The following is a 57290-nucleotide window of genomic DNA, read 5'->3' as shown; positions in this document are numbered from 1 at the left end:
ACCAGTCGCTGTAGAAGCTGGATTGCCCTCCGACGGGCATCACCAAGGACACCCCGGACTCGTAGAACCATTCGAACGCAGGCGTGTTGATGTCCCACCCGCTGAAGTCGTCCTGTGCGCGGAGACCGTCGAGGAGGTAGACCGCGTGCGGTCCGCCGCCCTGAAACTGAACCAGGATGTTGCGGCCCATCGCCGCAGACGGCACCTGCAGCCCCTCGACCGGCAGCCCCGCTCGGGAGTAGGCCGACGCCGTCGGCACCAGCCCGGCCCCGCCAAGCACGCCCGGCATCACCGCGACGACGAGTGCGCACACGGCGAGCCGTCGCGCCCATCCGCGTCGAAATACACTACTGATCGTCGCCAACACGGCTGGATCCCATCTCCTAGAACAATCCGTCCTGCGCAAGCTAACAGCGCCGCCAACTGACGCCGTGCCGCCCACGCGCGGTGTAATCGGCTTGTTATCAACGTGTTCGGAAGACCGACGCCACCTCGGGACATGAGAGCCACCCGCGTGGGGACTGTGAGGCATTGGCGAATAACCTGTGAATTGACTCGTGAGACATGCAATGTGTCGTATCCCACGCCAAACTCAGTGCACACACCAAAGGAGCCTGATCATGTCCGTTAATGGATCCCCCGCCCCGTCGTCGCCCGGACGCGTCACGCGTCGCCTCACCGGTGGAGCACTGCTCGCCGGCGGGCTGATCGGCACCACGCTCTTCGGGGCGTTGCCGTCGGCGTTCGCCAACGAGGATCCGGCGCTGAACCCGCCCAACTGCTCGGCCGCCGACCTCGAGGGCGTCAGGGCCGGCGTCGACGCGGCGACCTCCGCATACCTGTTCACGCACCCCGACTACAACTGGTTCGTGACCAGTCTCGAAGGGCTGCCGAAGGACCAGGTGTCGACGCAGATGAAGGACTACCTGAACGTGCACCCGGACACGAAGAACGACATCACCGGAATCCGTCAGCCGCTGCTGGACCTCAAGAACCGTTGCGGCGGCACGCCCTAACCGCTAGCCGACACCGGTCAGCAGGCTCGTCGCCCGCCACCACACCAGGGCGACGCACAACGCCACCAGCACCAGTGACGCCGCCACCTCGATCAGCACGCGATGGGCTCGCGGCGCGTAGCCGTACAACGCGCCGAGAGCCGCACCGGTCAGCAAGCCACCGAGGTGGCCCTGCCAGCTGATCGACGGCACGACGAACGTGATGACCAGGTTCACCACGATCAGTCCGGCAATCCACCGCATGTCGAGGTTGAGCTTGCGGGCGAGCACCAACGTGGCGGCGAACAGGCCGAAGATCGCGCCGGAGGCTCCCAGCGTCGGCACGTTGATCGGCGTCAACAGGAACACCACCACCGATCCGCCCAGCGCGCTCAGCAAGTACAGGGCGACGAACCGGGTGCGGCCCAACCACCGTTCGAGTGGGGGGCCGATGACCCACAGTGCCCACATGTTGAACAGGATGTGGGTCGGTCCGTCGTGCAGGAACGCCGAGGTCAGCAGCCGATAGTATTCGTCGAACGCCACCACGCCCGCGGGCCAGAGGAACAGCGCCCGCTCCAGTCCCGGCACGACCATCTGCAGGACGAACATCACCACGTTGGCGGCGACCAGCGCATACGTGACGACGGGCATGGCGCCGAGGTTGCGCTTCGGCTTGCGCACCGACTTGGCGCCCTCGTCCACACAGTTGGGGCACTGGTGCCCGACAGCCGCGGACCTCATGCAGTCCGGGCAGATGTATCGCTGGCACCGCGCGCAGCGGACGTAGGTGCCGCGGTCGGGATGCCGATAGCAACTCGGGGGTGCCGCGGGCGCGCTAGGTGTGCTCACGCCTCACAGTGTCCCAGCCCGTCAGAATCGCCACAGCGCCTCCTGGGTGGTGCTGGCGATCAGCGCACCGGAGCCGGAGTACATCGACCCGACGACGAGTCCGCGAGAGTCGCTGTTGTTGAGCGGCTTGACCTCGTAGCGGTGCCAGTCGTGCGGCACGAAGGGGCGGTGGAACCACACCGCGTGGTCCAGGCTGGCCGCGAAGCCTGCCTCGAGGTCACTCGGAGCGTCGCGCGGCCGCGCGACCGGCACCGGCCCGAAGTCGGACATGAACGTCAAGGTGCAGGCCTGGACCAGCGCCGAATCCTCGATGCGGTCTTTGGTGCGGATCCAGAACGGTGGCACCGCGAAGGGCGAATAGTCGTCGGGCCTGGTCCGCAGCTCGAAGCGGTCAGCGAAGCCCAAGTCGTGCGCCTTCGGCACGGCCGCCTCGAACTCGAGGCCCGGCGGCGACACGGGATGCCAGTCGGCGCCCGTCTCGGGCCGGTGGAACGACGCGATCATCTCGAGGATGGTCTTACCGTTCTGCACGGCGGTGACCTGCCGGGTGTCGAACGAGCGGCCGTCCCTGGTCCGGACGACGTTCAATTCGACGTCGACGCCGTACTCCCCGCCGCGCACGAAGTACAGGTGCAGCGACTGCGGGTGCTTGTCGGGCCCGACGGTGGCCCCCGCGGCAGCCAGCGACTGGGCGGCGATCAACCCGCCGAAGAGGCGGGTGCCCGGACCGGCCGGCGGTTGCGGAGCAGTGAACACGTCGCCGTCACGCTCGAAGTCCAGCAGTCGGGCGATCCAGCTGGGTCGGTCGGGCTTGACACCTGTCATGGGTTGGTCAGCGTAGCGGGCCGCCGCGTCCGGGATCCCCGGCGTACCGGTCGAGCACGATGACGTAGGCCGCGACGACGGCCAACGGCGCCACCAGCGGCACCCACGGAAGGGCGAGGGGAACGGTCGCGCCGAGCACGGTCACGGCGGACAGCCCAAGCGCGGCCAGCACCGTCGGCACCGTGAGGGCGGACGCGGCATCGGTGCCGTCGGCGTGCCGGACCACCAGGTACGCGGTGGCCGCCAGCCCTGCGATCGCCGCGACCACCGGCGACGGCTCCGAGAGGGCCAACGCCCCGCCGACGGCCACCACCGCGAGGGTCGCCGCGAGCCGAATCACCAACCCCGCCAACAGCGCGGCGACGGCCACCGCCGCCAGGACGAGCGCGGGCCCGCCGCTTGCCAGGGTGGCCGCGGCCACCATCAGCAGTCCGAAGGCCAGGGACAGCAGGCGGGTCACGTCATCTCCTCGCCGCTGCCCTCTTGCGCCGCCTCGGCACCAGGCCCATCACCTGGTCGAGGGTGCCGTCGGTCGACCATCCGACGACGTCGACGCCGATGGTCCTCATGTCCCGATACATGAAAGCTCGTTGCATGGACCACATTCGGGCGATCAGCGGGTCGTCGACGTCTTCGAAGGGCGCACCGTCGAGGACGTCGACTGCTACCACCACGTGGCCCCGGCGACAGAGGTCGATGAGTGCAAGGGCGAAGTCGGTGTCGAGCAGGGTCGAGAACGCCACGACGACCGCACCCGGCGGCATCGCGGCCCGCGGCGCCAGCGTGCCGGGGGTGGTCTCGTGGCCGTCCCCCGCGCCGAGGATCGCGTCGAGGACGCGGTAGAACTGGCGTCGGCCGATGTCGACGCTCAGCCAACGGGTGTGACCGCCCAGGGAGACGACGCCCGCCCGGTCACCGTTGCGCAGCGCGCTCTGCACCACCTGCACCGCGCCACGCATCGTGCGCTCGGCGGCCTCGGTGGCGGGCCCCGGCGGCTGGTCGTAACCGTCGACGAGCACGACGACGTCGGTGGCGCGTTCGCTCAGCCGCTCGGTGACGTGCAGGCTGCCGCGGCGGGCGCTGACCGGCCAGTTGACGGTGCGCAACTGGTCGCCAGGCACGTACGCGCGGATTCCGCCGTATTCGACGCCCCTTCCGACGTGCCGGGTCAGGTGGGTTCCGAGGCGGTCCAGCAGCTCGGTCCGAGGCAGTGCGGTGGATTGTGCTGGCGCGACGGGAAATACGAACATCTCGGCGACCGTCACGGACCCGGCCGATGGCGATCCGGCGAGCAGTCCGCCCTTGCCGGTCACGTGCACCCGGACGGTCACCGGGTACCGGCCCCACCGCGGCGCCGACGTCACGATCTCCAACCGGCCCGACGGCAGGCGGGTCACCTCGAGGACCGCGCCACCGGCCACCTCGACCGTCAGGCCGTCGGCGTTCGACCACACCTCGAGTCGGACCCGTTCGTTCTCGAAGCAGCGCACCAGGCCCGGCTCGGCGTGCACCTGAACCGTCGGCAGCGGGCGCTGCCACCGCAGGGACACCAGCACACCGATCAGCGGGGCGGCGAACACCACGAGCTGCCACCGCGACCCGATCAGCGCCGCGGCCAGTGCCACCGCCGCGCACGACGCCAGCGACAGCGCCAGTGGCGATGCCCGCCAACGCAATTCGACGTTGACCGAACGCGTCTCGATCACGTCGTCCCGCGGGTCCTCGGCACCGGCAGCCGCCGCAGCAGTTCCTCCACCACGTCGCCAGTGCGCACCTGCCGGACCCACATCTCCGGGCGCAAGCTGATCCGGTGCGCCATGGCGGGCACGGCCAACGCCTTGACGTCCTCGGGGATCACGTAGTCCCTGCCAAGCAGCAGCGCCCTGGCGCGGGCCAGCTGGACGAGGTCCAATTCGGCGCGCGGGCTCGCACCGACAGCCACCTGGGGATGCTGGCGGCTGGCCGCCGCCAGCGACACCACGTACTGCAGCACGTCGTCGTGCACGGTGACCTGTTCGACCGACTCGCGCATGGCGAGAAGGTCTGTCCCGTCCACGATTTGGGCGACGGCAGGCTCGGCCGACCCGCGGTCCAGCCGGCGTCGCAGCATCGCGGCCTCGTCCCGCTCGCTCAGATAGCGCAGCTCCAACCGGATGGTGAACCGGTCGAGCTGCGCCTCGGGCAGCGGATAGGTGCCCTCGTATTCGATCGGGTTGTCGGTGGCCAGCACTATGAAGGGGTCGGGAAGGTGGTGGGTGATCCCGTCGACGCTCACCTGACGTTCGGCCATCGCCTCCAGCAGCGCGGCTTGCGTCTTGGGCGGTGTGCGGTTGATCTCGTCGGCCAGCAGGAGGTTGCTGAAGATCGGGCCGGGGCGAAACTCGAACCGCCCCGATTGCATGTCGTAGATCGTCGACCCCAGCAGGTCGGCGGGCAGCAGGTCGGGTGTGAACTGCACCCGGGTGAACTCCAGCCCGAGCGCCGCGGCGAAGCACCGCGCAATGAGCGTCTTGCCAAGGCCGGGAAGGTCTTCGATGAGGACGTGCCCGCGCGCCAGCAGCGCCGTCTGGATCAGTGTCAGCGCGGGCCGTCGGCCGACGACGACGCGCTGGATCTCGTCGAGCACCGCCTCGCAGCGGGCGGCGGTGGTGGTCACCGGCAAGCTCATATGCCCTCCAGTCGCCGCAGCACGTCGTCGAGCACCGCGCGGCCCGGTCCCGGTTCGTCGACGCCGGTGCGGGACACGTTGTCGGGATCCACCCACACCCACAGCTGCTCACCGAAGAGCGCAACGGCGGTGGCGCGAAACACCCTCGGGTCCTTGCCCTTTCGGGCGCCGGTCGCGAGTTCGAACTGCCGTGCGAGCATGGGCCGCAGATACTTGTCCCAGTCCGAGCGGGTGGAGTCGGCGCGGGCGATCATGATCTCGGTCTTGGACCGCCAGCGGCGCAAGGTCTCGGCCGGGTCGCGGGCGCGGGAGTCGTCGAACGCCGAGCCGGCGTCGCGCACCACCAACCAGCGCACCGTCAGCAGCGCGATCGTCGCGGCGGCCGCCCCCATCCACAGCGCGACGTGTCGGTCGGGATGCACTAGCGCCAGCAGCTGCACGCCGAGGACCACCACGATCGCGACGACCCCGATCCTTCTCACGCCCGGCTCCGAAGCTCGCCCAACACCTGGGTGAGGACCGTGACCGCCGCGTCGCGATGGCCCTCGTTCATGACGTGCGGGCTGAAGCGGGCCTCCTCGAAGAGGTCGACCAGCTGGGTGGCGCTGTCGGGGGCCAGGGCGTGATGGTCGACGGCGCGCGCGAGCACCTCCGATGCGGTGTCGAAGTCGCGCGGCGCGGCGTCGGGCAGCAGCGACAGCTGGCGTTCCATGGCGGCGTAGCACGCGATGATCGCCTTGCGTGGTTCACGGCTGAGGTCTTCGACTTCGGCGAGACCCACTTCGGCTGCGAGAGCAAGGGATTGGGATCCGGCGGCGGCGGGCGGATCGGAGTGCTCGACGTCGGGAACGCTCGACGGCAGGGAACCGCGTCGGCGGGCGGCGACGATCGTTCCGACCACCAGCACGACGACGAAGACGGCCGTCGCGGCGTAGAAGTAACCGAGTAGGCCCGTCCCCTGGTCGGGTGGCAGCGTCGGGGCCGGCAGGGTCCCACCCGCATCCGTGGCGGGCTGCGCGGCGTCGGTCGCGGTCGGCGTCGCACCCGCGCCGTCGGCGTCGTCGTCCCCGAGACCCGTGCCCAACCGGCTCAACAGCGTCGACAGCAGCAGCCAGCCGACGATCACCCCGAACGCGACCAGCGCGATCCGCCACGTCGGGCGCCCCCGGTCACCGCGTAACCAGTCCGGTCTGCTCGCCACCCGGGGTGGGGTGACGGTGCGGTTCCGCAACCTGGCGGCGACCGCAACCGCGACGACGGCGACCGAGGCCACCAGCAGCCCGACGACCACGGCCGACACGAGCGGGTTGCCCGTGGACGGCCTGCGGGGGCCGAGTTCGGCACCCGGGACGTATCCCCGCAGGGCGGCAGCGGCCACGAAGAGGAGCGTGACCAGCACGGTCACGGGCGCGATGCTGCGTGTCCTCCGCGCAGGCGGCACGTTTCCGACGCTACAAGAACACGACCGGCGCGCGCGGCGTTGCGCGAAGAACGTCAGACAGGCGTTCGCATTCGGCTCAGGGCTGGATGACGGCGACGGCGAAGCCGTCCCACCCCTTGGTGCCGACGGTCTGGATCGCAGCGGTGTCCAGACGGGGGTGCTCACCCATCATCGCGAACATGTCCCGCACCGCCAGGGCCTGACGGTCGTCGGGCGCGGGGTCGAGCACCCGGCCGAAGCGGGCGATGTTGTCGACGACGAGCACCGCCCCTGGGGTGGCCAACTCGAGTGCCCAGGTCACGTACGCCACGTTGTTCTCCTTGTCGGCGTCGACGAAGAACATGTCGAAGCGCTCACCCCGCTCGGCGAGCGTCGGCAGCGTGTCCAGGGCGGCGCCGACCACGATCTCCACGCGGTCGTCGACCCCGGCGGCGGCCAGGTTTGCCCTGGCCACCTCGGCATGCCGCGGTTCGTACTCCAGCGTGACGACGCGACCGGTCGCTCCGACGCCGCGGGCGAGGGCGATCGTGCTGTACCCGGCGAGGGTGCCGATCTCGAGCACGCTAGTGGCGTGGGAGATGGTCGCCAACAGCGTCAGCAACTTGGCGTGCTGGGCGGACACTTCGATGGCGGGCATGCCTGCGGCGACGGCACTTTCGCGTGCGGCGGCCAGCGCCGCGTCCTCGGTGTGCAACAACTCGCCGTACATCGCGTCGAGTGCCCGTGGGTCCGGTTCGTCCATGCCTGGCTACCGTACGCCTTCCTTCGCGTAGGTCACCCGCAGCACGTGCCCCACCTCCGGGCCCATCACCGTCTCGGCCAACTCGCAGAAGGCGGCGACGAAGTCGGGTCCGTGTGGGGGTTCGCATCGGCACAGGTGATGGGCCACCTCGTGCAGGACCACCAGCTCCCGCAGCGCCCACGTGCTCTGCCGGTCGGGCACCGCGATGGTCGCAACACCGCCGTCGTACTCGTAGTGCGCGGCCGTGACGCCGCGGCGGGCGCGGACCGTCAGCGGTTCGGCGGCGGGCCATCGCGACCGCACCGACTGCAGGGCCAGCACGTCGTCCACGTAGTTCCGCACCGAGTCCGCCGAGGCGAACCGCGCCTCCGGCGGCAGGGTCAGCTGGGCGCCGAAGAATTCGACGGCCCTGGTCCCCCGTTCGGCGGCGCGGTCGAACAACGTCCGCACGAACTGTTCGGCGGCGTAGACCTTGGATCGCTGCGTGTCGCGCGGCACCTACCGGCCCAGGGGCTTTCGCGCCCCGGACAGCTCGGTGCTCGGCCCAAGCCGGGCCCGTCGACCCGCCCTGTCCCCGGCCCGTCGGGCCTCCGACGAATAGCCAGCCGATGCGCTGCTGGCACGCCAGGTGCCGCGCGCCTTCGACGCCGCGCGGTAGAAGCTCTTCAGCTCGATGTCCTTGTTGCGCAACGCGACTGCCGTTCCCGGCTGCTGATCTCGGCCGGTGGTGGCGGACTGCCTGGCTTCTTCACGCGCCTCGGCAAGCCGCTGCCCGACGCGGCCACCGAACGCCAGGTGGAAGTTCAACCGGGCGGTGATCGTCGGGGTAGGCCGGTGTTCACCCGTCGCGATGTAGGCATCCGAAGCCTTGACCATCTGCACCACCAGGCTGGCGTACAACGCATGCGTCGCGTCGATGTCCTCGGCGAAACCGTAGGCGTAGACGAACGTCGAGTTGGACGCGACGTCGCACTTCACGTCGTTGGCCAAGGCGATCGCGACGAACAGCTGAACGTAGGTGCGCAGGCCCTTGCTGCCCGCCTCCCCGATGGTGATCGTGCGTTGAATCGGCGCCTGCGCGGCGGTGCGCGTCGCCGAATGCGCCCTGGCGACCGCCAGGTCGATTGACGTCGTCGTCGCGAGCCGCTGCGCGGCCGACATGAACGCCTCGGCTTCGTGCGGGTTCTCGGTGTTCTCGGCTTGGCGCAGAAGGGCTGCGATGCGCGCCAGCATCTTGTCGTCGCTCATGGCATCAAGCTATGGGACCAGTACGACTTTTCCGCGGGCGTGACCGGTCTGCAGATACCGGTGCGCCTCGGCCGCCTCGGCGAGCGGAAACACCCGGTCGACGGTGACTTCGAGCTGTCCCTGCGCCGCCAGTTCGACGAGTTCGGGCCGGGCGGCGTCGCGGATCGCCTGACCGCCTTCCGCCCCGGTCAGCACCGCTATTCCGAGTTCGGCCGCCCGTGCGAAACCGGCGATCGTGGCGATCCGGGAACGGTCCGCGACGAGTTCGACCGACGTGTCGAGCGCTTCGTCGGTGCCGACCAGGTCGAGCGCCGCGTCGACCGACCCGATCGCACGGACGCGGTCGGCGAGCCCGGCGCCGTACGAGACCGGTTCCGCGCCGTATTTGCGCAGCTGATCGTGCCGAGCGGGGCTCGCGGTGGCGATGACCCGAGCTCCGCGTGCGGCCGCGAGCTGCACCGCCATCAACCCCACCCCGCCGCTGGCGCCGTGGATGAGCACGGTGTCGCCCGTCCCCACCCGCGTGTTGGTCAACAGGTGCCACGCCGTCGCGCCGGCCAAGACCAGGCCCGCCGCTTGCTCAAAGCTGATGTTCTCGGGCTTGCGGCCCACGTCAGCGGCGTTCGCGACGACTTGGTCGGCGTAGCCGCCGTCGACGTTCGTGACGATTACCTCGTCGCCGACTGTCAGTGGTCCGGTGTATCCGGTGGCGCCCGGCGTGACCGCCGCGACGACACCCGCCACTTCGAGGCCGATCGGCATCGGCAATCTCGTCGGATCGTCGCCCATCTCGCCGCTGTACACCTTGGCGTCGAACGGGTTGGTGCCCGCCGCCCGCACGTCGACGAGCACCTGACCCTCGACGAGTTCGGGAAGCTCGATGTCTTGCAGCGCAAGGACTTCCGGCCCACCATAGGCCTTGGCAACCACGGTTCTCGTCATCGTCGAAGTCTAGCCACTACTTACCGACGAAGCCGTCCAGGGCGGTCACCAGCTGAGGCGACAGCGGATCCTTCTTCGAATAGTTGCCGACGTTGTCGGTTGGGTCGTCGCGCAGCACGTGGTTGACGCCCTTGAGCCGCACCACGGTCAGCGCGGTGTGGGCAAGCGCGTCGAACAACGGCTGCTCGGCGGGGCAACTCGCCTGGCTGTCGGCGTCCGAGCAGGTGGCCAGCACCGGCATGCCCGCAGGCAGGGCGGCCGCCGACACCAGCGGGTCGATCAGGTCGGCCTCGACGACCGCTCCGACGTTCTGGGGATTGAGGATTGCGCCGAGCCCCTCCGGCAACTTGGCTGGCGCGGTGCGCGTGGTCCGCGCCTGCACGACGGTGGCGTCCCACGTCGTCAGCACGGCGTCGGCCTGCTCGCGCGTCTTGGCGCCTGCCGCGACGTCGGCGTCAAGACCGGTCCGCACGCGTCCGGTGATGATGTCGAGGTAGCGACCCGCCAGCGGGGCAAAGAGCCCGAGCGAGTGGATCTTCGGTGCGTCTGGAGCCTTGTCGTTGGCCAGGGACATCGCGTGGACGGTGCCCTCGCCGAGCGCGTAGACCGACAGCCGCGCCTTGTCGGTGCCCGGCAGGCCCGCGAGGTGGCGGACGGCGGCCTTGGCGCCCAGGTCGTAGACCGCACTGCCGACCTCGGCGGGCCGAAGCGCGTACGGCCCAAGCCCCGTCTTGCCGGTGCCCACCTTGTCGTAGCGCAGGGTGCTGATTCCCTTGCCGGACAGGTACTCCGCCAGCTGGCGCATGTTGCCGACCGGCCCGGCCACGGCGTTGTCGCCGTTGCGATCGGTGTTTCCGCTCTCGGAGATCAGCAGCGCCGCGGGGCCGGGTGGGGCGTCGACCAGGTGCCGGTAGGTGCCGTAGATGGTCAGCCCGTCGGCGGTGAAGCTGACGTCGTCCTCGACCCAGCCCTGTCGCGGCGGCGGGGCGGCGGCGTCGTTGCCGTCCGACGAGCAGCCCGCGACGAGGAACAGCGCGGCCAGCACGGCGAGGATCGCCCTCACAGTCGGACCTCGATCCAGGACACCACGTCGTCGAGTACCACCGCTTGCTCGGGTTCGTTGAAGACTTCGTGGTACAGCTCGGGATACACCTTCAGGTTGACGTCGGACGAGCCGACGCACTCGACCAGGCGGCGGCTGCCTGCGACCGGGATCAGCTTGTCCTGACCGCCGTGCACGACGAGCAGCGGAGCCGTCAACGACGCCGCGCGCTGCGGCATGGTCTCGCCGACGCCGATCAGCGCCTTGGCGATCCCCGCGGGCAACTTGCCGTGGTGCACCAGCGGGTCGGCCTCGTAGGCGGCGACGACCTGGGGGTCGCGGGACACCGCGGCGGCGGGCAGCTCTTCCACCGGCAGCCCAGGCAGGACGCTGCCGAGCACCTTGGCGACGACGGTCATCACCGGCGACACCTCGTCCTGGGCGTAGACCGCGGGCCCGGACAGCACCATCGCGGCGTAGTCGTCGGGATGCTCGACGCCGTAGGTGAAGACGACGCCGCCGCCCATGCTGTGGCCGAGCACCACGCGCTTGAGCCCCGGGTTGGCGGCCGTGGCGATGCCGACCAGGTGGTGAAAGTCGTCGGCGTACTCGGCGATGTTCTTCAGGTACACGCGCTTGCCGTCGGAGCGGCCGTGTCCGCGCAGGTCGAGGGCGTAGGTGAGCAGTCCGCCCTCGCCGAAGCGCTGCGCGACGTGGTCGTAGCGGCGGGCGTGTTCGCCGAATCCGTGGCACAGGATCACCACGCCAAGCGGCTCAACGGGGGGCGTCCACACGTCGTAGACGATCTTCGTGCCGCCGACACCGTCGAAGCTGCGTTCGCTGCTGGAAGTGGCCATCAGGGGAGACTAGCGGGCCTGGCTGAACGGTTCAGACGACGACGGTGTCGCTCGTCACACCCCTTGAGTAGGCTCGGGTTCGTGAGTGTGCTCGCCGAAACATTCGACTCCAAGGACGCCTTCCTCGCCGACGCCCAGCGGTACCGGCGGGAGCTGCTTGCCCACTGCTACCGGATGACGGGGTCGCTCCACGACGCCGAGGACTTGGTGCAGGAGACGTACCTTCGGGCGTGGAAGTCCTACGACGGCTTCGAGGGCCGATCGTCGATTCGCACCTGGCTCTACCGGATCGCCACCAACACGTGCCTGACCGCGCTCGACGGGCGTCAGCGTCGACCACTGCCCAGCGGTCTCGGCGCCCCCAACTCCGACCCGACCGCCGACATCGCCCAGCACCCCGAGGTCACCTGGCTACAGCCGCTGCCGGATGCCCCCGACGAGCATCCGTCGGATCCGTCGGTCATCGTGGCGTCCCGCGATTCAGTCCGGTTGGCGTTCATCGCTGCGCTGCAACACCTTTCGGCCCGTCAGCGCGCCGTCCTGCTGTTGCGCGAGGTGTTGCAGTGGAAGGCCGCCGAGGTCGGCGAGGCGATCGGCGCCTCCACCGCTGCCGTCAACAGCCTTCTTCAGCGGGCCCGCGCGCAGCTCGACGAGATTCAGCCGAACCAGGACGACGACATCGCCGCGCCGGAGTCGCCGGAGGCGCAGGAGTTGCTGGCGAAGTACGTCAACGCCTTCGAGACCTACGACATGGATCAGCTGGTGAAGCTGTTCACCGACGACGCGATCTTCGAGATGCCACCCTTCGACGGCTGGTATCGGGGTCCGGCGGACATCGTCACCCTGTCGAAGGTGCACTGCCCCGCACAGGGCGCAGGCGACATGCGCTTCGTCAGCACCACCGCCAACGGCCAGCCCGCGGCGGCGCTGTACATGCTCAACCGCGAGACGGGCGCCCACGAGGCGTTTCAGCTGCACGTGCTGAGCGTGCGAGCCGGCGGGGTGTCACACGTGGTGGCGTTCCACGCGCAGGACGGCGAGCTGTTCGAGAAGTTCGGGCTGGCGCCCACGCTGTAGGCGGTCAGCCCGCCGGAATCACCGGCAGCGTGATGCTCGACGGATGCGCGGCGTCGTGCAGGATCGTCTGCGTGGCCACCACCGTGTTCGCGCTCTGGCCGAACGGCTCACCGGTGTTGGGGTTGGGCGCGAACTGCGGGTAGTCGCTACTGGATATCTCCACCCTGATCCTGTCCCCGGCGCGGTACTGGTAACTGGTGGGCCAGATCTGGATCCGATACCTGGTCGGCTGGTTGGGTGGCACCGGTGTCGGGTTGGACAGTGAATCGCGGAAGGACGTCCGCAGGATGCCGTCGTTGAGGTTGACGACCTCGCCGTCGGGCTTGACCACCGTCAGCTTGGCGGTGAAATCGGTATCGGGAGCCGACGATTGAGCCCACAGGTCGACCGTCGCGGCCCCCGTCACCTCGGTGTCCTCCGGCAACGGCGGGCTGCTGTAGACAAGGACGTCGGATCGCTGTTCGACCGGAGTCTGGTCGTAGGGTCCCTGCGGTCCGGACTGCGCTCCACAGCAGGAGTGCCCACCCAGACTGGGCGCGGGGAAGCGAGGGTCGTAGGTGTAGACGTCGGGCGCCTCGGCGCCGGGGGCGGCGTCACGCAACTCCCCCGTGCGGTCCTCCCCACCCGACCCGGACAGGTAGTACGTCGTCGGACGGGTTTGCGGCAGCGGCCAATTCGTCGCGGTCTTCCAGACGTTGGCGCCCATCAGGAAGTAGTCCACCCGAGGCGCGCCACCGATGCCGTTGTCCTTGCCCTTCAGGAAGTGGTCGTACCACTCGAGCATCAGCTCGTTGACCGGGCTGTTCGCGACCGCGCCGATCGACTTCAGCATCGGGGCGGGCTTCGAGTCGGGTCGGCCCCAGTCGACGTGGTCCCACGGACCGATGACCAGGCGCTGGTTCGCGCGGGCCTCGGCGGTCGCGCCGTGGGCCACCATCCCGGCGAAGTTCTCCACGCCGCCGGCGAGGAACGCGTCGTACCAGCCCTCGAAGTGCATCACCGGGACGGTCACCGCCGGGTAGCGGTCGCGGATGCTGACCTGCTTCCAGAAGTCGTCCCGCGTCGAATGCCGGATCCAGTCGAAGTACCACGGCGCCACCGCGGGGTTTCCCGGCTGCAACGGCGGTAGGTCCTTGAACGGCCGGAAGTCCAGCCACCGGGTGGGATCCCTTACCGCAGAGGCGAGTTCGTGGACGGTCGCCTGGTCGCCGCGGTTCTGCGCGGCGGTGGTGGCGATCGACTCCATGGCCCACGGCAGCACGAAGGCCAGGCGGAACTCGCCGCCCTCGTAGGTCCAGCCGTCGTAGTAGTCCGACGCGGTGTTCGCGGGCACGATCGTGACGAGGTGCGGTGGCGCGGTGACGGCGGCCAGCCACTGCGTCGCGCCGACGTAGGACGAGCCGTACATGCCGACCTTGCCGTTCGACCCGGGCAGGGCGGCCGCCCATTCGACGGAGTCGTAGCCGTCGGCCTGGTCGTGGGTGAATTCGTTGAACGTGCCGCCGGAGGCGCCTTGGCCGCGGATGTCCTGCACGACGACGAGGTAGCAGTGCGAGGCGAACCAGTCCGGTGGCTGGTAACGGGTGCCGGCCTGGGCGCCCTCCTTGCCGTACTGCGTGCGCATCAGGATCACCGGCACGGCGTCGGACGTCTTGGGCCGGTAGACGTCGGCGCGCAGGACGGTGCCGTCGCGCATCGTGGCGGGCACGTCGGGTTGTTTGGTCACCTCGCACGGCCCGCGTCCGGGATCGGGGGGCCACGGGCCTGCGGTGGTGGTGCGAGCGTTCTGCGAGCAGCCGCCGAGCACCAGGGTCACGGCCGTGGCGACGGCGGCCAAGCGAACCGCGACGGAGGGCACCCGATCACGCTAGCCCCGAATCCTGGGACCACCCGCCGAACGTGGACTTCCTTCACGCCATCGTCGAGAACGCGTGGAGGAAGTCCACATTCGGCGGACGGGGGCGGCTACTTCGGGGGCATCCTAATGCCGCCGTCGACGCGAACCACCTCGGCGTTCATGTACGAGTTGGTGATCAGTTCGACCACCATCGACGCCAACTCGTCGGGCTTGCCGAGGCGGTGCGGGAACAGCACGGACTGGCCGAGCTTGGCCTTGAACGCCTCCGAGTCCGGCCCCTCGCCGTAGATCGGGGTGTCGATCAGGCCGGGGGCGACGGTGTTGACGCGGATGCCGACGGCCGACAGATCGCGGGCCACCGGCAGGGTCAGGCCGACGACGCCACCCTTTGACGACGAGTAGGCCGCCTGGCCGATCTGACCGTCGAAGGCCGCGACGCTGGTCATGTTGACGATCGCGCCGCGCTCGCCGGTCTCGGTGGGCTCGTTGCGGCTCATCGCCGTGGCGGCCAGCCGGATGCAGTCGAAGGTGCCGACCAGGTTGATCGCGAGCACCTTCTTGTACACGTCGAGGTTGTGCGCAGAGGCGAACTCCCCGTCCTTGCCGATCGTGCGCTGGGCCCAGCCGATGCCTGCCGAGTTCACCAGGGCGCGCAGCGGGCCGAGGTCCGCTGCGGTGTTGACGGCGTCTTCGATCTGCGCCGTGTCGGTGACGTCGACGCTGACGAATACGCCGCCGATCTCGTGCGCGAGTTCCTGTCCGCGCTCGGCGTTCAGGTCGGCGACGACGACGCGCGCACCCTTGGCGGCCAGCTGGCGGGCCGAGGCCGCACCGATACCCGACGCGCCACCGGTGACGATTGCACTTGCTCCGTTGATGTCCACGCAGGACAGATTAAGCAGACCCCCGCCCCAACCGTGACAGGACCTGCGACGTCCAGCTACCGACTGCCTTCAGCTCGGCGGCAGTCACGCCCTCGAAGACCACGTCGCGGACGAACTCGACGTGCGCCGGCGCGGCGGTCTCGAGCGCCGCGCGGCCGGCGTCGGTCAGCTCGACGGTGGCACCCCTGCGGTCGTCGTCGGCGCCACGACGGTCGACGAGTCCCCTGGTCCGCATGCGTCTGAGCTGGTGCGACAGCCTGCTCTGCTCCCAGCCGAGGCGCTCCCCGAGTTCGTTGACCCGACACACCGCGAGCTCGTCGAGCGCGACGAGCACGTCGTAGTCGGCGAGCGAGAGTCCGCAGTCGCGCTGCAGCTGTCGGTTCATCTCGACCTGCAGTCGAGCGCTCATCGACAGGTAGTTACGCCACGCCCGCTGCTGCTCCTCGGAAAGCCACATGGAATATATGACACATCATCTATGTTGTCGTGTCCAGTGCCGGCCACCTAGGCTGGCGACGACGCCCGAGGAGCTCTTCATGACCACGACCGACATCGTCGACGTCCGACGCGCACAGGATCGCTCCGCCACCAAGATCTCCTGGCTGGACTCCAAGCACTCCTTCTCGTTCGGGGGGAACTACGACCCGAACAACACCCACCACGGCCTGCTGCTGGTCAACAACGACGACGTCGTGAAGCCCGGCAGGGGTTTTGACACCCACCCGCACCGCGACATGGAGATCGTCACCTGGGTGCTGCGCGGATCGCTGGTCCACCAGGACTCCACCGGCCACTCGGGTGTGATCTATCCCGGTCTGGCGCAACGGATGTCAGCGGGTCGAGGCATCCTGCACTCCGAGAAGAACGACTCGTGGACGCTCACCGGCGACGCCACGCATGCCGACCCCGTCCACTTCGTCCAGATGTGGGTGGTGCCCGACGAGTCCGGCATCACCCCCGGCTACCAGCAGCTCGAGATCGACGACGAGGCGCTGCGCGGCAAGCTGGTGACCATCGCCTCCGGCATGCCCGAGCACGCCGACGACGCCGCGATCACCATCAGCAACAAGTACGCCGCCCTTCGCGGCGCGCGGCTGGAGCCCGGTGACACCGTCGAGTTGCCGCAGGCGCCGTACCTGCACCTGTTCGTTCCGCGCGGCGAGGTCGTACTCGAGGGCGCGGGCCCACTGCACGAAGGCGACGCCGTGCGCTTCACGGCATCGGGCGGCCAGCGGATCACCGCGACCGAACCGTCGGAGATCCTGGTCTGGGAGATGCATGCGAGTTTGTCTGCGGCATAAGGCTTTTACCCTAGTCGGGGTCCTACTGCTGGCGGGGTGCTCCACGAGCGCCCCGCCGGCGTCGGAGACCACCAGCACCCAGAGCCAGGCGCCGAGCGCAGCCGGTCTCGACGAGGTGACGGTTCAGGTCTCCGGCGACCTCGCCGCCGAGCCGTTCGACGAACCACGAAAGGCGTTGGTGCCCAAGGGCTGGACGATGTCGGTCTGGGCCAGGGTGCCCAAACCGCGGTTGGCGGTCTGGGCACCGGACGGCGCCCTGCTGGTGTCGTTGCCCAGCGCCGGACAGGTGATCCGGATCGAGCCATCGGGGTTGGGTCCGCAAATGCAACTCCTCGTCAACGGCATGAACCAGCCCCACGGCCTGGCCTTCCAGGGCTCCACCCTCTTCATCGCCGAGAGCGATCAGGTCGACGCGTTCGCCTACGCCGACGGCAAGGCCACGCCCCAACGCACCGTCGCGGCTGATCTTCCCGACGCAAAGAGCCCCGACCTCCGCGGCGCCTACTCTCACGCGCTGAAGAGCGTCGCCGTGGGACCCGATGGGGCCGTGTACTTTTCGATTGGATCGACGGGAAACATCTCCGCCGAGGACCGCACCGCCAACCCCCAGCGGGCCACCGTGATGCGGGTCCCGCCTGGCGGTGGGCCGTACGCGCCGTTCGCGACCGGCGTTCGCAACGGCACCGGACTGGCCGTCGCACCCGACGGAGCCGTGTGGACCGCGGTCAACAACCGCGACAACGTCGAGGTGCCCGACCAAGGTCCGTCCTACGGCCAGGTGGTTCCCGACTACGTGGACGAGAATCCCCCGGAATCCCTCGCCAAGCTGACCCCGGGCCGTGAATTGGGTTGGCCGTATTGCAATCCCAACGGCGGTCCGGCCAACCTGCCCCTGATCCGCGACGTGCAGACCAACGCCGACGGGTCGAAGCTCGACTGCGCGACGCTGCCGCCGATCGAGCAGAGCATGGGCGCACACTCGGCGCCGCTCGGAATGGCCTTCGTCGACGGCGTCCTGCCCGCGCCGTACGACAAGGGGGCATTGGTCGGGGTACACGGTTCGTGGAACCGGCAACCGCCCCGCGCGCCGGAGGTGTCCTTCTTTCCCTGGCAGAACGGCAACCTCGGCAACCAACAGACCCTCGTCGGCGGGTTCCAGGCCGCGGACGGGACGCGGTGGGGCCGACCCGTCGCCGCGGTGGTCGGTCCGGACGGCGCCGTGTACGTCACCGACGACGCGGCCGACGCCATCTACCGGGTGGCACCCCCCGGTCGCTGAGACGTTGCTCCGAGGTCGGCCCGCAAACCCAACGAAGGACATGCCGGCAAACGGTCGTTGCCGAATCGTGCCTTCTGCGTAACCAAAGCCGACTGTGCGTCGGCTGTGATGGCAAGTACCTGCCGTCGAACAGTTCGTGGCAACCACCCGATTGGGGCCCCCGTGCCTGGTACCAGAGCGAACCTTCGACGGGTCGTCGCCTCGGCGACGTCCGTGGCGCTCGGTGCCGTCCTGGCGACCATGGCCACCGCCCCCGCCGCCCGGGCCGCGGACGGGCGCGAACTGCTCGCGAATGCCGTCGCGAACACACGGGGCTCCTACCTCGTCTACAACTTCGGTGGCAACAACCCCGCACCGATGCTCAACGCCGCAGGCAGCTGGTACGAGGGGGGCAGCGGCGGTCGCCTGATGATCATCAAGTCGGCATCGGCGCGGCTGACGCCCCGGTTGCTCGTCGACTCCCATCGCGGCTATCAGGCCCGCTGCGAATCGACGCCAGGGGCCCGCACCAGCGAGGGCCTGCTGCAAGCCTCGGAGACCTTCACCCCCATCCAGGCCTGGCAGGCGCTCGGCAAACCGACGATTGCGATCAACGCCAACTTCTTCGACGTGCGCGGCCAACGGGGTGGCTCCTGGAAGTCGACCGGGTGCAGCTCACCGCTGGGGGCGTACTTCGACAACACCCGCGGCGGCGGGCCGGCCAACGCCGCTGTGACCGGCACCCTCGCCTACGCGGGCAAGCAGGCGCTCTCCGGCGGCGACGAGGTCTGGACCGCGCTGACGACGATGATCCTGCCCGTCGGCGGCGCCCCGTTCGTCGTGTCACCGCGTGCGGCCGACGACTACGACGCCGCCACCCCGGTGGTCAAGGATCTCGCGGACAAGGGCACCCGGTTCGTCGCGGTCAGCGGGCTGGGGTTGTTGGCTCCTGGGGCGACCGGTCAGATGAACGACAGCGGTCCCAGCGCCGCCCGCACGGCCATCGCCTACGCCAGGGATCGCGACGAGATGTACGTCTTCCAGGGCGGCAGCTACACACCAGACCAGATCCAGGACCTCTTCCGCGGACTGGGCAGCGACACCGCCATCCTGCTCGACGGCGGCGGCTCGTCGGCGATCGTGTTGCGCCGTGACAGCGGCGGAATGTGGGCGGGCGCGGGAGTTCCCAGGGGCTCGTGCGACACGATGGCCGTGCTGTGCGACTCCCGCGAGCGTGCCCTGCCGAGCTGGCTCGCCTTCAGCTGATCAGTGGCAGCCGCAGGAGTTGCGGCGCCGGAAGTCGGTGGGGAACCTCACCGTCTCGGCCGGACGGTCGGGCTCGGCGATCCGGCGCAGCAGCAAGTCGACGCTGGCGGCCCCGATCTCTTCGGCGCGTTGGGCGGCGCAGGTCAAGCGTGGGAGAAACAGGTCGGCCCAGGGGAAGTCGTCGAACACGCCGAGCGCGATTCCCTCCGGCGGAACGATTCCGCGGCTGCGCAGCGCCTGCATGATGCCGATCGTCATGCGGTTGTTGCCGGAGAACAGTGCCGTCGGGGGATCGTCGAGATCCAACAACCGGTGGGTGGCCCGCTCGGCCAGCTTCTCGTCGGAATGTCCCGGCTCGATCAACGCGGGGTCGTGGGGCAGGCCCGCGGCGTCGAGCGCGGCCCGGTACCCCGCGATGCGTTCCTCGGTCGTCGAACTCCCCGCTTGGCCGGAGACCATTCCGACCCGACGATGCCCATGCTCGATCAGATGCCCGACGACTTCGATTGTGGCGTAGTGGTTTTCGGTTCCCGCGAAGTCGTAGCCGTCGGCCCCGCCACTGGTGTCGAAGCGGTCGACGAAGACGGTGGGCACGGATCGTTCCTGCAGGAATTCGACGGCCCGGCTGGGATCGGCCGACGGCTGCAACAACAAGCCGTCGACCTTGTGGGTCCCCAGGTTGAGCACCGACCGGTATTCCAGCTCCGCCTCGTCGCGGTGATCAGCCAGTAGCAAGCTGTATCCGCTTGCGACCGTTGTCCTTTCGATGGAAGTGACGACCTCGTTGAAATACGGGTTCATCACCGCCGACATGACAAGTCCGAAGGTCTGGGTGCGCCCCGAGCGCAGCGACGCCGCCGCCGAATTGCTCACGTAACCCAGGGTGGCAACCGCGTCCTCCACGCGCTCGCGGGTGGGGACGCTGACGAATCGGGTGCCGTTCAAGACGTGCGACACGGTGGCGACCGACACCCCGGCGAGCCGTGCGACGTCCTTGATGGTGGACAGGCGAACTTCTCCCCTCAGCCCCGAATCGGGGGACACCGCACGGCATCCCCCGACTCGGCTCCTTAGCCGCTGCTCGGACCGATCAGAACGGGAAGTCCTTCACGTTCTCGGGGGTGACGATGGTCGGCTCACCCAACAACACCGTCCCGTTCTCCCCGACGGTGAACTTGCCGAGGCCGTCGACGTCGTAGGACGTCCCCTCCTTCGGCTCGATCTTGCACTGGGCGTACTGCTCCGCGGTGGCGAAGGTCAGCGTGCCGAGATTCTGCACGTTCCACCACACGTCCTGCACGTTGCCGGTGTCGATGTACTGCTTGACCAGCGTCACCGGTCCGAGGCCGGAGATCTTCACCCGGCCAAGGTCACCGCTCTGCGACAGCGCCTCGGCCGCGGCGGGCAGGCCGATGCCCGCGGGGACGATGATGCCCTTGAGGTTCGGGTACGCCTGGACGAGTTCCTTGGCCTTCTGCGCGTTGACGTCGGCCTTCTCCTCGCCGTAGGCCACGGTGACGAGCTTCATCTTGGAGTACTTGGCGTCGTTGGCCAGCTTGTCCTTGATGCTGGCGATCCACGCGTTCTGGTTGACCGCCGTCTGGGTGGAGGACAGGATCGCGAACTCGCCCTCTCCGCCGATCATGTCGGACAGCGACGCCAGCATCTGGTCACCGATCTTGCTGGTGTCGGCCTGGTTCAGGAAGAACGCGCGGGAGTCTGGCGCGACGTCGGAGTCCCAGGAGATGACCTTGATGCCCGCCTGCTTGGCCTTGGCCAACGCGGCCGACGCGCTATTCAGGTCGCTGCCGGAGATCGCGATGACGTCGACGCCCTGGGAGATCAACTGGTTGACGAAGGGGATCTGCGCCGCGCCGGTCGCGTCGCTTGGCGAGGTGTAGATGACCGTCGACCCGTCCTTGGCGGCGGCGGCCTCGACGGCCTTCTGCACGGTCACCATGTAGGGGTCGGTGCCCAGCTTGGGAATGAGGCCGATCTTGATCGGGCCCTCGACGCACTTGCCTGCGGCGTTGTTCGCGCCGCTCTCGCCGGATCCGCCGCCGTCGGAAGCACAGGAGGTCAGCGAGAGCGTCAGCATTGCCGTTGCTCCAACCGCCAGGGTGAGGGCCGATCGATTCATGGGGAGTCCTTTCAAGGGGTGAGTACGGCGGCCACGGGTCGTGGCAACCGGCTGTCGAGGTGTGCGGGGTTGACGCGGGGTCACGTGGTGTCGGCCCCCAGCTGCGAGGCGGGGCGGCGACGCTCACGGACGGCGCCGAAGAAGCGTTGCGAGAGGTTGGTGACCAGCAGCGACGCGATCAGCACGCCGCCGACCGCGATGCCCTGGGTGTAGCCGCTGACGTTCATCAGCTGCAGTGACTTGCGGAGCGCCAGGATCAGGATGCTGGCGAGCACGACGCCGGTGATCCGTCCCTTGCCGCCGAGCACGCTGACCCCGGCCAGGAACACGACCGTGATCACGTCGAGCTCGAGGCCCTGGGCGCCGTCCGGCGCGACTTGGCTGGTGATGCCCATGTAGATCATCCCGGCCAGGCCGGACACCACGCCGGAGACGACGAACAGGACGAACCGGATGCGGGCGACGCGAATGCCGCTGTAGCGGGCGGTTTCCGGGTTGCCGCCGATCGCGTAGATGCGCCGTCCGACGGTGCTGCGGTGCAGGACGATTCCGAAGACCACGGCGAGCACCAGGAAGGGAACGATCGCCCAGGGGACCACGAAGCCGGGAATGTTGTCGTTGCCGAGCACGGTGAAGAAGTCAGGGAGCGGCGAGATCGGCGTCCCCCCGAGGAGGACGTAACACAGCCCACGGAACAGGGCCAGGGTCCCGAGCGTCACCAGCAGGGCGGGCAGTCCCATCACGGCGACGAAGAAGCCGTTGACCGCACCGCAGAGCAGGCCCGTCACCAGGGCCGCCACGATGACCACCGGAACCGACTGTCCCGCTTCGATGGCCAGACCCGCGGCGACGGAGGAGAGTCCGGCGATGCTCGCCACGGAGATGTCGATGTCGCGAACGATCACCAGCAGCGCCAGCGGCAGCGCCATCAGCGCCGCGGGGGCGAAGGTGGCCAGGCCGGTGGAGATGCTGAACGGCCTGGTGAAGCCCGGCACCAGCGTCGCCGCGACCAGCAGAACCACGACGACCAGCACGAGGAGGATGAACTCCCAGGACCGGAGTTTGGCCGTGACGGTGCCCCACATCAGCGTGCTCCTCGGGTGCCGCGTCGCGAGAGCAGCGTGTCGATGAGGACGGTGAGCAGGATCGCGCCACCGAAGAAGGCCTGCAGGTAGGACGGATTGATCCTGGCCACCGTGATGGCGTTCTGGATGATGATCAGCGTGACCGTGCCGAGCAGGACGCCGAGGACGGTCCCGGCGCCGCCTCGCAGGGAAACCCCGCCGACCACGACCGAGGCGACCAGGGTGAGCTCCAACCCGTAGGCGAGCTGGCCGTCGACTGTGGCGAAGTGGGACGCCCACATCGCTCCCGCGAACCCGGCCAGCGTGCCGGAGATGACGAAGGCGGCGAACGTGCGCGCCTGGGTCTTGATGCCGATGAGGTCGGCGCCTGCCGGATTCGAGCCGGTGGCGTAGATGTCGCGACCGAAGCGGGTGGTGCGCAGGAAGATCGCGAAGACGACGAACAGGGCAAGCCCGATGTACACCAGCAGGGAGACGCCGAAGAGCCGTCCCGCCGTCCAGGCCAGCCAGCCGGGCGGGACCATGCCCGACGAGATCTGTCGGCCGTTGGACAGGATGGCGTCGATCCCGCGGAAGATCGCCAGCGTTCCGAGGGTGACGACGATGGACGGCACCCTGCCGTAGGCGACGATCACACCGTTGAACGCACCGCATGCGACCCCGACCCCGACGGCGATCAGGATGCCGACGACGACGGGTGCCTGCGGCTCGGAACTCATGAACCAGGCCGCGACGTAGGCGGACAACCCGATGACCGAACCTTGGGAGAGGTCGATGTTGCGGGTCAGCATCACCACCATCTGACCGAGGCACGCCACGCCGTACAGCGCGGTCGTCACCCCGAGGTCACCAATGTTGGAGGGGCTGACCAGGTTTGGGTTGATGAACCCCAGCGGCACCAGGATCGCGATCACCGCGGCCAGCAGCCCGACCTCGCGCCTGGCGACGACCTTGCGCCACCCCGATCGTCGGCCATCGCCGACGCTCACCACCTCGGACTCCTCCCGAGCCTTGATGACGTCGAGGTCGGCGGTGGAGGTGGCACCGACCTCGCGCCCGGAGTCGAGCAGACCGGTGGCAGCCAACCCGATGTCGATCTGGTTGGCGTGCTCGGCGTCGAACTCCGCGGTGATCGTGCCCTGGTGCATCACGTAGATCCGGTCGCAGGTACCCAGCAGCTCGGGCATGTCCGAAGAGATCATCAGAATGGCAAGACCCTGTTGCGCCAGCTCGGCGATGATGTGGTGGACCTCGGCCTTGGCCTGGATGTCGACGCCCTGGGTGGGCTCGTCGAGGATGAGCAACCGCGGGTTGGTCGCCAGCCACTTGGCCAGCACCACCTTCTGCTGATTGCCGCCGGACAGGTTGCCGATGGGCTGGGCATAGCTCCGGAACTTGAGCTGCATGCGCTGCAACGGACCGTCCACCAGCGCGAACTCGGCGCGGTGCCGGATGAGACCGAAGCGCGACGCCTGGTCGATGACTGGCAGGGTCGCGTTGTCGAGAATCGAGAAGTCCTCGACGATGCTCTGCCCGCGGCGGTCCTCAGAGACGTAGGCGATGCCGTGCGCCAGGGCGGCCGCGGGCGAACCGATCCGCACCGCTTGCCCGCCCAGCTCGATCTCGCCGGTGGCGGGCTTGTCGATGCCGAAGACGGCCCTCGCGACTTCGGTGCGTCCCGCGCCGACGAGGCCGGCCAAGCCGACGATCTCGCCGGCGCGAACGTCGAGGCTGACGTCCGAGAAGTGGCCCGTGACACCGAGATTGGACAACCGGAGGACGACGTCGCCGATGGTCGCGGACTTGGGCGGATAGATGTCGGTCAGCTCACGGCCGACCATCAGCTCGACGATCCGGTGCTGGTCGACGTCGGCGGTGACGAGGTCGGCGACCCATCGACCGTCCCGCATCACCGTGACCCGATCGGAGATGGCCACGATCTCTTCGAGGCGGTGGCCGACGAAGAGCATGGCCACCCCGCGCTCCTTGAGATCTTCGATGACCGAGAACAGCCGCTGCGTCTCACCGATGGTCAGCGACGCGGTTGGTTCGTCGAGGATCAGGATGGTGGCGTCGAAGGCCAGCGCCTTCGCGATCTCCACCAGCTGCTGTTCGGAGGTGTTGAGCTCGCCGGTGGTCATCGCCGGGTCGACCCGCAGGCCGAGGACCTCCAGCCACCGGCGCGCCTCCTGGCTCATCCGGGCGTGGTCAAGGAGACCGAGGCGATTGGTGAGAGGCCTTCCGGCGTAGACGTTCTCGTAGATCGGCAGGTCCGGGAACAAGCCTGGGTGCTGGTGGACGACGGCGATGCCGAGGTGCTGCGCGTCGAGCGGGGTGCGTAGGTCGACGTCGACGCCGCCGACCCGAACTACGCCCTCGGTGGGGTGGTAGACCCCGCCAAGCATCTTGACGCAGGTGCTCTTCCCTGCGCCGTTCTCGCCGACCAGGGCCAGCACTTCGCCGGACCTGATTTGCAGGGACACGTCCCGAACGGCGTAGACGCTCTCGAAGCGCTTCGACGCTCCGACGAGCTCGGCTCTGATCCCACCTCGGTCGTCCACGGTCGCACCGCCGCCCGCTTCGTGGGCACGAGAGGTACTGCTCACTGGTCATCCTCATCTTCGAACTGACGCCCCGGGCGTTGTGTGACTGACGCTAAAGCATGAAAATCGTTTACGTAAACGTTTTCGTAAGGTTGGTGCCGACGAAACGTCGCGGCCACCCAGCAGTGGCGGCGACGTCCCGCGAGCGTCCGGCCGACTCGGCCCGCCGTCAGCCGACCTCAGGCCGCCTTGTCGGCCGACCCGCCGTCCGACTGCGTCTTGTCCGAACCGGTCTTCACACCAGCGCCATTCGGCTTCTCGGGCTTGGCGTGCTTCGGCGCGTTCGTCTTGCCGGTCTTGACACTGACGGTCGGGGTCGAATCCCCCTCTGGCTTGGCATGTTTGGGGCCTGAAGCGGGCTTCGGGTCCTCGTTGGCGGCCGTGGGCTTGTCCCCGCCCGTCTTGTCGCCGGCATCCGGCGTCTTGTCGCCGGCATCGGGCGTCTTGTCCCCCGCCGCCGGTGTCGTGTCCGAAGTCTTGTCCCCACCCGTTCCGTCACCGACGACCGAAGACTTGTCGCCCTCTTCGCCCTGGGCCTCCTCGCCGGGGGCCGGAGTCTTCTCGCCTGCCGCCGCGGTGGTCTCACCACTGGCCGACTGCTTCTGCGCCGACTTCGAATCATGTTCAGGCGCAGCATCCTTCGCGACTTCCCCACTCGAGGGCACGACGCTGAGCAGTTGCGCACTCGGGGACGGAACGTCTGCGGCCGCGGTCTTGGACAGGGCCGCCGTGGTGGTCTTGGCCGCCGACGGCGGGGTGATGAGATTCAACAGATTGTCGAGCAGGCCGCCCTTGCGCAGTGCGTCGAGGAGGTTGGACAGCACGTTGGGCGTGCCCGGCGTCGGGTTGGGTCCGAGTTCCTTCTGGAATCCGGCCACCAACGCCTTGAAGGCGTCGTTCAGCACCAGGCCGGGGTCCAGCTTCGGGAAGGACATGAACGGCACCTCGGTGCCCGCATCGTCGAAGTCCCTGGTGTAGGTCCCGTCCTCGTTGCGAACGGTGTTGGCGTAGCCAACGTCGGTGAGGATCCGCAGCGCGGGCGCAAGGGCATTCGCCAGTCGCATCGGAATCTGCGCCAACGGATGGAGCCCGACGACGTTGAGTACGTCCGACGTCAGATACAGCGGCTCCAACAGCGGCAAGGTCGACGTGTGCAACGTGAGATACAGGTTGATCGCCAACGCCGAGTCGGGGTCGAGGGGATTGATCCCGCCGAGGGCGTCATTCACTCCCTTGAGGATCTGCCCGGTGAGCCCGCCGAGGTCCAGGTCGAGTCCCCGCAGCATGTACGTCGGCGACAGACCCGCCGCCAGGTTGTTGGCGAGCGTGAAGGGATTGGGCCATGAGGCCAGGTCCGACAACGGCTGATATTCGTAGGTGGCGTCGACCAGGACTGGCAAGAGATTTGCATGGCCAAGTTCGACACCGGTGCCCAGGCCGGGGAGGCTGAATCCGTTGCCGTTGCTGGTGAACTCGGTCGTGGGGTTCACGGTGTTGATGCCGAGGAGCGCGGCCAGTGCTCCAAATCGGGCGAGTGCGCCGCCGTCGGGGCGGGCCGGGTTGTTGATCAGGATCAGCGGCAGGACGGTGAGGCTGCCGAGGATCGGATCGGCACCGAAGACGTGGTCCAGACCACCGGGTTGCATGGAGAGGTCGGCGAGCACCTTTTCATACGCCATGGCTGCGGCGTACGCGCCGAACCCCATCCCCACGGTGGGGATTACCCGGACGTCGACCGCGTCGGGAATCTGATTGGTGATCAGGCCGAGCAGGTCGGTCAGGGGTTTGATCAGGGCGGCCGCCCCGGCGAGCGGACTGTTCTTCAGCTCGCCAAGGAGGAGGTCCAAGACACCGTCGACGCCAAGGCGGGCGTACGGGGTGTTGTTGATCTCGTTCGCCAGCGAGTTCGGCAGCGCCGGTACCCAGCCGAGGTCGACGCCGAGCATCTTCAAGGCTGCGAAGGCAGGCCCGGAGGTGACGAGATTCAGCGGGACACCGTCGATGCCGTCGATCTTCAGGGCCTTCAGGAGTTGGATCACCAACGAAAGGTCGACGCCGGCGGCCTTGGGCAGGGCCGACAGGTCGATGCCGTTGACGATGGCCCTGATGACCGCGTCGGAGAGCACCTGACCCCGGTCGTAGATCGTCGAGCCGAGACCGCCGGTGATGTCGGACACCTTGTCGTGCGTCGGCAGCAACTGGGTCGCGGCGGCCAGGTCGACGCTCTCAGCGCTGGCACGCTTGGCCGGATCGGGTGGCGGTTGGACACCGACGGTCAGGGCCGTGGCAGTCGCTGTGGCAGCGCTGACGAGCGCCACGCTGAACTGCCGACGACTTCTGGTGCGGTGACTCCCTGCCATCTGACCTGTCCCTTCATAGCCCCGAGTGGGCTGCGCCACAGCACGCTAGCACTTACGCGGGCGGCAAAATGGAAATTGCTGACGGCCCCGTCGGTTGGCGCAGTGGCTCTCTCGGACCCGACTTTTGCTGCCCTATCAGGCGATTTGCTGGCTGGCGCATCCGCTGACCAGTTGACGGTGGGCAACCAAGCTGGGCTAGGCAAGCCAAGGGCTCGACAGGTGTCAACCGACGGATTTGCCACTCCGGCACCATTCCGCACACCTGACCTGCGGGATCCCGTTCCACTGCGGTGCCCGTCAGTGCGGTCGAGATCACCGCCGTCGACGACCCAGCAACGTTCCCCGCTATGTTGCGTTGCTGGCTGGCCCGAAGGCGAAGATTGCCGCGCTCGTCGCGACTACCGTTGCGGCGATGGCGATCACCGGCGCAACGGTCCACAGCGTCAACGTCGCACCGAGCACCGCGCCGCTGCACATGACGAGGATGACGCCGTACCGCAGCTTCTCCCGCTCGCCAGTTCCTCCGGCGAGCCTGCTGTCGAACCCGATGCCGACGACGGTCTGCGTCAACACCGTCGTACTGAGTTCCTGCACCCCGAACTGACGCGCGGTCGCGTTCTGGGTGCCGAACACGACGGCGAGCCCGGAGATCAGCACCAGTCGCCCGACGCCGGTGTACTGCAACACACCGGTACCGGCGAGCACCGAAAGGCTCACCAGCACGACGACTTCCAACCCCAGTGCCACGACGAGCCAACGGCGGACCTTCGCGTCGAGATGCCGCGCCAACCGTCCCCCTATCACTGCTCCGGCGACGAAGCTGGTGAACGCCACCACTGCGGCGAGCATGTCGACGCCGGAGTGCGGCACCAACCAGAAGCCAAGGAAGATGACGTTGCCCGTCATGTTGGCCACGAACACATGTCCGAGGATCAGCACGCTGACGGCGTCGACCAACCCCGTCGCGAAGGTAAGCAACATCAGCGCGGTGACCGTCAACCGTTGGGAGACGGGCGATTCGACGGCCATTGCACCTCCGCGGCTACAGGCGTGGGGTCAGGTCCAGCTTCGTGACGGCGACCATCTGCGTGATCAGCCAGCGGTTGCCCTGCGGCTTCATGGTGAGCCGGTAGGACAGGTACCGCAGCGACGGGATGCCCTTGGTGACCGGGCTCGTCGCCACCGAGTTGGTGTAGACGATGGCGGTGGCCTCCGTCGGCGTCAACGACTCCACCGCTGCGCCGAGGACCTGCGTGTTGTTGGTGACCTGGGCCTGCTTGTTCGGCGCGACGATCGCGTCGATGTAGCGCTTGTAGTCGGCCGCGAAGTCGCCGCCGAGGTACTTCGCGGAGCGCTCGGGCAGCTTGTCCATGTCGTCCGGCGTGTAGGTCCACAGGGTGGTGATGGCGCTGGCCGCGGTCTCGGCGATGACGAACTTCGTCTGCACCGCAGCCCGATCCGCGAGGTAGGGCTGGATTGCGGCGCCGGCGAAGGCAGCCGCGCCGACGAACAACACACCCGCAGCCACCGCAACGAGCTTGAGCGCCCGCCCCGCCGTGCGGTGCGGAACGAGTACCACGTCTTCGGGCACCTGGGCATCGACGTCAGAGGCTTCGACGTCAGAGGCTTCGACGTCAGAGGCGTCGGCCTTGCCGCGTTTCCACAGCGGGCGACGGCGGCGCTTCGGCTCGGCGGGGACGACCTCTGCGACCTCTGGGACGTCGACCTCGTCGGTCTCAACCGTCTCCTCTGCCGCAACCTCCGCAGGCTCCTCGACCGCGGGCTCCGTGGCTTCCGGAGCCTCCGCAGTTTCCGTCGTCTCATCCGACTGGTCGACCTGTTGCGCCTTCTGCCGCGGCAACCGGTGGCGGTTGCGCCCCGCCTTGCCCTGCGGGACTGAGGCGGCGGCAGCGTCGGCGGTCAGATCACTTGAATCAGCTGACTGATCTTCCACTGCTGTCCCTCCTCGATAGTCGTCACGACCCAACGGGTTCCGCTCTCAATGGGCGTCTTGCCGTCGGGTCCGGTGGATTTCACGTTGGTCGCCACCAGGATGTCGGCGCTGCCGTTGTCGTTCCACCGCTGCACGCCAGCCTCCTGGACCACACCCGTCGTGGGTTCGGCCCGAGCCACCTGAATGACGATCTCGTTCAGCTTCTCCTTGAAGGACTTTGCGAAGTCGCCGGTGCCCTGAGCGAGGATGCGGTCCGCATAGTCGTTGGCGTGGAAGGGATCCAACGAGGTGTACTCCGTCATGAAGCCACGCACGTAGAACAGCGCGGACGCGTCCCTGTCCTCGGTCCGCTTCACGCTCTCGTGGTCGACCACCATGAAGATGCTGCCCGCAATCGCGACGGCCGCCAGCACGAAGGCCAGGATCGCCGTCAACGGAAGGCCCCACCGCAGCGGTGTCTTGGTGGTGGCTGCGCCAGTCGAGAAGAAGTTCCGATCGTTGGCGTCCACCTTGCGCCGCGGGCTCATCGGCCAGACCCCTTCGGCGGGGCCGGCTTTGGCGGTGGCGGTGGCGCCGGTTGCTGCGGAGCGACGTTCTGGCCCGTCAACGGTTTCTTCAGAACGGTGAGAGCGGCGACCTGCCACCGGTCGTTCGTCTTCTCGAAGTCCGCCCGCACGGTGGCGGTGATGAACTTGAGGTTGTTCGGATCCGATCCGCGTTGCCCCTGCAAGGCCAGCAGCATCGCCGCCCGATCCTGGGTCACCGACAGCACCGCGCTGCTCACCGCCCAGTATTCGTTGTCGGTGACACCCGCCTTCTGGACGGCCTGCTGCTGCGCGACGAGCTGGGGCCGATATCCGTCGGTCGCAAGCCCCTGCGCGCGTGCGAAGTCGTCGACCACGGACTTGGTGCCGTAGCTCAGCAGTTGCTCGACGATCCGTGGACCCTGCTCGGCGATCTCGGTGCGCGCGTGTTCGAGAGCTCGGTCCTGGCGGAACACCTGGAAATAGCCCAACCCGCCACCGGCCGCGCACAACACCGCCGCGGCGAGCAGCACGGAGCCGGCGATCCGTCGCACGTCGCGGCCCGAGGACTCGGCACCGCCGTCGACGACCCGAACTTCGGTGCGTAACAACAGATCCGCGAACGTCCGGTGCCGCTTGTCACCAAGGGGCCACAGCCAGCCCACGAACAAGGCCGCGGTGTCAAGGAGGTGGGCGAAGTCTCGCGCCAACAGGCGGACGCTGCCCACCGGCTGCCCGGTCGGCGTCGTGACGCGAATGCCCGCGACCGCGCGACCCATCGTCGCGCCGACCACCGACGGCAGCAGCCACCGGTTCACCAACGTGGCGAGGACGGCGACCGCCAGCGCTGCCATGAACACCCACCAGAGCCACCCCCCGACGGGTGTGGTGTACGCCAGCAGCGCCATCGTCGTAACCACGGCGACCCCCGGCATGACGTCGAGCAGCAGGGCGGCAGCCCGCGCGGGCCACGACGCGAAGCGGACCACGTCGTCCGGCGCCGTCGTCGTCTCGGTGGATTCGTCGAGCACGGCCGTCACGAGGTGACCTGGTCCAGGCGGTTGATCTTGTAGGTGCCGTCGGCGGGCGCCATGTTCACCCGCAACCGGTAACCCTGCTCCTGGTCGGCGGCTTGGGAGTTGGTCACCTTCACCCGGACCGCAACCAGCACGTCCACCGAACCGTCGTCGTTGTGCTTCTCGACGGCGCCGCGCATGTCGGACACCTGAACCGACACGTTGGCCGCCTGGTATGCCTCGACGAGCATGCTGGCGAACAGGTTGGCCTGCACTCCGAAGTCGCCGGTGGCGCATTCGATGACCTTGGTCTGGCTGGCCGTCATCGCCGCGACGTCGGGCGCCTGGGTTGCCTCGACGCACTCCTTGGCCCGCTGCAGCGCCATCGCGTCCTCGCGGGCGATGGCCTCGCTCTGATCGTGCGACTTGAGAGCGAGATAGCCACCGGCCCCCACGCCCGCGGTCAGGACGAGCAGAGCCAGACAGATTGCGACGAGCCACCCGCGGCCGAACCGCTCGGGTCGACGGGGCTGGTCTTGCTGAAGATCGGATTGTGCGTCGGACTCCACCGACACGTCGGATTCGATAGGGATGTCTTGGGGGTTCAGCCGGCTGGCGCCAGCATCTCCTTCCATCCGTTTTCTCCTGGATCACTTGAGTTGGTGACGGAGTACGTGACTCCGTCGGGTCCGACGACCTGACCGTTGGACGGCGTGTAAACCGCCGTCGGTCCTGCTGCCGGAGTGTAGACACACGGGTTGGGCTGCTGGCCACTGCAGGCGACGGTGCCCTGGCCAGGGGCCGTAAGCGGGTCGCTCATCGGTGACGGTGGCTTCGGCGGCAACTGATCGGCGGGCAACGGGTTGAGCCCGTTGTTGATCGTCGGTGCGGGCACCACGTAGCCGGGCTTGACCGGTTGGTCGCAGCGCGCGCCAGCCGCGGGGCACGTCAGGATCTGGTTCGGATCCCCGTACCAGGGGTTGGTGCCCATCGGCTCGTACGGCGTGGTGCTGCGGCACTCCTCCGGCGTCGCCGCGCGCTTGCCGGGCACGTCCGCACACGGGTAGTTGCGCGCACCACGGACGACGTTGCCCTGGAAGTCCTTCGGGATCTTGCAGTACAGCCCCTCGGGCAGCGGCTTCGTCGTCGTGTCGGCCGGGGACCGCCATTCCGAAGCGGGGAGGAAGCCGGTCAGACACGGCGGCGGCTGGTTGATCGACAGGCCGAAGTGCAGCAGGCCCTCGCCGGGGAAGATGGTGCCCGCCTGGGCGACCGTTGCTCCCTGCGGCAAGATCACCAAGGCCTGTTCGAGGCCCTTGTGATAGCGCTTGAGCATGTCGGTGACGATCGCGAGGTTCGCAAGGGTCTGCGGCAACGCCTCACGCACGTCGCCGAACACCGCGTTAAGCTGATCGGCCGTCGGGGCCGCCTGCTGCAAACCGCTGCGCAACGCCTGATCCTGCTCGGCGGTCTGCGACGTGATGGTGTTCAGGTTCCTGGCCCACTGCGAAATCGCGTCACCCGAGTTGACCTGACTGTCCAGGATCGGCGTCGAGTTGTTGATGATGTCGTTGACCGGGCCGAGGTTGTCCTTGAAGTCACTGGCGATGGCGGTGGTCGAGTCGACCAACCGTTGCAGCGCGGGACCGAGCCCACCGACGGCCTGAGACGTCTCGGTCAGCAGTGAGTCGATCTTCTCCTTCGGCAGCGCCGCGAGACCCTCGTTCGCCTTGTCGAGAGCCGGTCCGACCTCGCTGGGCACCGTGCCGTTCATGATCGTCGACCCGGCGGCCAGATACTTGCCAGGCTGGTCGGCCGTCGACACGAGGTCCAGGTACTGCTCGCCGATCGCCGAGACGGAGTGCACGTTCGCCGTCGCGTCGGCCGGGATCTTGTAGTTGCTGTCGATGCTCATGGTTGCCACGACGCCCGTGGGGGTGGGCTTGACGTCGGTGACCTTGCCGATCTGCGTGCCGAGGTAGGTCACGTTGGCCGTCGAGTAGAGGCCACCGGACCTTGGCAGTTGGGCCTTGAGCTCGTACTGCCCGATGCCTGCCACGCTGGGCAGCCGCAGGTAGTACCAGCCAAGGACCACCAACGCGATGATCGTCAGGATGGTGAAGATCACCAGCTGAATCTTGATGAAGCGGGTCAGCATCGCTCACTCACCTCTCTCGACCAGCGGTCCGCCCGGCGCGTTGTGCGGGTTCGGGGTGAAGCGCACGTCCGGGATCATCGTCGCCGGATCGCGGCCCCACGACTGTTCCAGAGCCCGCAGCATGCCCGACACACCGGTGCCGGAAAGCACACCGTTGTCGATCGCCGACAGCGTGAGGTCCACGTTGAGCGACACGTTGATGTAGTCACCGCGAATGGCCTTCGGCACGTTCTCGATGCTGAAGGGCGCCGTTCCGATCACCTTCAGCGCGCCGAGGAGGTACGGGGACGCCTTGCCCAGTTGGACGAGCGGCCGCTGAAGGTTCTTCAGGTTGGTCGTGATGTCCGGGTTGGCCTGCGACAGCGCGTCGTCGGTGGCCTTGCTGACCCGACCGAGGGCCGTCACCGCGTCGGCGAACAGGTCCCTGGTGTCGGCGAAGTGCTTGATCAACGGCGGGAACTCGGTGAGGACGCGATCGAGGGTGTCGTTGCGCTGCGCCACGATGGCGAGCAACCGGTTCGTCGAGTCGATCGCGCGGGTGATGTCTTCGCGCTGGTTGTTCAGCTCGGCGGTGAAGGTGTCCAGACGGCCGAGGAACTCGCGGATCTGGTCACCACGCCCGGTCAGGATGTTGGCGACCTCGGTCTGGATGACCTCGAGGTTCGGGATGCCGCCGCCGGTGAGGATGGTGCCGATGCTGGCCAGCGTCCGCTCCGTGGTGGGGAACGCGCTCGCCCTGGAGAGCGGAATGGTGTCGCCACTCTTCAGCAGCGGACCGTCCGACTTCGTCGTCGGCGCGTCGAGCTCGACGTGCTGCGAGCCGAGCAGCGACGTCTGGCCGATCGCCGCGGTGGTGTCGGCGGGCAGCTTGAGCCCCGGCTCCACGTCCAGCGTCAGCGTCGCGACCCAGTTCTTCAGCTCGATCGCGCGCACGCTGCCGACGAAGACGTCGGCGACGCGCACGCGGCTGTTGACGTTGAGCGCCAACGTGTCTGGCATCTGCACGTAGATGGTCATCGCGTTCGAGCCGGTGCCCGCGCCACCCGGCACGGGCACGTTCGCGATGCCCTTCCACCCGCACGACGTCAGGATCAGACCCGCGGCGAGCAGGGCTCCGCCGCGCTTGACGACGGTCCTCAAGTTACTCATCAACGCTGTCTTTTCTTCGCGCAAGCGGCTCATCAACCGGCTCCTGCTTCAGCGGGCAGCGGTGGTCCAGCCGGCGCGGGTGCGGCGGCCGGCGCCGCTCCGCCCGCCGGAGTGACGGCGCCGAGCGGATCGCCGGGCAGCACGCCCGGCGCCGGTGCCGGCGGCGGACCTGGCTGCGGATACCACGGCGGAGGCAGCGGGCTGTTCTCGCCGTAGGCGTTCGGCGGTCCGGGCAGACGGCCGTCGTTGACGCCAAATGCCGGCGGCGCAGGCGGGGCGACGATGTCCGGTCCGCCCATGAGCTCGCTGAGCGACTCGGGGGTCAGCATGTTCTGCGTGAACGGCTGCACCTCCACGCCCTGCATGCCCGGTGCGACGGTCCACCCCGGCTCGTGGTTGCCGTGGGAGAACAGCGTGTCCCGCGAGAAGACACCGGGAACGGTGGTGTCCTTGTAGCCCGGAGGCGGCTGCAGCCGCTGCTCGGAGTACGCGATCTGCTTGGGCAACGTCATCGCCGCGGTGATCTGGTTCAGCCCGAACGGCGGGTAGTTGAACTTCGTCGCGTCCAGGATCGGTGCCAGGTACTGCGCGCACAGCTCCGCGGAATCCTGGTAACCCAGCCGGCTGCCCGCCTGAATCGCGCTGCACAGGAACTGCATCGGGTTCGCGTAGTTGTTGATGGTCGGCAGGCCGACGATGCCACCAGCATTCGGCGACGCGATGTTGACGATGTTGGCCGCCAGGTTGGGGTAGACGTGCAGACCCGTCTCCAGGCCCTTGCGTGGCTCCGGCTGCAGGATCGCGTTGGTGACCTCGGCGAGGTTGTTGACGTCCTTGGTCAGCACGGTGGCGTTCTGGTCGAGGAAACCGCGGGTGGTGCTCAGCAGTTGGTTGAGGTCCTGCACCGCCGTCGCCACTTCGCGATCGGTGTTGGTGAAGGAGTTGGTGAACTGCGCCAGGTTGTCGTTGAGCTCGACGAACTGCTGGTCGCTCTTGTAGAGCGCGTTGACGAACAGCGCCAGGCTCTTGATGACCCCGAAGAAGTCGCCGCGGCCCTGATTCAACGTGGTCAGCGCCTCGGACAGGTTGTTCAGCGTGGTGTTGATCTGCTCGCCCTTGCCTGCGAGACCGTCGGAGAACGACTCGACGACGTCACCGAACGGACCCTTGGGCTGGTCCTTCGTCGGCCCCAGGTCGGTCAGGATGCGGTTGATCGAGTCGCGGAGTTCGTCGTACTCGACCGGCACCTGGGTGCGGTCCTGCGGAATCAGCGCACCGCTCTCCATCACCGGGCCACCGGTGTAGGGCGGTGCCAGCTGAATCGTCCGCGACGCCACCAGGCTCGGGTTCAGGATGGACGCCGTGGCGTTCGCCGGGACCTTGTACTTCGACTCGTAGGTGAAGGTGACCCGCATCTTGTCGCCCGCCGGCTCGATCTTCTCGATCGTGCCGACCCGCACGCCCATGATCTGGACCTTGTCGCCGGGGTACAGCGCCAGCGTCTGCGGGAACTCCGCGACCACGGTGTTGTAGGTCAGCTTCTTGTACAGGTTGTAGCCAAGGAACGCAGCCACGATGACCCCGATGAGCACCACGGTGCCCACGATCAGGCTCGTCTTGGTCAGCGCGGGCAGTTTCATGTTTCGGACGTTGAAGATCGTCGACATCTCAGCCCCCTAACCTTGGGATCCGGGCGGAAGGAACGGCGGGTTGCCAGGCAGCGGTTCGCCTCCGCTACCCACCTGTGGACCTGGTCCCGGGGGTGGGATCGGACCGACCAGTGCGGGCGGTGGCGGCGAGGTGCCGTCGCCCTGCAGGGATCCGGGGGCGATGTACGGATCGGACGGACCCGGGGTGGCCGGGACGGTCCTGGCCCCGGGCGGACCCGGTGCGAACGGCGGCGCGGGGGTGCCCTGAACCGGCGGGGAGAACTCACCGGGGAACGCCGCGCTCGGCACGCCGGGTGCCGGCGGGGGAGCATCCGGGTTCGGCGGAGCGCCGAGCACGTCGGGCGGCCCGTAGTTGTTGGCGCCGTAGGGGTTCGGACCAAACGGCCCGTTCTCGGCCGACGCGCATGGCAGCGGGTTGCCCGGCGTCGGGTAGTTGCCGGGGGCCGGTGCGTACGAGCAGGGCGAGCCGGCGATGACGGCCGGGCCGGGGTGCTCAGGGGTGCCCTCCAGCGGGGTCGGCGCCGGCGGCGGGGCCCCGTTGGGCTGCCGCTGCCCGTTCGGATCCGGGTACCGGAACGACGGCAGACCCGCGTTGCCCCAGAACTCCTCTGGGCTGATGCCGCGCTTCTTGAAGGCGGCGTCGACCCACGGCTGAAGGATCCAGTACGGGAGCAGGTTGACGAGCATCACCTTGAAGAACGGTCCCGACGCGATGGCCTCGGCCAGCGACGCGGTGAACTTGCTGAGCGAGGTCAGCGTGTCCGCGAGGTCGAACTTCCTGGCCACCAGCACGTCGCTGATGGTCTGCAGCTGGGTGAGCACCTTGTTCAGGTTGGGGTTGTCGTCGATGAAACCCTTGACCTGCGTGGAGAATTCACTGACCCGCTCGAGCAACATGCTGACCGCGTAGGACCGCTCGTTGATGGCGGCGAGCAGGGTCTTCGCGTTGACCAACAGGTCGTTGATTTGGCCGCTGCGGCTGCCGAGCACGCCGGCGATCTTGTTGGCGTTGGCGAGCAGCGTCTTGATGTCCTCGTCGCGCTTGCCGATCGTGTCCGAGAATCGGGACACGCCGTCCAACGCCGCGCTCAGGTGCGGGTATGTCTGGTCGATGGTCTCCGACAGCACGTTCAGCGACTTCTTGACCGACTCGGTGTCCCAGCCCGACGCCGCCTTGGTGACGTCGAAGAACGCGTCGTAGATCTGGTACGGCGTGGTGGTCTGACCAAGCGGCAGAACGCCGTTGGCGCCGAGCGTCGTCGAACCCTTGGGCTGGAGCTCGAGGTTCTTGCGACCGAGGATGGTGTCGGTGCGGATGTTGGCGCGGGAGTCGGTGCCGACCTTCGTGCCGTCAAGGGTGAATCCGATGAGGACCTTGTCGCCCTCGATCTTCATCGACTGCACCTGGCCGACGTCGACTCCGGCGATGCGCACCTTGTCGCCGGGGTTCAGGCCGCCGGTGTCGGTGAACTGCGCGTAGTAGTTCGGTTGCGCGAAGATCATCGGGACGCTGGCGAAGCTCTGCCCAACGCCGATGACGAGCACCAGGATGATGATGCCGACTATCCCGTTGCGGATCCGGTTGTTGCCTTCGATTGACCTCATTGCGGCGTGCACCTACCCGATGGCTGAGACCAGACCTTGACCGTACGGACCGGGCCACCCGGCTGGAGACCGTTCAACTTGAGGGTGACGTCGCACGCGTAGAAGTTGAAGAAGTCGCCGTAGATGCCACCCGCGCGGCCGATGATCTTGAGGGCGGCGGGAATCTTGATCAGCGTGTCGTTCAACTGTTCCTTCTGGTCGACCAGCGGCTGCTGAAGGATTTCGAGGTTCGTCACCGTCTTCTGCAGCAGCGGCCGGTTGTCGCCGAGCAGATCGGCGACCGAGCCTGCCGCGTCGCTGATGTCGGCGACCGACGAGGCGATCGGATCTGCTCGGTTCTTCAGCCCGGTGACCAGGGTCTCGAAGTTCTTGACCGTCTCGTCGAACTGCTGCTGGTGCTTGACCGTGGTGGCGAGCACGGTGTTGAGGTTCTTGACCACCTCGCCGATCGCCTGGTCGCGGTCGGCCAGGGCCGACGTCAGGGACGCAGTCTGGTCGAGGATGTCGTTGATGGTGCCGCCCTGGCCCTGGAAGATCGTGATGATCGACTGGGCGATGTTGTTCACCTTGTCGGGATCGAGCGCCCGGAACAGCGGCCGGAACCCGCCGATGAGCGCGTCGAGGTCGAGTGCGGGCTCGGTCCTGGTGTCCGGGATGGTTCCGCCGGCGGGGAGCTTGGTGTTGTCGTCGCCCCGCTTCAGCTCGAGGTAGCGGTCACCGATGAGGTTCAGGTAGCGGATCGAGGCGGTCGTGCCCTGGAACAGCTGCAAGGACCGGTCGACGTCGAAGTGGACCTCGACTTCGTTGCCGCCGTTGATCAGCTGGACCTCGGAGACCTTGCCGACCTCGACGCCAGAGGCACGGACGAACTGGCCGGAGCGCAGGCCACTGGCGTTCTTGAAGATCGCGGTGTAGCCCGTGGTCCGGTCGAACCGCAGTTGGCCGAACACCACGATGATGAGCGCGGTGAACAGCAGCAGCACCAGGGAGAGTGCGCCGAGCTTGATCGCTGTACCGGTGATTCTCATGGGTTGATCGTGTTCTCCCCGATTTGGCGTCCCCAGACGTACTCAATGGCGATGGGCTGACCGAGTTCGATGTGGTTGTAGGGAGCGATGCTGGCGCCGGTGTCCATCACCAGGTACGGCATGGGCCACAGGTCGCGGGTCACGGGTTGCCAGCAACCGGGCCTACCCTCGGGGCCGCCGTGGGCGTTGACCCTCGGCAGGTTGTCCGGGTACACGTACGGGTTGCCTGGGAACAGGATCTGGGAGTGGGTGTTCAGCGAGTAGCCGTTGCCGCCGAGCGACGAGGCGATCTTCGGCTCGACGTCGTGATAGTTGCGGATCGTGCAGAACAGCATGGGGCTGTACTCGTCGAGCAGGGCGCTGGTGGGCACCAGGTCGGCCGAGCTGCGCACCAGGTAGGGACCCGCCTTCTCGAACACCTCGCCGCCGGTGTTGCCGAACCCGACCGCTGCCATCAGGGTCTGGTCGACGGTGCCCTGCAATTCGTTGAGCGTCTTCGCCGTCGTCACCGCGTTCTTCAACCCGTCGAAGAGGTCGGGGGACGCGTCGGCGTAGATGTCGGCCAGGTCGGCGAGGCGCTGGTTGTCCTGCCGCAACCGCGGCAGCAGCGGGTTGACGTCGGCGAGGATCGCGTTGCCGTTCTCGATCGACTGGCCGAACCGTTCGCCCAATCCGTCGAGGGCTTGGGCGGCCGCCGTCAGCGTCTGGTTGAGCTTGATGGGGTCGACCTTCTGGGTCACCTGGACGACCGTCTCGAACAGCGTGTTGAACTCGGTGGTGACGCCGGAGACCTGGATCGGCTTCGACGGGACCAGTGGTTCCGACGACGGCTTGGCCGGCGACGAGAAGGCGATGTACTTGTTGCCGAACACGGTCGTCGCCTTGATCTGGGCGTCCACGTTCGACGGGATCAGCTTGGTGAACTGCTTGTCGACGTCGAGGTTGACCTCGGCCATCGGCTCGCCGTTTTGGTTGATCGCGGAGACGCCCGACACGCGGCCGATCTCCACCCCGTTGAAGGTGACCTTCGAGCCGGGGTCCATCGACAGCCCAGACCGTGACGAGATCAGGGTCAGCTTCTCGGGCTCACTCCAGCCACCGCGGAACTGCTTCCAGACCAGCGCGACCACGATGGCGACGATGATCAGCAGAACCACGCCTGCCACCTTGTACGGGGGCGTCCGCGGCTCGTTGACCGGAGACTTCGTCTGGCCTGGTGCGGTCATCGGCTACACCGTCAGGTTGAAGTTGGCGTCGGTGCCGTACAGCGCCAACGATGCGAACAGGACGACGAGCACGATCGCGATCAGCGAGGCGCGCATCGAGCGGCCGACGGCTTCGCCGACGCCGACCGGGCCGCCGCTGGCGTAGAAGCCGTAGTAGCAGTGGTTGAGCATCACGATGACGGAGATGATGATCGCCTGGACGAAGGACCAGGCGACGTCGTCGGGCCGCAGGAACGTGCGGAAGTAGTGCTCGTAGGTGCCGGTCGACTGTCCGTAGAACAGCGTCGTCGTGATCTGTGCCGACAGGAACGACATGATGATTGCCATCGCGTACAGCGGGATGATGACGACGAAGCCAGCCATGATGCGCGTCGACACCAGGTACGAGATCGACTTGATGCCCATGACCTCGAGGGCGTCGATCTCCTCGCTGATGCGCATCGCGCCCAGTTCGGCGGTCGCGCCTGCGCCGACCGTGGCGGCCAGCGCCTGACCGGCGACGACCGGGGCGGCGATGCGGACGTTGACAAGGGCGGCGAAGAAGCCGGTGAAGGCCTCGACGCCGATGTTGCCCAGCGAGGCGAAGCCCTGGATGGCGATCAGTGAGCCGCCGGAGAGGGTGACGAAGCCGACGATGGCGACGGTGCCACCGATGACGGCCATGGCGCCGGTGCCCATGCCGATCTCGGCGACCAGCCGCAGCATTTCCTTGCGGTAGAACCGGAAGGCGTGGCCGATGGAGCCGACGGCGGTGACGACGAACCAGGCGATGTGGCCGACGCTGTCGAGGAACCGCGCGGGCGACTTGGCCAGTCGTTCGCCGCCCGCGATGGCGCGGGGGAAGCGCGACCTGAGAACTGCAGAGGTAGACATGTCAGCGCCCCGTTCCGAATCGAACGCCAATCGTGGTCATGATGACGTTGACCGCGAAGAGCGCGATCACGCAGAGCACCAGCGTCTCGTTGACCGCGGTGCCGACGCCCTTGGCGCCGCCGGAGACGGTGAGTCCGCGGTAGCAGCCGACCAGGCCGGCGATCATGCCGAAGATGAGCGCCTTGATTACGGAGATCAGGACCTCGGGGAGCCCGGTCACCAGGGTGAGGGTCGAGACGTAGGCGCCTGCCGAGATGTTCTGGATGTAGACGCCGAAGACGAATCCGCCGACCAGGCCGATGGTGATCACGGCGCCGTTGAGGAGGAAGGCGACGAACGTCGAGGCGATCACGCGCGGGACGACCAGGCGGTGGATCGGGTCGATGCCGAGCACCTCGAGGGCGTCGATCTCCTCGCGGATGGTGCGGGCGCCGATGTCGGCGCAGATCGCGGTGGAACCGGCGCCGGCTACGACGAGCACGGTTACCAGCGGACCCAGCTGGGTAACCGCTCCGAGCGCGGCCCCGGCACCGGAGATGTCGGCGGCACCGAACTCGGCGAGAAGAATGTTGAGGGTGAAGATGATGAGCACCGTCAGCGGGATGGCGACCGCGATGGTGGGCAGGAATGCGACCCTCATGAGGAACCAGCCCTGGAGGATGAACTCGCGCCACTGGAACGGGCTGCGGAAGAGTGCCTTGCCGGTCAGCACGCACATCTTGACGAAGCCGCCGACGGCCTCGAGGCCCGGTCGAACTTGGTCGCGGACGTAGTCGACGAACCCCGGCGTCTGGGCCGTCACCGAAGGACCTGGCCACGGTTGTCGTGGCGCAACGGCAGAAGGTGTCGCACGCCCCCTCCTTGCCCAAGCTTCGTGTCTGTGATCACAGTCTCCCTACTCGTGGGTAGTAAGGCGGACCACAGGAGAGTACCCGATGAATTCGGCGGGGTGCACCGCATCGGCCGGATTGTCATCGAGCCGGCTGGCAAACTCGTCATGGCAGGTCAGCCTTCCGTCGTGTCGGCTGAAACCGTTGAGACAGAAGAACTTTCGTCAGCGTCAATCAGGTCTTCCTTGCCGAAGCGTGCCCTCAGTTCCGTCTTGAGGACCTTACCGGCAGGGTTGCGGGGCAGTGCGTCGACGACCTCGATGGCCCGCGGATGCTTGTACCGCGCGAGCCTGTCGTCGAGGAATTCCTGGACGTTCTCGAGCGTGACTTCCGCCGTCGACGCCAGAATGGCCACCGGAACCTCGCCCCACTTGGGGTGCGGACGACCGATCACCGCCGCCTCACCGATCGACGGGTGCGCGGCCAGAGCGTTCTCCACCTCGGCGCAGTAGATGTTCTCTCCGCCGGAGATGATCATGTCCTTCTTGCGGTCGACCACCCACACGTAGCCCTCGTCGTCCTGGCGAACCAGATCACCGGAGTGGAACCAGCCGCCGGCGAAGGCCTCCGCGGTGGCCTTCGGGTTGTTCCAGTAACCGGCCATCAACGTCGGTGCCCGGTAGACGATCTCGCCCACCTGGCCGACCGGAACGTCGTTCATGTCCTCGTCGACGACGCGTGCCGACACCGTCGGGATGACCTTGCCGACCGAGCCCAACTTCCTGATGGCGTCCTCGCCGAGCAGCATGCAGGTCACCGGCGACATCTCGGTTTGGCCGAACGCGGCCAGGATCTGGGTGCCGGGGAAGGTGTCGGCCATGTCGCGCAGCAGGGTGTCCGATGCCGGGGCGGCGCCCCAGGACAAGACACGCAGTTTCAGCTGACGGGGTCGGGCGCGCTGGGCGGCGCATACCGCCTGCCACTGCGCGGGTACCAGGAAGATGCCGGTGACGAGCTCTGCCTCGAGGACGTCGAGCAGCGCACCGGGGTCGAAGGCGCCGACGGGATAGATCACCGTCGGCCGTCCGAGCAGGAGGCCGGTGATGGTGTTGCCGATGCCGGCGATGTGGAATAGCGGGACGCCGATGAAGCCGACGTCGTTGTTCAGGTCCGCGCCGCTGGTGAACAGGTGCGTCATCGCCTGACCGGAGAGGTTGACGTGGGTGAGCACCGCACCCTTGGGACGCCCGGTGGTGCCCGAGGTGTACATGATCAGGGCGGGTGAGTCGTTGGGGATGTCCACCGGTTCGGGGGCGGCACCCTCTTCGTCCAGTAGGTCGTCGTACCCGAGCACGCCGTCTTCGGTGGACCCGCCAGCCACGACGACGTCGGCAAGCGTCGGGTCGAGGTCTCGGACCGCGGTGGCGACCGACGCCAGCACCGGCTCGGTGACGACGACACGCGCCTCGCAGTCGCCGACCAGGAACGCGATCTCCGGCGGTGTCATGCGAAAGTTCACGGGCACGGCGATGGCGCCGAGGAGATTGATAGCCAGCACCGACTCGACGAATTCGGCACGGTTGAGCATCAGGATCAGGACGCGGTCACCGAAGGCGACGCCGCGGCGGCTCAACGCCCCGGCGAGGGCGGTGACGCGTCGGTCGAGTTCGCCCCACGTCGTGGTCTGTCCGAGGAAACGCAAGGCCGCCGCGTCCGGTTGCATCAGGGCGTGACGCGCAAGCTGGGTGGTCCAGTTCTGCCGACGGGCCAAGTAGGGCTGCTGGACGAGCAGCCGATCCGGCGCTGGCATCTCGGTCAACGTCTGTGCTCCCTGTGTGCGTGCGCAGGTTGCGCGGCGTTGATATTTGATCAAACATGGTGTTGCCCCGGTCACACTATGGCCTCGGTGGCTCGTGGACAAGCCCGGACGACGGGACCGACGGCGGGGGGACCGATGAAGGCACTAGTACCGTGAGCGCACCTACCCGGCCACGCCGCGAACAGCTCTCCGACGAGGTCGCGGGGCACCTCCGGATCCGCATCATGTCCGGCGCGCTACGCCCTGGCGCCTTCATCCGCCTCGACGAGACGGCCGCCGAGCTCGGGGTGAGCATCACCCCCGTCCGCGAAGCCCTGCGGACGTTGCGCGGCGAGGGCATGGTCCAGCTCGAACCACATCGCGGGCACATGGTCTCGCCGTTCACCCGTGACGACATCGAGGACATCTTCTGGTTGCAGGCCGTGATTGCCGGTCAGCTCGCCAGGTCGGCCGCCGAACGCATCACCGACGAGGAGATCGACGAGCTCGAGCGGCTCGCCGACGTCGTGGCCGATGCCATCGGCCGACAGGACACCGCGGAGGTGGTGGACGCGGAGTTCGCCTTCCATCGGACGTTCAACCGGGCGTCGGGGCGGATCAAGCTGGCGTGGTTCATGCTGCACGTCGCCAAGTACCTGCCACCTCACATCTACGCCAACGATCCGCAGTGGGGCCGTCACTCGGTTGCGAACCGTCGCGAGCTCGTCGCCGCGCTGCGCCGCCACGACGTCGACACCGTCGTGCGTGTGACGGACGCGCAGTTCACCGACGGAGCGCGGCGACTGACCGCGCGGCTGGACGAACTGGGACTCTGGACGTAGTCGCTAGGAGGACAGCGTCTCGGCGCGCTTCTTGAGGTTGTCGGCCAGGTGGTCGAGTGCGTCGTTGACCATCTTCTTCACCATCGGCTTGGGCACGGGCATCGTCGTCTCGACGTCGAGGTCGACGGTCAGCAGCGTGGTCGGACCCATCGCGACGACGGAGAACAGCTGCTCCTGCTTGGAGAAGAGGTCACCCTGTTGCATGACGGTCTGGATCTGACTGTCGCCCGGGTAGTAGACGGCTTGGATATAGGAGATGTCGAAACCGTTGACGGAGGCGTCGAGCCGCAATTGGCTGGGCCGGCCGTCGTCGTACCGGGCCAGCACCCAGACGCCCTTTACTTCTTCATTCCACTGGGGGTAGGACTCGAAGTCCACGACGATCGCGAGGATCGATTCTGCGGAGGCCTCGACCTCGACGGTCTTGCTCACGAGTGGCATCGGGCGAGCATATTCAGGTGGTGACAGCGGTTTCCAGCTGGGTGCGGAGCGCCTCGGGGATCGGGACTGGTCGACGACCGGCCCGGTCGACGTACACGTGCACCCAATGCCCAACGGCGGCAACCGGTTTCACGTCGTCGGCCGTCTCCGGCTGGGCGAACACCGCGAGGCGGTAGGTGACGCTGCTGGTACCGAGCCGGGTGACGGCCAACCCGACGACAAGGGGGTCGGGGAACTGAAGTTCGGCAAAGTAGCGGCACCCTGATTCGGCGACGACACCAAGCGCCGGCGCCGTCAGCGGGTCGTGACCAGTGCTCGTGCCCAGCCACGCGTTGATCGCGGTGTCGAACAACGCGTAGTACACCGCGTTGTTGAGGTGGCCGAACATGTCGTTGTCGGTCCACCTGGTCAACACCGGCCAGTGCACGGGAAAGTCGCGTGAGGTCAGGTCTCGCTCGTCTCGCTGGTCGATGCTCACCCCACGAGTGTCTCAGTGAGGGCAAGCTGGTCGGTGTGAAGATCCGTGGAGCCGTGCTCGACCGCATCGGAGCGCCTCAGCGCTACGCCGAGTCCAAGCCGTTGACCATTACCGACCTCGAACTCGCCCCGCCCGGTGACACCGAGCTGCTGGTCCGCATCGAAGCCGCCGGGCTGTGCCACTCCGACCTTTCCGTGGTCAACGGCTCCCGCGTGCGCCCGGTGCCGATGCTGCTTGGCCACGAGGCTGCGGGCGTCGTCGAGCAGGTGGGCGCGAGCGTTGGCGACCTCGCCGTCGGACAACGCGTCGTGATGACGTTCCTGCCGCGGTGCGGCGAGTGCCCCGCCTGCGACACCGACGGACTCGCGCCGTGCATCCCCGGCAGCGCCGCGAACGGCGCGGGAGTGCTGCTGGCCGGTGGCACGCGACTGTCCGCCGACGAGGGACCGGTGCTGCACCACCTTGGCGTCTCCGCCTTCGCGACCCACGCCGTCGTCGACCGGCGGTCCGTCGTGCCGGTGGACCACGACGTTCCACCGGTGGTGGCGTCCCTTTTGGGCTGCGCGGTGCTCACCGGCGGCGGCGCGGTTCTCAACGCGGGTCAGCCGCGGCCGGGTGACACGGTCGCGATCGTCGGCATGGGCGGTGTCGGCATGGCGGCGCTGCTGACCGCCCTCGCGCACGACGACGTCGAGGTGATCGCCGTCGACCAGCTGCCGGAGAAGCTGGCGCGGGCCACTGCCCTCGGCGCCCACACCGCCGTCACGCCGGAGGAGGCACGGGATCTGAAGGCGCGCATCGTGATCGAGGCGGCTGGGCATCCCGCCGCACTGGAGACGGCGATCGCCCTGACCGCCCCCGGTGGGCGCACCGTGACGGTCGGGCTTCCCCACCCGGACGCTCGAATCAGCGTCGCGCCACTGGGTTTCGTCGCCGAGGGCCGGTCCCTGATCGGCAGCTACCTGGGTTCGGCGGTGCCCGCGCGGGACATCCCCCGTTTCGTCGCGCTATGGCGGGAGGGCCGGCTTCCCGTCGAGTCGCTGGTGTCGTCGACCATCGAACTCGACCGGATCAACGAAGGGATGGACGAACTGGCCGACGGGCTCGCGGTGCGCCAGATCGTCGAGTTCTAGAACCAGCCGTCGCGCATCTCGAGCGTCGTGCGGTCCAGGCTTTCCAGCAGGTCGAGCTGCGGCGCCGTCCGCGGCAGCTCGTAACGGAAGAAGTATCTGGCCGCCTGGCGCTTGCCGTCATAGAAGTCCCCCGACCGACCGTCGGCGACGACGAACTGCCCCAGCCACATCCACGCCATCACGACGTGCCCGAACGCCTCGAGGTAGATCGCGCTGTTGGCCAGCGTCGCCTCGGCGTCGTCGACTGCGTACATCGCGGCCGTCACCTCGACGACCCGCTGCCACGACGCGTTCAGCGATGCGGCAAGCTCAGCGGCTTCCCCGCCCGCGGCGGCGGCCTGCTCGACGGTCGCCGTCACGGCCTTGCCGAGCTCGGCAAGGCTGGCTCCCCCGCGCTGGGTCACCTTGCGGCCCAACAGGTCCAAGCTCTGGATGCCGTGGGTGCCCTCGTGGATGGGGTTCAGCCGGTTGTCCCGGTAGTGCTGCTCGACGTCGTACTCGCGGGTGTAGCCGTAGCCACCGTGTACCTGAATGGCCAGGCTGTTCGCTTCCAGACACCACTGCGACGGCCAGCTCTTCGCGACCGGGACCAGGACGTCGAGCAGATCCGTCACCTGCTGGTCCTCCTCGGCGGACTCCGCGGTGCGCTGCAGGTCGACCAGCTTGGTGCAATACAGCCCAAGCGCCAGCCCGCCCTCGACATAGGCCTTCTGCGCCAACAACATTCGCTTGACGTCCGCATGCTCGACGATCGGCACCTGCGGCGTCGTGGGGTCCTTGACCACCCGGCCCTGCGTCCGTTCGCGGGCGTACTCGACGGACTTGAGGTAGCCGGTGTAGCCCAGCGACACCGCGCCCATCCCGACGGCGAGGCGGGCCTCGTTCATCATGTGGAACATGTACGTCAGCCCGCGGTGCGGCTCGCCGACGAGGTAGCCCACGGCACCGGCGTCACCGTCGGGAGTATGAACGCCCTCGCCGAAGTTCAGCACCGTGTTGCTGAGACCGCGTTGGCCCATCTTGTGATTCAGCCCGGCCACGGTGACGTCGTTGCGCTCCCCGACCGAACCGTCCGCGCCGACGAGGTACTTCGGCACGATGAACAGCGAGATACCCTTGGTGCCAGCCGGTCCGCCGGGGATCTTCGCGAGCACCAGGTTGACGATGTTGTCGTTGAGTTCGTGCTCGGCCCCCGATATCCACATCTTCGAACCGAACAGCCGATAGGTGCCGTCGGCCCGAGGCTCCGCGCGGGTCGAGATGTCGGCCAGCGACGAACCGGCCTGTGTCTCCGACAGTGCCATCGTGCCCGTGAACCGGCCGGCGAGCATGGGCTTGACGAACGTCTCGATCTGCTCGGCGTCGCCGAACTTCGCGATGAGGTTGGCATTGGCAACCGTCAGCATCAGGTAGCCGGAGGTGCTGACGTTGGCCGCCGAGACGTACGCGAACCCGGCTTGGGCCACACACACGGGAAGCTGTGCACCGCCAACGGATTCGTCCATGCTGGCCCCGACCAGGTCGGCCTGGGCGAAGGCGGCGATGGCGTCCTTGACCTCGCCGATGACGGTGACGTGCTGGCCGTCGAATGTCGGCTCGTTCGCGTCGCTCTTCTTGTTGTGCGTGGCGAAGTACTTCTCGGCCAACTCCTCGCTGAGGTCCAGGACGCCGTCGAACGTGTCGCGGGAATGCTCGGCGAAGCGGTGCCGCTTGGTCAGCTCGTCGACGCGCAGCCACTCGTAGAGCAGGAACTCGAGATCGCGACGGGACAGCAGGGTGGACTGCATAGGTCTCCCCTATGCCGAGCCGGGCACGTCGATGCCGAGGGGCGCCTCGGCTCGGGTCGCTTCGTCACGGATCAGTCCACGAAGCAGGGCCGTACTGAACTCGACGGCGATCTCCTGCGCGGTGCGGCGCCCCTGCGGCCGCAGCCACCGGTAGGACCCGAGCGTCATGCCGATGTAGCCGAGCGCCAGCACGTGGGAGTCGCAATCGTAGAACTCGCCGCTGGCGATGCCGCGGTCGATGACGTCGCGGACGTGTTCGTAGACCGACGACTCGGCCTTGCGGATGTAGGCCACCTGCTCCTCGGTGAACCACTCGGTGATGTACGGCGCCTCTTGGAAGTACACGGCGCCACGCTCGATGTCGCTGGCGATGCCGACCAGCAACCGCCGGGTGAAGTGGTAGATCATCTCGCGCGCCGAGGCCGACGGGTCGTCGTGCAACGCGCCGACGGTGAAGTCGGCGGCGCTCTTGCAGATGTCGAACAAAATCAGCGACTTGCTGGCGTAATAGTGGTACACGGTGGCCTTGTTGAGACCCACCGCGTCGGCGACGTCGTCCATCCGGGTGCCGTGGTAACCGCGCGCCGCGAACAGCTTGGTGGCGACGGCAAGCAGTTCCTCGCGACGAGTCAGGCCGTTGGGCGAGGATTCGGTGGTGGACATGGCGACTCACTCTACGTAGGCCGGGGCTCCACCCGGGGTACCAATCAACTGGTTGGCCAGTCTAGAGAATCACCCGTATCCACTGTTCGGCGCGGCTCGATACGGGCTAGACTTTGCTCAAAGTCGGCCCGCTATGGAGGTAATGATGGATCCGAATCCTGACTACGACATCAGCGACGAAGCCGAGTACTTCTTCAACTTCATCCCGTGGGGCCTGCGCGGCGTGTACCCGCCCCCCGCGTACCCCCCGGTCTAACCGAGCTGGTTAGGCGGCTGCCGCCTTCACGGCTCGGCCGACTTCGGCGCGCAGCCGCGTGTACTCCGGCGAGCGCCTCAGCTCGTCGGGATCGACTCCCGTGCGCGGCAGGTCGACGGAAAGGTCGAGGGCGACCTGACCTGGCCTCCTGGTAAGGACGACGATCCGAGAACCCAAGAAGGCCGCCTCGTCGGCACTGTGGGTGACGAACACCGTCGTTCGACCGGTCTCCGCGCTCACCTGGCGGACGTCCTCCTGAAGCCGTTCCCTGGTGAGCGCGTCGAGCGCCGCGAACGGCTCGTCGAGCAGGAAGAGCGGCGTCTCGGCCGCCAGTGCCCTCGCGATCGCCACACGCTGTTGCTGGCCGCCGCTGATCTCCCAGATCTTGCGATTCCCAGTGCCCTCCAGACCAACCCGCTGCAGGAGTTGGTCGCGCCGCTCGGCCCGCCGCTCCCGCGGCACCTTGGCGTACTTCAGGGCGAGGTCGACGTTGCCGGCGACCGTCCGCCACGGGAACAGCCGCGGCTGTTGAAACACCACACCCGCAGTCACTCCGGGTGTCGGCACCTCGCCAGAGACCTGCACCCGGCCGGCGGTCGGCTCCTCGAAGCCGGCGATGAGCCGCAGCAGCGTGCTCTTGCCGCACCCCGACGCTCCGACCAACACCAGGAACGCCCCGGGTTCGACGTCGAGGTCCACCGGACCGAGGGCGGTCACGTCGCCGTAGCGATGTGCGAGATTCTCGATCCGCACACCACCGCGAACGTCACTGATCGAGGGCTGCTCACTGACTGAGGGCACCGGGCAGTCCCTTGGTGTAGATCGCGTCCTGGAACGTCTTCAGCGGCGCCGCGGCCGGGATCTGCTTCTGCTCGGCCAGGAACTGTGACGCGCTCTCGAGGTTCGCCGCGATGTTGCCCGGCTTTCCCTCGGACCCGAGCCACTCCGCGGAGGACACCTGGTCGGGCGTCAAGTAGACGCCTTGCTTCAGTTGTCCCTCAACGGCTTTCGGATCCAGTCCGATCTCTGCGGCGATGGCCTTGGCCGCAGCGGTCGGGTCGTCCTTGATGGTCGTGAGCGCCCGCGCTTCCTGCTTGCGCCATACGTCGACGACCTCGGGATGCGCGTCGGCGAACTCGTCGGCCACCGCGGAGAGGTCGAGCGTCGGCTTGCCGTCCTTGGCCAGTTGACGGCTGGTGATCAAATCCTTGCCGGTCTTGCGCAGATCGTCGAGGGTCGGCAGCCAGGTGTAGGCCGCGTCGACGTCCCCGCGGTCCCAGGCCGCGAGGATCGCCTGCGGCTGGAGGTCGACGAGCTGAACGTCGTTGGCGGACAGGTTGTTCTGCGCCAGCGCTGCGAGCAGGCTGTAGTGCGCGGTGGACGCGAACGGCGTGCCGACGCGCTTGCCCTTGAGATCGGGAAAAGTGTTGACGCCACTGCCGTCGCGAGCCACCAGCGCCTCGTTGTCGCCTGCGACGTCGAGCACGAAGGCGATCTTGTAGGGGATGTTCAGCGGCGCGGACAGACCACGGGCGACGGGGCTCGACCCCAGTGCGCCGAAGTCGAGTTCCTTGGCGATGAACGCGGTGTTCACGTCGGCGCCCGAGTCGAACTTCGTCCACTTGATGTTGTAGTCGGGCAGTGCCTGTTCGAGCCACTTGTTGTTCTTGACGATCAGGTCGCCGCTCGGAAAGGATTGGTAGCCAATGCGAATGGTCGGCTTGCTGGCGTCCTGCCCGGAGTGGTCCACCGAGCAGCCGGCGAGCGCCAGCGTGGTGACCACCGCCGCAGTGACGAGTGCTTTGAGCGTCATATCTTTCCTCTCCAGGGGACGGCACGCCGCTCTACGGCGCGAAGTAGACCGTCGATGATCAGGCCCGAGAATCCGATCGCGAAGATGCCGACAAGAACCACGGGGGTGTTGTTGTAGTTGCTCGCGTCCTTGACCAGGCCGCCGATGCCTGGGATGCCGTTGAACAGCTCGGCGGCGACCACCGACGAGTAGGCCATGCCGACGGCAAGCCGAATGCCGGTGAACGTCTCCGGCAGCGCCGACGGCACGACGACGTCACGCACGACCTGCAGCCGGGTGGCACCGAGCGCTCGCGCCGCCTCGGTCAACCCGACGGGCGCGGCGACGACCGCGGCGGTGGTGGCGACGGCGGCGGGCGGAAGGGCGGCGAGGGCGAGCAGCGCGATCTTCGGCGCCTCGTCGATGCCGAGCCAGATGACCAGCAGGAAGAAGTAGGCCAGCGGGGGTAGCGCCCGCAGGAAGGTCAGCCATGGCTCCAGGACGCTGCGCACCCAGCCGACGGACCCCATGACCAGGCCAAGTGCGACGCCGAGTCCGACGCCGATCACGACGCCGACGAACACCCGCCGCAGCGTCATGTACAGGTGCTCCCACAGCAGGTAGCCGGCGTAGCCGCGGGTGCCGTCGTGGGTGGTCGAGACGTCGACGAAAGCCTTCCAGACCGTGCTCGGGTAGGGCACGAAGGTCTGGTTCCACAGCCCGGCGGTCGCGACGAGCTGCCACCCGATGCCAAAGACGACGACCGACAGCAGGGGCAAGGCGGCCCTGGTCAGCCTGCCGCGCCATTTGTTGGCCGGCGTGCGCGCCGGTGGCGAGTCGACGTGCGACTCGTCGGGGGTGATCTCTACGAAGACAGACACGATTTCTGCGACTTTCTGCGAGGCTGGGCTGGACGGAACGCGTTCAGCGACAGCAGGTGTCAACAGAAGGTGTCGCAGTCATCCGCCGTGTCTACCTGTTCGCACTCAGCGGGTACACAGCTGCGCTCGTGGAGAGTTTTAGTCACCGGCCTACCCGTTGGTAGCCAAAGGGCGTAGGGTGGAACATGTCCAGTAAGGACATCCCCGTTTAGTGCAAAGCGGGCACGAAGCCCCGCGGCACTGCTGAGAAGCGGCCTAACTCGTAGAGACTCCTGCGAGAGGATGCACTCAAACCTTCCCCGCGTGGCTACGGCAAATTGCCGGTTCCGTCCTCGACGGATCGGGCTCGACGCGGCACTGAGACGTTTTCCTCTTTGTGCCTGCGCTGCGCTCACGGACGCCTGTTAGGGGGTCCAACAATGGGAAACCATTGCTGCACAACGGAATTTACTGCCGGTGACGTCATCGAGGTGATGTTCGCGTGACCGTACAACTCGAACGCCCAGCCGCGAACGTCCACGAGGTCGACGAGTACGCCGACGTCATGGAGATGTTCCACACCTTGGGCGGCGCAGTCGACGTCGACCGTCGCCGCGAAGCCATCTTCAAGCGTTGCCTCCCCCTGGCTGACCGCATTGCGCGGCACTACGGGGGGCGCGGCGAGGACATCGAAGACCTGACTCAGGTCGCCAGGTTGGGCCTGGTCAAGGCCGTCAACCGGTTCGATCCGACGAAGGGCTCGCATTTCGTGGCCTTCGCCGTGCCGACGATGATGGGCGAGGTGCGCAGGCACTTCCGCGATCACGGTTGGTCGATGCACGTCCCGCGTCGCCTCAAGGACCGCCACGGTCACATCACCAGGGCGACAATGGAATTGACGCAAACCCTGGGCCGGGCACCCACTGCCGGACAGTTGGCCGAGCTGCTCGACATGACCCGCGAGGACATCGTCGACAGCATGTTGGCCGCCGAGGCGTACCGCGTGCACTCCATCGACGCGCCCGTCTCGAGTGGCGATTCGGCACCGCGGATGGTGTCGGACACGGTCGGCGAAATCGACTTCGAATTCGACCGCATCACCGACAAGGAGACCGTCCGACCGCTGTTGGCAGCCTTGCCCGAGCGGGAGCGCACCGTGCTCTACCTGCGCTTCTTCGAGTCCATGACTCAGAGTCAGATCGCCGAACGCATCGGGGTGTCCCAAATGCACGTGTCCAGAATTCTGGAGAAGACCCTTCGGGAGCTGCGCAACCAGTTGTAGATCCCGCTTCGATGAGGCCCCTTCCTGGTATCCGGGGAGGGGCCTCGCCCGTGCGTCCCCGAGCTAGTGCCGAATGCCGTTGAGCCGCAACATGACCCTGCCGCCCACGGCAGTCAACCATGCCATCGCTTGCCGCCTGCGCAGCTCGAACGGGGTTGGTTGGACGGGCGGCGGGATCACCACCAACGCGTCGGCCGACGCCGTGAAGTCGGGCGCCACCGGGGTGTGCACCTCGCAGTAGGCCTCACCGCACTTGCCGCAGTTGACCTCGTAGCGCAACGAATTGGGACCGGACTCGACGAATGTGTAGTCGGCGACCGCCACACATCGCGGACACCGTGCGAGTCCACGTTCGACCACCACGCTCATGACAGCCATCGTGGGGCCATGTCGCCGGGATTGCACCAGGCCCGTGGATCTCGATGCGGGATCGGTGCCCAACCGAGATACCCAGCCTGCTACGGGATGATGGCGCCATGACTGAGGTGCGCGGACGGATGTGGGTGCGGGGCGAACCTGCGGACGGCTTCACCTTCTCGGCCATCTCGGACTGCCTCACCTCGGAGGACACCCTGGTCTGGGCCGACATCTACGACCCCGACCACGACACGCTCATGGCCTTGGCAGAGGAGCTGAAGCTGAACATGTGGGCGGTCGAGGACGCGACGGCCCCGAACGAGCGCACCAAGGCCACCGTCTATCGCACACACACGTTCTTCACGGTGTACGCGATCCAGATGCTGACGGCCGTCGACGACTCGACCTCGACGCTGGTCAAGCACCGCATCTCGGCGTTCGTGCTGCCCCGGGGGCTCATCACGGTGCGCCTGCCTCCGGTCGCGGGCGACGACCCGGGCTTCGCCATGGACGAGGTGTCCCAGCGGTTCGACGAGCTCGGCGGCCAGCAGTACGGCGTCGGGGCGCTGGTGCACGGCCTGCTCGACGTCGTGGTGGACGGGCACTTCGACGCGGTGCAGGACCTGGACGACGGCATCGAGTCTCTGGAAGACGAACTGTTCGACGAGGACGGACCCAAGCGGGGGTTGCAACGGCGCACCTTCCGTTATCGCAAGGACCTGGTCGAGCTGCGTCGGGTGGTGTTGCCCATGCGCGAGGTCGTCAGCGCCATCAAGAGTCGACGGCTGGACTCGAAGACCTCTCCCGAGCTCAACCCGCTGTACGACGACCTGTACGACCACGTGCTGCGGGCGTCGGAGTGGACCGAGTCGCTTCGTGACATGGTCACGACGGTGTTCGAGACGAACCTCTCGCTGCAAGACGCCCGGCTGAACACCGTGATGAAGAAGCTCACCGGCTGGGCGGCGATCATCGCCGTTCCGACGGCGATCACCGGCTTCTACGGGCAAAACGTCGAGTATCCGGGCCTGAACACCGTCGCGGGTTTCGTCGTCAGCTCCGCGCTGATCGTGCTGCTGGTGGCCGTGCTGTACGTGATGTTCCGCAGGCGCGACTGGCTCTAGCGCGCAGAGGTGTGCGCACATGCTGGTTGAGCAAATGCGAGACTCTTCGGATGCAGATCGGGATTCCGCGCGAGTCTCACGCGGGTGAGACGCGTGTCGCCGCCACACCGCAGACCGTAGGAGCGCTCCTCAAACTGGGCTACTCCGTCGTCGTCGAGTCCGGCGCGGGGGACGCCTCCAGCTTCTCCGACGCCGCCTACGTCGAGGCGGGCGCCGATGTCGGCGACCCCTGGGCCGCCCAGGTAGTGCTGAAGGTCAACGCACCCGACGACGCCGAGATCGCCGCGCTGGCCGACCACGCCACACTGGTCAGCCTTATCTCACCGGCGCTCAATCCCGAGCTTGTCGAGAAGCTCTCGGCCCGCCCGATCACGGTGCTCGCCATGGACGCGGTCCCCCGCATCTCCCGGGCCCAGTCACTGGACGTGCTGTCGTCGATGGCCAACATCGCCGGGTACCGGGCCGTCGTCGAGTCCGCGCACGCCTTCGGCCGGTTCTTCACCGGTCAGGTGACCGCGGCGGGCAAGGTGCCGCCTGCCAAGGTGCTCGTCGTCGGCGCGGGCGTGGCCGGGCTGGCCGCGATCGGCGCCGCAGGCAGCATGGGCGCCATCGTGCGGGCCACCGACCCGCGGCCCGAGGTCGCCGACCAGGTCAAGTCCCTCGGCGGGGAGTACCTCTACGTGGACAAGGAGGCCGCCGAGGTCTCGGCCACGGGCTACGCCAAGGAGATGGGCGACGACTACAAGGCCCGCGAGGCGGCGCTGTACGCCGAACAGGCCGGCGACGTCGACATCATCATCACCACCGCACTGATCCCCGGCCGCCCCGCGCCGCGCATCATCACCGCCGAGATGGTCGCCTCGATGAAGTCCGGCAGCGTGATCGTCGACATGGCCGCGGCCAACGGCGGCAACGTCGAGGGCACCGTCAAGGATCAGGCCATCGTCACCGACAACGGCGTGACGATCATCGGCTACACCGATCTCGCGGGGCGCCTTCCGGCCACGGCGTCCCAGCTGTACGGCACCAACCTGGTCAACCTCCTCAAGCTGCTCACCCCCGAGAAGGACGGGCAGCTCACCCTCAACTTCGAGGATGTCGTCCAGCGGTCCGTGACCGTCGTGCGCGACGGCGAGACCACCTGGCCACCACCGCCCGTACAGGTGTCGGCCGCACCGGCGGCCGCCGCCGCCGCGCCCGTCGTCGCGAAGCCGGTCAAGGAGCCGATGACGGCGAGCCGCCGCCTTGGCATCACGTTCACCGCCGCCGCGGTGCTGTTCGTGCTGATCGCGCTGTCCCCCGCCGCGCTGCAGGTGCACCTGACGGTCTTCGCGCTGGCCATCGTGATCGGCTACTACGTCATCGGGCACGTCCACCACGCCCTTCACACGCCGCTGATGTCGGTGACCAACGCGATCTCCGGGATCATCGTCGTCGGCGCGCTGCTACAGATCGGCCACGGCGACGTCATCGTCACGTCGCTGGCGACGGTCGCGATCCTGCTGGCAAGCATCAATGTCTTCGGTGGCTTCGCGGTGACGCGTCGCATGCTGGCCATGTTCTCGAGGAGCTGACCCATGTTCACCCTGGAAACGGCCGCCACCGCGGCCTACGTCGTCGCGGCCCTGCTCTTCATCATGGCCCTGGCCGGATTGTCCAAGCACGAAACGTCGCGGTCGGGCAACAGCTTCGGCATGGCCGGCATGGCGGTCGCGCTGATCGCCACCATCGCCCTGGCCATCAGCCGCCACATCGAGCCGCTGGGCATCGCCCTGCTGGTCGGCGCGATGGCGATCGGTGCCGCGATCGGCCTGTGGCGCGCCCGCGTGGTCGAGATGACCGGCATGCCCGAGCTGATCGCGCTACTGCACAGCTTCGTCGGCCTGGCCGCGGTGTTGGTCGGCTGGAACGGCTACCTGCACGTCGAAGGCGACCTCTCCGGCGCCGAAGCCGCCGTGCTGGACGGCCAGAACCTGCTCGGCATCCACTCCGCCGAGGTCTTCATCGGCGTGTTCATCGGCGCGGTGACGTTCACCGGGTCGATCGTCGCCAACCTCAAACTCTCGGCGCGCATCAAGTCGACGCCGTTGATGCTGCCGGGCAAGAACTTCCTGAACGTCGGCGCGCTGGTGGTGTTCTTCGCCCTCACGGTGTGGTTCGTCATCACCCCGCAGCTGTGGCTGCTCATCGTCGTCACCGCCCTCGCGCTGCTGCTCGGTTGGCACCTGGTGGCCTCCATCGGCGGCGGCGACATGCCCGTCGTGGTGTCGATGCTCAACAGCTACTCGGGCTGGGCGGCCGCGGCGTCGGGCTTCCTGCTGTCCAACGACCTGCTGATCGTGACCGGCGCGCTCGTCGGTTCCTCAGGTGCCTACCTGTCCTACATCATGTGCAAGGCGATGAACCGGTCCTTCATCTCCGTCATCGCCGGCGGCTTCGGCATCGAGGCCGGCCCCGCAGAAGACAAGGACTACGGCGAGCACCGCGAGATCACCGCCGACGGCGCCGCCGAACTGTTGAGTTCGGCGAGCTCGGTCATCATCACCCCCGGCTACGGCATGGCGGTCGCGCAAGCCCAGTACGGCGTCGCCGACCTGACCCGCAAGCTGCGCGAGCGCGGCGTCACCGTCCGGTTCGGCATCCACCCCGTCGCGGGCCGCCTTCCCGGCCACATGAACGTGCTCCTCGCCGAGGCCAAGGTGCCCTACGACATCGTGCTGGAGATGGACGAGATCAACGACGACTTCGACGACACCTCCGTGGTGCTCGTCATCGGCGCCAACGACACCGTCAACCCGGCTGCAGCCGACGATCCCAGCAGCCCGATCGCCGGCATGCCGGTGCTCACGGTGTGGAACGCCGACAACGTCATCGTGTTCAAGCGCTCCATGGCCTCGGGCTACGCCGGGGTGCAGAACCCGCTGTTCTTCCGCGAGAACACCCAGATGCTGTTCGGTGACGCAAAGGACCGCGTGGACGCGATCAACGCCGCGCTGTAGC

Annotated in this window: 56 protein-coding genes (1 of these 56 running past the window's edge); 12 read left to right on the top strand and 44 right to left on the bottom strand. The window is 67.7% G+C overall.

What is annotated here, in order from left to right; translation table 11 throughout:
• Positions 1-289, bottom strand: partial view of an esterase family protein gene (locus B1790_RS25050; protein WP_079926122.1) — the 5' end (the start) only. 665 nt of this gene lie to the left of the window's left edge; only the first 289 of its 954 coding nucleotides appear in the window; its start codon is at positions 287-289; the stop codon falls past the left edge of the window.
• Positions 290-620: 331 nt separating this feature from the next.
• Here B1790_RS25050 and B1790_RS25045 point away from each other — a divergent pair, with 331 nt between their 5' ends.
• Positions 621-1016: a heme-binding protein gene (locus B1790_RS25045; RefSeq protein WP_079925984.1), complete on the top strand. Its 396-nt coding sequence runs from the start codon at positions 621-623 to the stop codon at positions 1014-1016.
• Between the two features lie 3 nt (positions 1017-1019).
• Here B1790_RS25045 and B1790_RS25040 read toward each other — a convergent pair whose 3' ends face one another.
• The 13 genes from B1790_RS25040 to B1790_RS35090 form a co-directional block, all read right to left on the bottom strand.
• Positions 1020-1847: a rhomboid family intramembrane serine protease gene (locus B1790_RS25040; RefSeq protein WP_079925982.1), complete on the bottom strand. Its 828-nt coding sequence runs from the start codon at positions 1845-1847 to the stop codon at positions 1020-1022.
• A gap of 21 nt (positions 1848-1868) precedes the next feature.
• Positions 1869-2672: an acyl-CoA thioesterase II gene (locus tag B1790_RS25035; protein ID WP_079925980.1), complete on the bottom strand. Its 804-nt coding sequence runs from the start codon at positions 2670-2672 to the stop codon at positions 1869-1871.
• A 7-nt stretch (positions 2673-2679) separates the two neighbouring features.
• Positions 2680-3132, bottom strand: coding sequence for a hypothetical protein (locus B1790_RS25030; protein ID WP_233165308.1), 453 nt, complete (start codon positions 3130-3132; stop codon positions 2680-2682).
• A gap of 1 nt (position 3133) precedes the next feature.
• On the bottom strand, positions 3134-4378 hold the full coding sequence (locus B1790_RS25025) for a DUF58 domain-containing protein (protein WP_079925979.1): 1245 nt from the start codon (positions 4376-4378) through the stop codon (positions 3134-3136).
• Entirely contained in the window at positions 4375-5340 is a 966-nt protein-coding gene (locus B1790_RS25020; RefSeq protein WP_079925978.1) for a MoxR family ATPase, read from the bottom strand. Before B1790_RS25020 ends, B1790_RS25025 begins: the two co-directional genes overlap by 4 nt.
• Complete coding sequence (locus B1790_RS25015; RefSeq protein WP_079925977.1) at positions 5337-5822, bottom strand: hypothetical protein; 486 nt, start codon at positions 5820-5822, stop codon at positions 5337-5339. Before B1790_RS25015 ends, B1790_RS25020 begins: the two co-directional genes overlap by 4 nt.
• Entirely contained in the window at positions 5819-6745 is a 927-nt protein-coding gene (locus tag B1790_RS25010) for a DUF4129 domain-containing protein (protein ID WP_233165307.1), read from the bottom strand. Before B1790_RS25010 ends, B1790_RS25015 begins: the two co-directional genes overlap by 4 nt.
• 112 nt (positions 6746-6857) lie before the next feature.
• Entirely contained in the window at positions 6858-7523 is a 666-nt protein-coding gene (locus tag B1790_RS25005; RefSeq protein WP_079925976.1) for an O-methyltransferase, read from the bottom strand.
• A 6-nt stretch (positions 7524-7529) separates the two neighbouring features.
• Complete coding sequence (locus B1790_RS25000) at positions 7530-8021, bottom strand: TIGR04338 family metallohydrolase (protein ID WP_079925975.1); 492 nt, start codon at positions 8019-8021, stop codon at positions 7530-7532.
• Positions 8022-8771, bottom strand: a complete 750-nt coding sequence (locus B1790_RS24995) for a DUF2786 domain-containing protein (protein ID WP_079925974.1) — start codon at positions 8769-8771, stop codon at positions 8022-8024.
• A gap of 9 nt (positions 8772-8780) precedes the next feature.
• Complete coding sequence (locus B1790_RS24990) at positions 8781-9713, bottom strand: NADP-dependent oxidoreductase (RefSeq protein WP_079925973.1); 933 nt, start codon at positions 9711-9713, stop codon at positions 8781-8783.
• A gap of 16 nt (positions 9714-9729) precedes the next feature.
• Positions 9730-10776: a hypothetical protein gene (locus tag B1790_RS24985; RefSeq protein WP_079925972.1), complete on the bottom strand. Its 1047-nt coding sequence runs from the start codon at positions 10774-10776 to the stop codon at positions 9730-9732.
• Complete coding sequence (locus tag B1790_RS35090; RefSeq protein WP_198952117.1) at positions 10773-11612, bottom strand: alpha/beta hydrolase; 840 nt, start codon at positions 11610-11612, stop codon at positions 10773-10775. Before B1790_RS35090 ends, B1790_RS24985 begins: the two co-directional genes overlap by 4 nt.
• Positions 11613-11693: 81 nt before the next feature.
• Here B1790_RS35090 and B1790_RS24980 point away from each other — a divergent pair, with 81 nt between their 5' ends.
• A complete protein-coding gene (locus tag B1790_RS24980; RefSeq protein ID WP_233165306.1) occupies positions 11694-12689 on the top strand; it encodes a sigma-70 family RNA polymerase sigma factor in 996 nt (331 codons plus the stop codon).
• 4 nt (positions 12690-12693) lie between these two features.
• Here B1790_RS24980 and B1790_RS24975 read toward each other — a convergent pair whose 3' ends face one another.
• The 3 genes from B1790_RS24975 to B1790_RS24965 form a co-directional block, all read right to left on the bottom strand.
• Entirely contained in the window at positions 12694-14385 is a 1692-nt protein-coding gene (locus B1790_RS24975; RefSeq protein ID WP_233165317.1) for a CocE/NonD family hydrolase, read from the bottom strand.
• Between the two features lie 269 nt (positions 14386-14654).
• Positions 14655-15431 carry an SDR family NAD(P)-dependent oxidoreductase gene (locus B1790_RS24970; protein ID WP_079925969.1) on the bottom strand — a complete coding sequence of 259 codons (777 nt, stop codon included), beginning with the start codon at positions 15429-15431 and terminating at the stop codon, positions 14655-14657.
• Positions 15432-15441: 10 nt separating this feature from the next.
• Positions 15442-15897: a MarR family winged helix-turn-helix transcriptional regulator gene (locus B1790_RS24965; RefSeq protein WP_079925968.1), complete on the bottom strand. Its 456-nt coding sequence runs from the start codon at positions 15895-15897 to the stop codon at positions 15442-15444.
• A gap of 70 nt (positions 15898-15967) precedes the next feature.
• On the opposite strand from B1790_RS24965, the gene B1790_RS24960 reads away from it, so the two are divergent.
• The 3 genes from B1790_RS24960 to B1790_RS24950 all read left to right on the top strand — a co-directional run bounded on the left by B1790_RS24960 (position 15968) and on the right by B1790_RS24950 (position 19256).
• Positions 15968-16732, top strand: a complete 765-nt coding sequence (locus tag B1790_RS24960) for a pirin-like bicupin family protein (RefSeq protein ID WP_079925967.1) — start codon at positions 15968-15970, stop codon at positions 16730-16732.
• The gene (locus B1790_RS24955; protein WP_079925966.1) at positions 16710-18011 is read left to right on the top strand and encodes a sorbosone dehydrogenase family protein; all 1302 of its coding nucleotides are present in this window, start codon (positions 16710-16712) and stop codon (positions 18009-18011) included. Before B1790_RS24960 ends, B1790_RS24955 begins: the two co-directional genes overlap by 23 nt.
• A 162-nt stretch (positions 18012-18173) precedes the next feature.
• Entirely contained in the window at positions 18174-19256 is a 1083-nt protein-coding gene (locus tag B1790_RS24950; protein WP_233165305.1) for a phosphodiester glycosidase family protein, read from the top strand.
• Here the strand turns inward: B1790_RS24950 and B1790_RS24945 are convergent, their stop codons facing one another.
• The 19 genes from B1790_RS24945 to fadD5 form a co-directional block, all read right to left on the bottom strand.
• Positions 19257-20300, bottom strand: a complete 1044-nt coding sequence (locus B1790_RS24945; protein ID WP_198952115.1) for a LacI family DNA-binding transcriptional regulator — start codon at positions 20298-20300, stop codon at positions 19257-19259.
• Between the two features lie 46 nt (positions 20301-20346).
• The gene (locus B1790_RS24940; protein ID WP_079925964.1) at positions 20347-21396 is read right to left on the bottom strand and encodes a substrate-binding domain-containing protein; all 1050 of its coding nucleotides are present in this window, start codon (positions 21394-21396) and stop codon (positions 20347-20349) included.
• 80 nt (positions 21397-21476) lie between these two features.
• Positions 21477-22481 (bottom strand): ABC transporter permease, encoded by a 1005-nt coding sequence (locus B1790_RS24935; RefSeq protein WP_079925963.1) that lies wholly within the window; start codon positions 22479-22481, stop codon positions 21477-21479.
• On the bottom strand, positions 22481-25087 hold the full coding sequence (locus tag B1790_RS24930) for an ATP-binding cassette domain-containing protein (RefSeq protein WP_079925962.1): 2607 nt from the start codon (positions 25085-25087) through the stop codon (positions 22481-22483). Before B1790_RS24930 ends, B1790_RS24935 begins: the two co-directional genes overlap by 1 nt.
• A 176-nt stretch (positions 25088-25263) precedes the next feature.
• Positions 25264-27444 carry a hypothetical protein gene (locus tag B1790_RS24925; RefSeq protein WP_142271492.1) on the bottom strand — a complete coding sequence of 727 codons (2181 nt, stop codon included), beginning with the start codon at positions 27442-27444 and terminating at the stop codon, positions 25264-25266.
• Between the two features lie 345 nt (positions 27445-27789).
• A complete protein-coding gene (locus B1790_RS24920) occupies positions 27790-28473 on the bottom strand; it encodes a YoaK family protein (protein WP_079925960.1) in 684 nt (227 codons plus the stop codon).
• A 13-nt stretch (positions 28474-28486) separates the two neighbouring features.
• The gene (locus tag B1790_RS24915; RefSeq protein ID WP_079925959.1) at positions 28487-29398 is read right to left on the bottom strand and encodes a hypothetical protein; all 912 of its coding nucleotides are present in this window, start codon (positions 29396-29398) and stop codon (positions 28487-28489) included.
• Positions 29365-29925, bottom strand: coding sequence for a mammalian cell entry protein (locus B1790_RS24910; RefSeq protein WP_079925958.1), 561 nt, complete (start codon positions 29923-29925; stop codon positions 29365-29367). The genes B1790_RS24915 and B1790_RS24910 overlap by 34 nt, the downstream gene beginning before the upstream one ends.
• Positions 29922-30962: an RDD family protein gene (locus tag B1790_RS24905; protein ID WP_079925957.1), complete on the bottom strand. Its 1041-nt coding sequence runs from the start codon at positions 30960-30962 to the stop codon at positions 29922-29924. The genes B1790_RS24910 and B1790_RS24905 overlap by 4 nt, the downstream gene beginning before the upstream one ends.
• Complete coding sequence (locus tag B1790_RS24900) at positions 30959-31573, bottom strand: hypothetical protein (RefSeq protein ID WP_079925956.1); 615 nt, start codon at positions 31571-31573, stop codon at positions 30959-30961. The genes B1790_RS24905 and B1790_RS24900 overlap by 4 nt, the downstream gene beginning before the upstream one ends.
• Entirely contained in the window at positions 31543-33096 is a 1554-nt protein-coding gene (locus B1790_RS24895) for an MCE family protein (RefSeq protein ID WP_079925955.1), read from the bottom strand. Before B1790_RS24895 ends, B1790_RS24900 begins: the two co-directional genes overlap by 31 nt.
• 3 nt (positions 33097-33099) lie before the next feature.
• Complete coding sequence (locus tag B1790_RS24890) at positions 33100-34245, bottom strand: virulence factor Mce family protein (protein WP_079925954.1); 1146 nt, start codon at positions 34243-34245, stop codon at positions 33100-33102.
• Positions 34246-34277: 32 nt separating this feature from the next.
• Positions 34278-35912 carry a virulence factor Mce family protein gene (locus tag B1790_RS24885; RefSeq protein WP_079925953.1) on the bottom strand — a complete coding sequence of 545 codons (1635 nt, stop codon included), beginning with the start codon at positions 35910-35912 and terminating at the stop codon, positions 34278-34280.
• 9 nt (positions 35913-35921) lie between these two features.
• Positions 35922-37520: a virulence factor Mce family protein gene (locus B1790_RS24880; RefSeq protein WP_079925952.1), complete on the bottom strand. Its 1599-nt coding sequence runs from the start codon at positions 37518-37520 to the stop codon at positions 35922-35924.
• A complete protein-coding gene (locus B1790_RS24875; RefSeq protein ID WP_079925951.1) occupies positions 37517-38548 on the bottom strand; it encodes an MCE family protein in 1032 nt (343 codons plus the stop codon). The genes B1790_RS24880 and B1790_RS24875 overlap by 4 nt, the downstream gene beginning before the upstream one ends.
• Positions 38545-39774 carry an MCE family protein gene (locus B1790_RS24870; RefSeq protein WP_079925950.1) on the bottom strand — a complete coding sequence of 410 codons (1230 nt, stop codon included), beginning with the start codon at positions 39772-39774 and terminating at the stop codon, positions 38545-38547. Before B1790_RS24870 ends, B1790_RS24875 begins: the two co-directional genes overlap by 4 nt.
• A 3-nt stretch (positions 39775-39777) precedes the next feature.
• Complete coding sequence (locus B1790_RS24865) at positions 39778-40647, bottom strand: ABC transporter permease (protein WP_079925949.1); 870 nt, start codon at positions 40645-40647, stop codon at positions 39778-39780.
• Position 40648: 1 nt separating this feature from the next.
• On the bottom strand, positions 40649-41365 hold the full coding sequence (locus B1790_RS24860) for an MlaE family ABC transporter permease (RefSeq protein WP_369832424.1): 717 nt from the start codon (positions 41363-41365) through the stop codon (positions 40649-40651).
• A gap of 287 nt (positions 41366-41652) precedes the next feature.
• Positions 41653-43287 (bottom strand): fatty-acid--CoA ligase FadD5, encoded by a 1635-nt coding sequence (gene fadD5, locus B1790_RS24855; protein WP_079925947.1) that lies wholly within the window; start codon positions 43285-43287, stop codon positions 41653-41655.
• Between the two features lie 161 nt (positions 43288-43448).
• Here fadD5 and B1790_RS24850 point away from each other — a divergent pair, with 161 nt between their 5' ends.
• On the top strand, positions 43449-44117 hold the full coding sequence (locus B1790_RS24850) for a GntR family transcriptional regulator (RefSeq protein WP_233165304.1): 669 nt from the start codon (positions 43449-43451) through the stop codon (positions 44115-44117).
• 3 nt (positions 44118-44120) lie between these two features.
• Here B1790_RS24850 and B1790_RS24845 read toward each other — a convergent pair whose 3' ends face one another.
• Complete coding sequence (locus B1790_RS24845; protein ID WP_079925945.1) at positions 44121-44558, bottom strand: SRPBCC family protein; 438 nt, start codon at positions 44556-44558, stop codon at positions 44121-44123.
• 13 nt (positions 44559-44571) lie between these two features.
• Positions 44572-45030 carry a thioesterase family protein gene (locus B1790_RS24840; protein ID WP_079926118.1) on the bottom strand — a complete coding sequence of 153 codons (459 nt, stop codon included), beginning with the start codon at positions 45028-45030 and terminating at the stop codon, positions 44572-44574.
• A 41-nt stretch (positions 45031-45071) separates the two neighbouring features.
• On the opposite strand from B1790_RS24840, the gene B1790_RS24835 reads away from it, so the two are divergent.
• Positions 45072-46169, top strand: coding sequence for an alcohol dehydrogenase catalytic domain-containing protein (locus tag B1790_RS24835; protein WP_079925944.1), 1098 nt, complete (start codon positions 45072-45074; stop codon positions 46167-46169).
• Here B1790_RS24835 and B1790_RS24830 read toward each other — a convergent pair.
• On the bottom strand, positions 46166-47956 hold the full coding sequence (locus B1790_RS24830) for an acyl-CoA dehydrogenase (RefSeq protein WP_079925943.1): 1791 nt from the start codon (positions 47954-47956) through the stop codon (positions 46166-46168). The two genes, B1790_RS24835 and B1790_RS24830, sit on opposite strands and share 4 nt — an antisense overlap.
• Before the next feature lie 9 nt (positions 47957-47965).
• Positions 47966-48619, bottom strand: coding sequence for a TetR/AcrR family transcriptional regulator (locus B1790_RS24825; protein WP_079925942.1), 654 nt, complete (start codon positions 48617-48619; stop codon positions 47966-47968).
• A 142-nt stretch (positions 48620-48761) separates the two neighbouring features.
• Here B1790_RS24825 and B1790_RS34420 point away from each other — a divergent pair, with 142 nt between their 5' ends.
• Positions 48762-48875: a hypothetical protein gene (locus tag B1790_RS34420; protein WP_173008004.1), complete on the top strand. Its 114-nt coding sequence runs from the start codon at positions 48762-48764 to the stop codon at positions 48873-48875.
• A 9-nt stretch (positions 48876-48884) separates the two neighbouring features.
• Here the strand turns inward: B1790_RS34420 and B1790_RS24820 are convergent, their stop codons facing one another.
• Genes B1790_RS24820 through B1790_RS24810 form a run of 3 tightly spaced genes read right to left on the bottom strand, consistent with a single transcriptional unit; the run spans position 48885 to position 51548 of the window.
• Positions 48885-49676, bottom strand: a complete 792-nt coding sequence (locus tag B1790_RS24820; protein ID WP_079925941.1) for an ABC transporter ATP-binding protein — start codon at positions 49674-49676, stop codon at positions 48885-48887.
• Positions 49660-50688 carry a glycine betaine ABC transporter substrate-binding protein gene (locus B1790_RS24815; protein ID WP_079925940.1) on the bottom strand — a complete coding sequence of 343 codons (1029 nt, stop codon included), beginning with the start codon at positions 50686-50688 and terminating at the stop codon, positions 49660-49662. The genes B1790_RS24820 and B1790_RS24815 overlap by 17 nt, the downstream gene beginning before the upstream one ends.
• On the bottom strand, positions 50685-51548 hold the full coding sequence (locus B1790_RS24810; protein ID WP_079925939.1) for an ABC transporter permease: 864 nt from the start codon (positions 51546-51548) through the stop codon (positions 50685-50687). The genes B1790_RS24815 and B1790_RS24810 overlap by 4 nt, the downstream gene beginning before the upstream one ends.
• A 481-nt stretch (positions 51549-52029) precedes the next feature.
• Between B1790_RS24810 and B1790_RS24805 the strand changes: the two genes are divergently transcribed.
• Positions 52030-52809: a SigB/SigF/SigG family RNA polymerase sigma factor gene (locus tag B1790_RS24805; protein ID WP_255407304.1), complete on the top strand. Its 780-nt coding sequence runs from the start codon at positions 52030-52032 to the stop codon at positions 52807-52809.
• 63 nt (positions 52810-52872) lie between these two features.
• Here B1790_RS24805 and B1790_RS24800 read toward each other — a convergent pair whose 3' ends face one another.
• Positions 52873-53178: a hypothetical protein gene (locus tag B1790_RS24800; protein WP_198952120.1), complete on the bottom strand. Its 306-nt coding sequence runs from the start codon at positions 53176-53178 to the stop codon at positions 52873-52875.
• A gap of 107 nt (positions 53179-53285) precedes the next feature.
• On the opposite strand from B1790_RS24800, the gene B1790_RS24795 reads away from it, so the two are divergent.
• The 3 genes from B1790_RS24795 to pntB are packed head-to-tail and all read left to right on the top strand — an operon-like array spanning position 53286 to position 57289.
• Positions 53286-54290: a magnesium transporter CorA family protein gene (locus B1790_RS24795; protein ID WP_079925937.1), complete on the top strand. Its 1005-nt coding sequence runs from the start codon at positions 53286-53288 to the stop codon at positions 54288-54290.
• A gap of 50 nt (positions 54291-54340) precedes the next feature.
• Complete coding sequence (locus B1790_RS24790) at positions 54341-55864, top strand: Re/Si-specific NAD(P)(+) transhydrogenase subunit alpha (RefSeq protein WP_079925936.1); 1524 nt, start codon at positions 54341-54343, stop codon at positions 55862-55864.
• Positions 55865-55867: 3 nt separating this feature from the next.
• Entirely contained in the window at positions 55868-57289 is a 1422-nt protein-coding gene (gene pntB, locus B1790_RS24785; RefSeq protein ID WP_079925935.1) for a Re/Si-specific NAD(P)(+) transhydrogenase subunit beta, read from the top strand.
• Position 57290 lies beyond the last annotated feature (1 nt).

Source organism: Mycobacterium sp. AT1 (assembly GCF_002043095.1).
Classification (GTDB): domain Bacteria; phylum Actinomycetota; class Actinomycetes; order Mycobacteriales; family Mycobacteriaceae; genus Mycobacterium.
The sequence above is the reverse complement of the archived record's forward strand: the minus strand, read 5'-3'. Positions and strand labels throughout refer to the sequence as shown.

Excerpts from the sequence above, each read along its gene's own strand:
- B1790_RS25045 (WP_079925984.1), top strand. The coding sequence starts at position 621 with ATGTCCGTTAATGGATCCCCCGCCCCGTCGTCGCCCGGACGCGTCACG.
- B1790_RS25035 (WP_079925980.1), bottom strand. The coding sequence starts at position 2,672 with ATGACAGGTGTCAAGCCCGACCGACCCAGCTGGATCGCCCGACTGCTG.
- B1790_RS25020 (WP_079925978.1), bottom strand. The coding sequence starts at position 5,340 with ATGAGCTTGCCGGTGACCACCACCGCCGCCCGCTGCGAGGCGGTGCTC.
- B1790_RS25005 (WP_079925976.1), bottom strand. The coding sequence starts at position 7,523 with ATGGACGAACCGGACCCACGGGCACTCGACGCGATGTACGGCGAGTTG.
- B1790_RS24995 (WP_079925974.1), bottom strand. The coding sequence starts at position 8,771 with ATGAGCGACGACAAGATGCTGGCGCGCATCGCAGCCCTTCTGCGCCAA.
- B1790_RS24990 (WP_079925973.1), bottom strand. The coding sequence starts at position 9,713 with ATGACGAGAACCGTGGTTGCCAAGGCCTATGGTGGGCCGGAAGTCCTT.
- B1790_RS35090 (WP_198952117.1), bottom strand. The coding sequence starts at position 11,612 with ATGGCCACTTCCAGCAGCGAACGCAGCTTCGACGGTGTCGGCGGCACG.
- B1790_RS24975 (WP_233165317.1), bottom strand. The coding sequence starts at position 14,385 with ATGCGCGACGGCACCGTCCTGCGCGCCGACGTCTACCGGCCCAAGACG.
- B1790_RS24960 (WP_079925967.1), top strand. The coding sequence starts at position 15,968 with ATGACCACGACCGACATCGTCGACGTCCGACGCGCACAGGATCGCTCC.
- B1790_RS24955 (WP_079925966.1), top strand. The coding sequence starts at position 16,710 with ATGCGAGTTTGTCTGCGGCATAAGGCTTTTACCCTAGTCGGGGTCCTA.
- B1790_RS24940 (WP_079925964.1), bottom strand. The coding sequence starts at position 21,396 with ATGAATCGATCGGCCCTCACCCTGGCGGTTGGAGCAACGGCAATGCTG.
- B1790_RS24935 (WP_079925963.1), bottom strand. The coding sequence starts at position 22,481 with ATGTGGGGCACCGTCACGGCCAAACTCCGGTCCTGGGAGTTCATCCTC.
- B1790_RS24925 (WP_142271492.1), bottom strand. The coding sequence starts at position 27,444 with ATGGCAGGGAGTCACCGCACCAGAAGTCGTCGGCAGTTCAGCGTGGCG.
- B1790_RS24920 (WP_079925960.1), bottom strand. The coding sequence starts at position 28,473 with ATGGCCGTCGAATCGCCCGTCTCCCAACGGTTGACGGTCACCGCGCTG.
- B1790_RS24910 (WP_079925958.1), bottom strand. The coding sequence starts at position 29,925 with ATGAGCCCGCGGCGCAAGGTGGACGCCAACGATCGGAACTTCTTCTCG.
- B1790_RS24900 (WP_079925956.1), bottom strand. The coding sequence starts at position 31,573 with ATGGAAGGAGATGCTGGCGCCAGCCGGCTGAACCCCCAAGACATCCCT.
- B1790_RS24895 (WP_079925955.1), bottom strand. The coding sequence starts at position 33,096 with ATGCTGACCCGCTTCATCAAGATTCAGCTGGTGATCTTCACCATCCTG.
- B1790_RS24890 (WP_079925954.1), bottom strand. The coding sequence starts at position 34,245 with ATGAGTAACTTGAGGACCGTCGTCAAGCGCGGCGGAGCCCTGCTCGCC.
- B1790_RS24885 (WP_079925953.1), bottom strand. The coding sequence starts at position 35,912 with ATGTCGACGATCTTCAACGTCCGAAACATGAAACTGCCCGCGCTGACC.
- B1790_RS24880 (WP_079925952.1), bottom strand. The coding sequence starts at position 37,520 with ATGAGGTCAATCGAAGGCAACAACCGGATCCGCAACGGGATAGTCGGC.
- B1790_RS24875 (WP_079925951.1), bottom strand. The coding sequence starts at position 38,548 with ATGAGAATCACCGGTACAGCGATCAAGCTCGGCGCACTCTCCCTGGTG.
- B1790_RS24870 (WP_079925950.1), bottom strand. The coding sequence starts at position 39,774 with ATGACCGCACCAGGCCAGACGAAGTCTCCGGTCAACGAGCCGCGGACG.
- B1790_RS24865 (WP_079925949.1), bottom strand. The coding sequence starts at position 40,647 with ATGTCTACCTCTGCAGTTCTCAGGTCGCGCTTCCCCCGCGCCATCGCG.
- B1790_RS24860 (WP_369832424.1), bottom strand. The coding sequence starts at position 41,365 with ATGTGCGTGCTGACCGGCAAGGCACTCTTCCGCAGCCCGTTCCAGTGG.
- fadD5 (WP_079925947.1), bottom strand. The coding sequence starts at position 43,287 with ATGCCAGCGCCGGATCGGCTGCTCGTCCAGCAGCCCTACTTGGCCCGT.
- B1790_RS24845 (WP_079925945.1), bottom strand. The coding sequence starts at position 44,558 with ATGCCACTCGTGAGCAAGACCGTCGAGGTCGAGGCCTCCGCAGAATCG.
- B1790_RS24830 (WP_079925943.1), bottom strand. The coding sequence starts at position 47,956 with ATGCAGTCCACCCTGCTGTCCCGTCGCGATCTCGAGTTCCTGCTCTAC.
- B1790_RS24825 (WP_079925942.1), bottom strand. The coding sequence starts at position 48,619 with ATGTCCACCACCGAATCCTCGCCCAACGGCCTGACTCGTCGCGAGGAA.
- B1790_RS34420 (WP_173008004.1), top strand. The coding sequence starts at position 48,762 with ATGATGGATCCGAATCCTGACTACGACATCAGCGACGAAGCCGAGTAC.
- B1790_RS24815 (WP_079925940.1), bottom strand. The coding sequence starts at position 50,688 with ATGACGCTCAAAGCACTCGTCACTGCGGCGGTGGTCACCACGCTGGCG.
- B1790_RS24800 (WP_198952120.1), bottom strand. The coding sequence starts at position 53,178 with ATGAGCGTGGTGGTCGAACGTGGACTCGCACGGTGTCCGCGATGTGTG.
- B1790_RS24795 (WP_079925937.1), top strand. The coding sequence starts at position 53,286 with ATGACTGAGGTGCGCGGACGGATGTGGGTGCGGGGCGAACCTGCGGAC.
- B1790_RS24790 (WP_079925936.1), top strand. The coding sequence starts at position 54,341 with ATGCAGATCGGGATTCCGCGCGAGTCTCACGCGGGTGAGACGCGTGTC.
- pntB (WP_079925935.1), top strand. The coding sequence starts at position 55,868 with ATGTTCACCCTGGAAACGGCCGCCACCGCGGCCTACGTCGTCGCGGCC.